The organism is Microcoleus sp. CAWBG58 (genome assembly GCF_020883045.1).
Taxonomy (GTDB): domain Bacteria; phylum Cyanobacteriota; class Cyanobacteriia; order Cyanobacteriales; family Microcoleaceae; genus Microcoleus.
The window spans coordinates 37098-94768 of record NZ_JAHRFA010000017.1 but is presented as its reverse complement, the minus strand read 5'-3'; the positions used below and the strand labels follow the sequence as shown (position 1 = coordinate 94768).

Sequence of the window (57671 nt, the reverse complement as noted above, 5' to 3'; positions counted from 1 at the left end):
TATGATACCAACATCAAAGGCCAAATTAAACTCTCATCCCTGGTGTATCGTGCGGCAATTGCCGAATATGCAGCGATTGGTGGTTGCTCGTTTCCACCGCCGAGGCGATGCAGAGGGATACATTCAGATTTTACGGCGGTTGTTACCTGCGACTAAACACGCGATCGTCTTTGATACGACTGGGGCCGAGAAATTGCCAGAAGTTCGTTAGCGAAGCCCTCGAAGAGGATCGACTCAATTGGAACGAATGCTGTAATTTATCGATGGGGGCGATCGTATTTGATGATAAGTGCGATCGTATTTGATGATAAGTGCGATCGACCTTGCCCCAAATTCACTTGGCAACTGATAAGCTACAATGTTTCAAGAGTATCTGAGAACTTTAATCCCTGTCAGAAACTCAGGGCTAAAGCCACGCTCGCTTGTAAGAAATTGCAAGCTGTTCTGACCAGACCCCTTGAAAAAGGAGACGTCCCCCACCGGTCACGACACTCCTTGAATGCGACGCCAGTTTTGGGCTCTGTCATCTGCAATTAAACAGTTTTAAAGTCACGCTCAACAGTGTTGCAGGTCTAACAAGCTTTTATAACCAGGTCTGCACGAACATTACCCCGTAAGGGAGGCCGCGCGTGAGCAAACATTATGCGATCGCGAGTTGCAAGGTTTGAGGCGGTAACTGTCCTGCTGAAAGTACATTACAAAAGTACACCAAATTAAGCAACTCGCCCGGCGGTAATGGATAAAGAACGATTCAAGGCGGTTGAAACCGCTCTTGGAGTTTCCCTCTCAGGACTAAAGTCTCTGAGTTTCCCACCTACCGAGCTATTTTATGAATACTCAATTAATGGTGAAACCTTCCTCGTTAATGCCCCAAGGTCTTAAAATGGTAGAGTTTGGGAATATTTACTTATTCAGATTTACCGATGAACTACAATTTCGTATGGAAGAATTGCTAGAGAGAAAAAAACTAGATTTGCTAACTGTCGATGAAATTCCAGAATTAGCTGGCATTATAGAATTATCCCGAATTTTCACGTTGATTAATGCCCAACTTTCTACCCAAGCCAAATGGTGTCCGATCGCACTCGAAAACTTATAAGACAGCGAGCTAAATATCTTTGCGAATACTGCCACTCTCCAGAATATCTAAGCCCCGATCGCTTTACCATAGATCATCTCATGCCGAAATCTCTCGGCGGATCTGATGACAGTGAAAATTTAGCATTAGCTTGCCGCCGCTGTAACGAACGCCACTACAATTTTATCAATGGAATCGATCCAGAAACTCAGCAAGAGGTTTCATTATTTAATCCTCGTCAGCAGAAGTGGTCAGAGCATTTTATCTGGACAGCAGATGGTCTCAATATTATCAGTAAAACTCCAGTAGGTCGAGCAACTTGCGATCGGCTTGACCTTAATGATGAACGTTATGATGAAGAGGATTCGATTCGGCGATCGCGTAGATTTTGGGTAGAAGGCGGTTGGCATCCACCTGCGGAAGATCCTTGTCAATTAAAATAAGTGAAATCACTAAACATAACTTAATTTCTGCTAAATCGTGTGCGCCAAAAAGGATATATAAAAAAATTATAATTAAAGTTTTGGATATAGTTATATTACTCGAAAATCTACCCGAATAGGGCTTCTGTCGCGGTTAAGTCGGAACAGTAGTTGATGAATAACAGCCAGAATTTGTTGGGGTTGATTTTGGCGATTGACAAAGTCTTACCTACGCACTAGAAGCCCTGAGTAAATCACAGTTAATGATTTTGCATCACAGTCAGCTTGCAGAAATCCAATGCTTAAAAAGTCAGCCCTCGGTACAAAAAACAGTTTTTAATCGCTAATAAACCCCGTGCAGCTAATAATTAGCCGTTGCCAACTAACAAGATAAGCATTTTTTATATTGACTGTTTGCGATTTACTTATTATAATTACCAGGTCAAAAATAATAAAAATCTTACGCCTAACAGTTTTTCTCAAATAACAGGTAAAATATTCTAAGTTTGCGCGTACCGAACGCCGCAGGCTCAAACTATTATCTGTTAAGGATTCGTCCTAATTCTTAGGAGCGGGATTTTAAAATATGCATCTCAGCGAACTGACTCATCCAAACCAATTACACGGCCTGTCGATTCATCAACTCGAACAAATTGCCCGACAAATTCGAGAAAAGCATTTAGAAACTGTAGCAGCCAGCGGCGGACACCTCGGCCCAGGATTGGGTGTAGTCGAACTGACCTTAGCACTCTACCAAACCCTGGATCTCGATCGCGACAAAGTTACCTGGGATGTCGGCCATCAAGCTTATCCACACAAATTGATCACCGGTCGCTACAATGACTTTCATACTTTGCGCCAAAAAGACGGCGTTGCAGGCTATCTCAAGCGCTGCGAGAGCAAATTTGACCATTTCGGCGCCGGTCACGCTTCTACCAGCATCTCCGCAGCCTTAGGAATGGCGATGGCACGCGACCTCAAGGGCGAAAACTTTAAAACTGTAGCAGTTATCGGCGACGGCGCCCTGACAGGCGGCATGGCACTAGAAGCGATCAACCACGCGGGCCATATGCCGAAAACCAATGTGATGGTAGTGCTCAACGACAACGAGATGTCAATCTCGCCCAATGTCGGCGCAATTACCCGCTATTTGAACAAGATGCGACTTTCGCAGCCGGTGCAATTTCTCAAAGATAACTTAGAGGAACAATTCAAACAAATTCCCTTTGTCGGCGAAACTTTTACCCCAGAAATGGAACGCCTCAAAGAAGGTATGAAACGGTTAGCCGTGTCGAAAGTGGGAGCCGTAATTGAAGAATTAGGCTTTACCTACATGGGCCCGGTAGACGGACACAATTTGGAAGAGTTAATTGCTACTTTCAAACAAGGTCATACTATCCAAGGCCCCGTATTAGTTCACGTGGTGACGGTGAAGGGCAAAGGATATGCGATCGCCGAAAAAGACCAAGTAGGATATCACGCCCAAAATCCCTTTAACTTAGCCACGGGGAAAGGCATCCCCTCCACCAAACCCAAGCCACCAGCCTACGCAAAAGTATTTGCCCACGCCCTGGTTAAGCTAGCAGAAAATAATCCCAAAATTGTCGGCATCACCGCTGCCATGGCAACCGGAACTTGCCTAGACAAACTTCAGGAAAAACTACCGAAACAGTACATCGATGTTGGAATTGCCGAACAGCACGCAGTGACTTTATCGGCAGGTTTAGCCTGCGAAGGAATGCGTCCAGTTGTCGCAATTTACTCGACATTTTTGCAGCGGGGATACGACCAAATAGTTCACGATGTCTGCATCCAAAACTTGCCAGTGTTCTTCTGTTTGGATCGCGCCGGGATTGTCGGCGCTGACGGCCCCACGCACCAAGGAATGTACGACATTTCATACTTGCGCTGTCTGCCAAATATGACAATTATGGCGCCAAAAGACGAGGCAGAATTGCAGCGGATGGTAGTCACTGGCATCAACCACACGACAGGCCCGATCGCCATGCGTTACCCCCGTGGCAACGGTTACGGCGTGCCTCTGATGGAAGAAGGTTGGGAAGAATTGCCGATCGGCAAAGCGGAAATCCTTCGCAACGGCGATGACGTGCTAATCTTAGGTTACGGTTCAATGGTTTATCCGGCGATGCAAACCGCCGAGATGTTGAGCGAACATGGCATTGAAGCAACTGTGATTAATGCACGTTTTGTCAAGCCTTTAGACACTGAATTAATCTTGCCTTTGGCACAGCGAATTGGCAAAGTTGTCACGATGGAAGAAGGTTGTTTAATGGGTGGTTTTGGTTCAGCAGTAGCCGAAGCTTTGTTAGACAATAATGTCCTGGTTCCACTGATGCGGTTGGGTGTACCCGATACATTGGTAGATCACGCAACGCCGGAACAATCCTTTGCCACTTTGGGATTGAATCCGTCGCAAATGTGCGATCGTATTTTAGCAACATTCAGCCGCAAACAGTCACCTGTCAGCGTCTAATTAGCTAGAATTGTAGGGTGGGGACTCCCCACCTTACTTCAGCTTTACTGCACAAAAGGAGAATCAACCATGACTTATCTCAACCCAACTCGCAGAGTACCCCGGAAAAGATTGCACCCAAAACGCACACGTTCTTCAGAAGAAATAGCCCAATGGTATGCTGAAAGAGAAGCATTTTATCAGCGCTGCAAACCAATTTTCGATCGCCTAAAACCAGAATTGATTAAAACCCACTACAACTGGTACATGGCAGTTGAACCCGACAGCGGGGAATATTTTATCGACAAGGATGATATGGTGGCTACCAAAATGTGCCACCAGAAACACCCAAATGCTATCCCGTTCATGTTCCGCATCAACCCTACAGGGGTTTGTGGCACGATATGATTCAAGGAACATTTGGTGATGAGGATGAGCTATTTTTTGAAATTGCATTGATTGCTGATAACGGCTTAGAATTACCTGTTGATGCTCTGCTAGATACAGGTTTTTCGGGCTGGCTAGCAATGGATATTCAGGATTTAGAAGGACTTGATTGGACTTATATTAGGCGGCAAAAAATGCGGACAGCAAAAGGAGAATTTAATTTCGATATTTATGCGGGAAAAGTCCGAATTGACGAACAAGAATTCGATATTCCTGTTCATGTAGGTGACGGAGTACCGGAAATTTTAATCGGCCGCCAGTGGCTAAAAAATCGGCGTTTAATAGTTGATATGTCTGCGGGTATTTTGACATTGGAAGCGAATTAAAAGTAAGATGAATTTAAAAAATTTTGATATAGTAATAGTAGGAGCCGGCCCAGCAGGAGGCCACTGTGCAAGGATTCTAGCCAAATCCGGGCGCAATGTCTTGCTTGCAGAACAAAACGACAATTTTAATAAAAATGACTTTTCCAGCGCTGCCACACCTTTAGAAACCCTCTCTCAATTCGATTTACCCGAATCAGTTATCGGCAGTTTTTGGCACAAACTGACTATTGAAACTAGCAAAGTTAGTCAAACTTGGGAATCTCCCGAAAGTTTGGGAGTTGTGCTCAACTTTGCGAAATTTAGAGCATTTTTAGCCGACGAAGTTGAGCGATTTGGCGGTGAAGTTTGGCTTGGTTGTCGCTACACCGGACATTCCCAAGCCAACGGCGAAACCACAGTAGAATTTAAACAGTTATCTGACGGTAAACTTATCAAAGTTACCACGAAAGTCTTGGTTGATGCTACTGGCTTTGCTAGGGCGATTATGTACGACAAAGAAAATGATAAGCCTGATTTTTTGTCGGGAACCGGAATCGAATATTTAATTGAAGTAGAACCGGAAGTTTACAATAAATATGCCAATGATTTAATCTTCTTTTTGGGTGATAAATGGATGCCGAAGGGTTATTCTTGGATATTTCCCATGGAACAAAATAGACTGAAGGTTGGTGCGGGACGCATTTTTTTAGATGCCAAAACGGTTAAGCATTTGTCACCGCTGAAACAGTATATTGATTTGCTGATTGATGAATATCTGAAGTCTAAAAATTATAAAATTATTGACAAGCACGGTTCGACGCTGAAATACAGTCCTGGTTTGCGGGATATTTATTGGAAGGATAACATAATTGCGATCGGCGATACTGTCTCGACAGTTAATTTTCTGGGCGGTGAGGGTATCAGACACGGGATGGATGGAGCCGAAATCGCTGGGAAATACATTGAGCAATATTTGGAGGGGAAAATCTCGGATTTTGTGGATTATGAGACTCAAATGCACCGCAAATTCGATCGGAAATGGAATATTTCGGAAAGGTTGGCGGTGAGAAAGTATATTGATGATGTGAATGATGAATTGACGGATAAAATGATTTCTTATTTGAAGTACATGAAAACTAAAGATGTAATGGATATTTTGTTTGATTATAAGTTTGAGAAAATTTCCCGAGGATTTGGCGGTTATTTGCGACGTAAATTTCAGGGATTGATGCAGCGGCTGAGAAAAAGTTTCTAGCAATTATCTAAACAATCATAAATTAGGTTCGTAGTGAGGACTTCAGTCCTTGATGAATGCGGACTAAAGTCCTCACTACGAACCAATTTTTCTGAGTGAGGACTTTAGTCCTTGATAAATGCGGACTAAAGTCCTCACTACGAACCAATTTTTCAATCATAAATTAGGTTCGTAGTGAGGACTTCAGTCCTTGATGAATGCGGACTAAAGTCCTCACTACGAACCAATTTTTCTGAGTGAGGACTTCAGTCCTTGATGAATGCGGACTAAAGTCCTCGCTACGAACCAATTTTTCTGAGTGAGGACTTTAGTCCTTGATAAATGCGGACTAAAGTCCTCACTACGAACCAATTTTTCTGAGTGAGGACTTTAGTCCTTGATAAATGCGGACTAAAGTCCTCACTACGAACCAATTTTTCTGAGTGAGGACTTTAGTCCTTGATAAATGCGGACTAAAGTCCTCACTACGAACCAATTTTTCTATTATTTGTAGTGAGGACTTCAGTTTTCTTGCGGACTAAAGTCCTCACTACAAACCTAATTCCCAGAAATTTTCTGCTGTTACTTGAATGCGGGGTAGCGACATTAAAGAATCGTAAAAATTGCTCGTACTCGATCTATATGATACACCGAAACTATACCCACTTGCTCCGATTAAATGCGCTACAATTTCATCGACATTCCCGTAGGGATAGGCAAAAACTCTCACATTTTTCCCTAATCCCCGTTCCAAAGTTGCGCGGGATTTCGCCGCTTCGCGCACAATTTCTGTGGGGGACAATGAAGTCAGAGGCTGATAAGTGGCAGACATGGAACCAAATTCAATCCCTGCATCCCGCAATTGTCTAATTTCCGGCCATTCCATTAACTGTACTTGGTCAAATTCGGCTTTTTCCCAACTATTTGTCTTTCCTATTGACTCGGCTACTAAAAAAATAGTGGCTGTAAAGTCAAGGCGCTTTAGCAAAGGGAAAGCGTAGGTTGAAAAGTCGAGATAGCCACCGTCAAAAGTTATTAATACAGCTTTACCAGGTAAAGGAGTTTTAGTTAGTATTGCATTTTGCCAATCTTCCCAAGTTGCACTGTAATAACCATTTTCTTTCAGATACTGCAACTGTTGTTCAAAAACCTGCGGAGTAATTGCATTTATAGCATCGGGAGAAATGCGACGGTAGGCTAGAATCGAGAGTTTTTCTGTAAAGCTATCAATGTCAAATATTTGAGGTTTCACTGAGTGAACAACTTCTCGGTGAGGCGATTTTTGCCAAATGATTTCGGGTGCGTAAAATAATTGCTTTGGTAACTCGTTTTCTCGGGGAATTTGCATTATCACTTCCCCTGCGATTGCTGCTGATTTCGTTAATTCCCGCAGCGCCTGGGCAGGGAGTGCGGCGCGACGGCTGATACTGGTTCCTGTGGCACCGTATCGCCTACCAAACATCACCGCATCTTGGGGGTAAATGCCACTAGAACCCTTTGCATTCAACCAGTCGGGTAGATTCGACCTTTGTTGGGCAGCAGAGGTTAAGTGCTCGCGCAGCGATTTCTGATTGTCTAACGGTTTTCCTAACAAAGCTTCTCGCACGGTGGCGACGCACAACTCAAAACCGATATGTCGAGTAATTGTCGATCGCACTTTTTGAGCAGAAACAAAATTATTTTCCACGGTAACAGTTACAATAGCGATCGCCACACCGCCTACTGTCACCAGCACGTCAATTTCAGCAAGCTCAACTTTGATGTTAGGCAATTCTGCGCTAACTTCCACAGCAATCAAGTCTCCATCGAGAGTGATTGTGACTGCTTCATCGGCGGTTTCGGGATTGTAAAAATTAGCCTCAACCCAATTCGGACGATTCCAGATTTCTTGTAAAAATAGCGTCCATTCCAGTTGGGGAGTTTCTGGATTGTGTTGAAAGAAGCGTGAAAGTATTGGCCAAGCAAACTGGGCTGCGATCGCATCTGCCAACACCGCACCCGTCACAATCCCGTCACAGATGGGCAATTCAATAAGGGACTTGCGTAGAAATAAGAGCCCAGCCATGCTATTGTATTGTCGAAGGAGCAGCCAAAGGATTGGTATAGTATTAAGCTCCAAATCCCTAACTTCGAGTTCAACACCTGCTAACTTGATTGTACAGCACAGGCGATCGAATATTTGTGGAACCTTAATATCCGAAATTAATTCGCTCACCTCCACCGTAACCTTGTAGGCAATTCTCGAATTTACCCACTCGATATGAGTTAGAATATTTTTAATTTCACTATCTTTAAAAACTCGATGATATTTGTGAACCTTAGCGCTTTGAATATCCCTGGCAATTCCTTGGTGCCAAGGTAAATTTAAACTCAGCTTAGCTGCTTTTTCCTTATAATTAATCAGCATTTCAGCATCATACTCAATTCCAATGAAATTACAAATATCCTCTAAAACTAATTTTTTGTTTTCTACAAGATCTTCATATCTAACCAATATATGATTAGATTTATCCAGATAGTTATGGCTAGTTAATACTGCATATTTCCATCGCTCGATACAGCGTTCTAAATCCCAACCACTACCCCACAATTCGTTAAATTTTCGAGTGGCTTCATACATAGAAGCGATGCAATCCATACTATTTCGCAAAATATGTATAAACTTAACATCCGGCAAAAAGCGCTCTATATCCTCAATAAAATATATGTGTTCCGGCGTTTTTTCCAGCCAAATGCTTTTGTTTTCTTCCGCAGCCAAACCATCCAAAACTCTCACAAACCAACTAACTTTAGCTTCCACACTTTGACTGTCATCAAAACCTTCCAAAAGTTCAGGGCGATTAATCTCATCATTGAAAAAAGCTTCTATCCTACTTGGCAACTTTGCCACAAACTTCTCGTACAATAAATAGTGAAAAAACTTAGATTCAGGGAAAGAAATAACTTCGGGATGGGCGGCTAATAAACTTTGCAGAATTGTCGTACCGCTTCTCGGAGCTCCTACTAAAAATATTCGTTTCATTTTTATACTTTACGATCTTTTTTTAAGTGAACCGCAGAGAGCGCAGAGGACACAGAGGAAGAGAAAGAAGAGGTATGATTCATCTTCCTCTCTGCGCTCTCTGCGCCCTCTGTGGTTAAAAACTTTTTTCCTAACTCCAACTAAAATCTTCCTTCAACAAGTCAGAAAGCTCCTGATTGTAATGCTTAAAATAATTTGTTAATTCTTGTTCTATTTCCGCAGGCATATTGCTGTAATCCTCAGCACTATTAGCATGATATTCTTTGACAGCACTAGCCTTGATATCCAAGAATTCTAACACCTGAGAAAACACATCTCCCGGTTTTTTTTGAAAATCTTCGCTTTTGAGAATTAGCAACTGTTCCCTGGGGAAATAATCGAGCCAATTCTTGAGTTGTTCGACATAGATTCCCCGCGACAAGTAGGAATAATGCTGGTGGTTGAAACTGTAATAACCTTCATCGGCTTTGATTTTTTCGATCTCACCTTTGAGTCTGTCTGGTTCAGATGCGATCGCCTTTTCAAAATCCAGCTTTTCACAGCCGATCGCCACTTCTAAATGATAGTGCATCCACGCTCTTTGTACCGGGTTGCGGAGCATCACAATCAGCTTAACATCCGGGAAACACTTGTAAACCCGCTCGGCCACCAACGGATGGTAAATATAGTAAGGAGTCATCTCCCACAGCAGCACTTTGTCACCTGCGACACTCCGCGTCAACTGCTTGCTGTACCACTCAACACCGCGCTCGAAATTCAATTCAAAAAAGTGTACTTGCTTAGCACCTTCTTTGATATTTTGCAAGTGATTTTCTAGATAGCCGTATAAAGCTTCGGTGCTGCACTTTTGAGCGCCCAGAATTAAAAAGTCAGGTGACTGCTTATTTTTCAACTGAGTGGAAATCTTGGCGTAGCTGGGATTATTTTTGTTCAAAGCGTGAACTTTGTCAGTTGTTTCTGGCAAATCCAGCACCTCCATTTTGCCGTCAAACTCCCAGCGGTAGGGCGGACAAAGGATCGTTTTTTGGTGTACAGTCGATCGCACGTACAGCGGATAAACGTGCCAGTGATAATCGTAGGCGTAGGCCCAATTCTTCTCGTAAACCCCAGGATTCACGTAATACTGCCCGTTTCCTAAATCCAGCCTGTCTACGTGCAGCCGGATTTTGCCTTTACCTTTCGCCAGCGGTATCAACCGCCCCATTTGATTAGTATTAGTCTCAAAACAACTTTGACCGTCTTCCCGGCTGATTGTCACCCCAAAAATAGCAGCAGCAATCGGTTTAGGAACCGTGTAATGAATTTCAATAGTAATCGTATCGCCGCTGTCTATTTCTTCATCCGGCAACACTTTGACATCGGTAATTTCTACTTCCAAAGAACCGAAGCGGTTTTCATTAACTCGCAATTCCGATCCCGTACTTGTAACTTGAGGAGGACGCATGGGAGTGCGCTTGTCAGTTTCCGATCGCATTTCCGACAAATACTGGCCGACTACGATTTCCGTCTCTCCGTAAGCCATGATTTTACCATCCCGCAGCCACATACCCCGATCGCAAGTTTTTTGAATTTGCGCCGCACTGTGAGAAATTAAAACAATCGCTGCTCCTTGATTTTTAAACTCATCTATCTTTTTCAAACATTTAGTTTGAAAAGCCACGTCTCCAACCGATAAATATTCATCAATTAACAAGACTTCCGGATTGGTATGAATTGCCACTGAAAAAGCCAACCGCATTCGCATCCCCGTGCTGTAAGTCCGCAGCGGGCTGTCGATAAACTGTTCTAATTCCGCAAATTCAACAATCTCGTCAAACCGGCGCGCCGCTTCCCGGCGAGTCAAACCGGCCACCACCGCACCCACAAACACATTTTCTCGGCCCGTTAAATCCGAGTGAAAACCGGCACCCAAATCTAACAAACCACCAATTCTACCGTTAACTTTAATCGTGCCTTCCTCAGCGCGGCCGATACCGCCAACAAGTTGCAGCAGCGTGGATTTTCCCGCCCCATTTTTGCCGAGAATTCCCAGCATTTCCCCTGGCGCAACTGTAAAGCTGACATCCCGCAGCGCCCAAAAACTTGCCTGGGGTTTCATCCGCCACCAACCCCACAATGCAGCCTCCATAATTGTCAGAGGTCGATCGGCACTGTAGCGGTTGAAACGCTTACCTAAACCGTTAACTACAATAGCTTGGCGCATTTACAATTCCTCCACAAATCGATCGCTTTGTCGTCTAAAAATTCCTAGTCCGATCGGCAAAAGAGCAGCCACAACCAAGCTAAGAATTAGCAGGGCTGACCAGTTCGGCTGGATGCCTTTGAGCAGTATTGCCCGGTAAGCTTCTATCAGCGGCACCATCGGATTTAACTGATAGAAAGGCTGAAATTCTTTGGGTACGCTTTTGAGGTCGTAGAAAATTGGAGTTAGGTAAAAAAGCATCTGCAACAACACGCCCAAAGTGTGCTGGGTGTCGCGGAACGTAACGTTAATGGCAGCTAGGGGATAGGCCAAACTCACAGTCAAAATGAATTGAATAATCATCAAAAGTGGCAGGGAAAATAGCGCTGAAGTTGGCTGAATTCCGTCTATTGCCAAAAAGATAATTAGCACCGGCAGTGCCAGCAGAAAGTGAATCAATCCGGTGGTAGTTGTGACTACAGGTAAAATAGCTGTCGGAAAGTTTGGCTGTCTGATTAGAGCCAGATTTCCTGTAATTAGTCCGGTTGCTTGAAACAGTGCTGTCTGAGTCCAAGTCCAAATTAACAAACCGCTGAATGCAAAGGAAGAAAACTGCGGAATATTTACCGGAATTACCGATCGAAATACAAAGGAAAAAACCGCCAACTGCAACAGCGGGTTGATCAATGTCCAAGCAATCCCCAGGGTCGATCGCTTGTAAAGTAGTTTCATGTCGCGATCGACCAACTCCCGCAGCAAATCGAAAAAATGAGCAATTTTGCGCCGATTTACCAGTTTTACCGCTTTGATCACTGCACACCCCCAATAATTATCGGCTGTTCAACTTCCTGCAATTCCTCCTCAGGCAGAGCGGCCAACCGCTGGGCTTGCAACTGCGCTTCCCTGTAAGCAAAAGGACTTTGCAGAGCTCCCATCAACTCGCTCACGATCAATTTGCGAGGAAACCAGCCCGGATGCCTCAAACGCTTCAGCATCCACCCGCTAATCCACTCAGACCAAGCAAAACGCAAAATTTCTAGGCGGCTGACTGTACGGTTGCGATCGCACGTCAGCAAATAAGCCCCAAAACCGCGTCCGTTATCCCTTAGCTGGCGGCTCAAAGCCTCGCCACTGCGCCTGTGTACGTGCCACACAAAAGCTCTGGGATCGTAGAAAGTCGAATACCCCTTCGCTAAAATCCGGTGAAACATCTCGATATCCCCAGCCCCCCGAGTCGGAGTCCCCACATCTAAAGCTGGGTCAAAATTCCCAACTTCGGCGAATATTTGACGCCGGAAACCCATATTGGCGCCGACTCCGTAAGCGCTCGACCACAGTAAGGCCTTCGCCGAAAGGTTGCTACCATCAACCTTAAAACAGTGGGTGTATTGCAGCATTCCCCCATAACCGAATTCAAATTGAATTTGAGCCTCTGTTTCGAGTTCCGCTGGCGCCACTAAACCGCTAACTGCCATAATTTCCGGATCGGCAAAACCCGCAGCCATTCCTCGCAACCAACCGACATCGGGCCGCACGTCGTCGTCTGTAAAAACCACAATCTCGTGGCTGGCTTCAGCGATGCCGCGATTGCGCGCCCAATCCAATCCTGGCCGTTCTTCCTTGACGTAGCGTACAGGTAATCCGGCGACGAATTCAGCGGTGCTGGTGTTGGAAGGAGCGTTGTCTATAACGATGATTTCGCGATCGGGATAGTCCACAGCTAGAATTGCTTCCAGAGCTCCTTTAAGTAAGTCCGTGCGATCGCGCGTGCAGATAACTACGCTCATCGGCGGCAGCGGATAATTTGGCTTTTTTTCCAATCCCAAATGCTCTGGCAGAATTAATGCTGCTAAGTCCTTGCCTATTTTTGCCACAATTGTCGATCGCACCCGCTCTGCCGAAATAATTGCCTGCCAAGGATCGTTTAATATTTCCACCCATTTTAGAGGCATTCCCCGATAGAATACCAAGAGGCGGATTTTTTCATATTTCTCTAGTCCGCGAATCGGATTTATCGGTTCAGAAAATTCGAGTTTTAGTAGTTTTATTCCCATAAATTGCTCCTAAAAATAGTGAAGGAAGAAGGAAGAAGGAAGTTCGGCAACGGATTTTGTAACGGATGTAACGGATGTAACGGACTGTCAACTGTTGAACAATGACCAATTACGCATTATTCAACGGGAGCATCCCGATCGTGCAAACATATCCGCAAGGGCGAAGCATTCGCGCCTGTATCCTACCAACTACAGGATATATTTTCAGCGCGAATGCTTCGCCCCTACAAAAATGGGATGCTATCTTATTCAACTGCCAACTCATAATTTTTTTCCAAAGCAATTAGAGGGTTTTCGAGAGCGGTTTCAGCTTCAGCAGTTTTGGGCATACCGTTAAGCGCGATCGCAATTAGCAATTGATCCGACACTAGATTAGCCAGAATTGAACGCAGGTGGACGCCCCGCAGCGGCTCGACACCAAATTTGGGAGTGACGTGACCGACAAGCATTTCACCGTAACGGAGATAAATGCCATCGGGCCGTTCAGCGTCGAGCAACCTTTCTGCTGCTTCCCAACCTTGCTGCAAATCGATCTCTATTTCGCGATCGCTCAAATCGGCGCGGGCCGCCCCACCCTGCATAAAACTAGAAATTGCCGATCGAGTTTTCAACTCATCAATCACCCCCCGAAAATACCAATAACCGCGCAATTTTCCGCGCAGCCACCGCCAAGTTGTACGCATCCCCAAGTTTTCGAGAACATCCAGAGCTTTTCTCAGTCCCGCAGCCAGCAAATCCACCGCCGCCGGCCAGGAAAACGCGACATTAGTTAAAATTTTGTCTGCCAAGGAATAAGGAATTTCGTAGTCTTTGATGTGCAGTAGGGGTCTGAGTTCCGGGTGTCGCTGACCGATTAAAACATCCGATCGCCCTTCTTGACGAGCTCGGCGAAAAGAGCGATCGAGATTGTTAGTTTCGTGTTCGTAATGATAGCCGACAGCTTCAGTCGCCATCACAAAAGGTACACCAGCTTTCAGCAAGCGCACCCCAAACTCGTAATCTTCGCCGCCGCAGTTCCCGAAAGCCGCATCGAAGCCATTTAGACGAGCAAACAGTTGTGCATCCAGAGAAAGATTCCCACTAACCAAATCTTCGTACTCGAATCGGCGATCGTGGCGGCTCATCTGATAAAATTTTTCTTCCCACCAAGCCCGCACTTCTACATCAAAATACCTAGTGCTTCCTTGCAACTTAGGCGGGTAAGGGCCCATAACCACGGAACCAGGTCGTTCTTGGTGAGTCCGAACGTGGCTTTCCACCAGTGGCGGCATGGCTTCGATATCGTCATCCAGAAACAGCAGCAATTCTCCGCTAGCAGCCGCTGCTCCTGTATTGCGGGCAATTGAAGCACTCCGGCAATTTACCTCGATCGCGTGCAGTTTAAATGGAGCTTTGTAGTCTTGTAGCATTGCCAAAGTATCGTCAATGCAGTTATCTGCGACGACTGTAACTTCCATGAGGTCGATCGGATAAGTTTGCGATCGCAGAGCATCGAGAGCCCGCCGCAGCGAAGAACTGCGATTGTGACTCGGAATAATTATACTAACAGTTGGATTTTCTCTATTCATAAAAAACACTCGGCAAGTGGGAAACTCAGCGACTTTAGTCCTGAGAGGAAAACGACCCGGCGATTTCAATCGCCTTGAATCTTCAAAATGCGTAACTGTAACCATCTTTCCTGTAAACAATTTTGCAGTATTTATGGCTAATCCCTTGCACCAATTCTGATGCCGAGATGTTGAATGAACCTGTCGATCTAACTGCAACTCGACCCACATATTCACCGATTTTTCTGCCACTGGTAACAACTGCTTTTACGATGTCGCCCGTTTGAAAACCTTTGACAAACTTGTTTCTCGGAACGTACCGAGATGGGAAGCCAAACTTGTCTGTGCGACACATTTGACGAGTTCCGTGTCCAGTCGCTTTGATTAGCAGGGGCTTACTCGTTAGTACGGACAAGGATTCAATTTGACCCACACAGACCGCATCAAGCCAATGAGTTTTAGGTAGTTGTAGTCGAGTACGATTGAACTTGGTCAGTCCACCTGAACCAGTTAAAACGGGCAACCCTGTTTCCTTCAGTCGAGAGAGCAACGCCCATCGAGTTGAATTCACGGCAGCAGCATCTTTGAGCGGACGCTTAGCTTGTGCAAGAATCTTCCTCAAAATGTCAGGTTTTTTGACTAAGAATTGCTGAATATCCTGAGTTCCTTTTTTGAGGTTGCACTTCTCACAAGCAAGGCAGAGATTGGAGACTCGACTGCTTCCACCTTTAGCTTTTGGCTGAATATGCTCTATCTGTAAAGGTATATTTTCGGCACTACAATAAGCGCATTTTCTGCTCCATTTGTTGAGTAAATATTCACGAACTTCGTAACCTTGTAGTTCACCCTGTTGGTACTCGACCCCTGAGATTTCAGGATTTTCTAGTTGCTGTAGGTCAAATCTGACAAGCTCTTGAATAATTAAACCAATCGGCGCAAGTTTTCGTAATTTGTTGACCCAAGTCAGGGTGGTTTCTACCCGGTGCTGCAAGGATGGTGCTAACCAACTTTTTTGGCGGGTACGATTTAAAAACCTTGCTTGGCGGTAGCGAGTATGACGGCTTCGTCTTCCTCGACGTAGTGAGTGACGGGAATCAAGACTTGCTTTGATGGCTTGACCTCGGTGAGTTAATTCAGCGCCAAAAATTACTTTTTCGCCCTGTAATAAAGCGATGCCAGTAGTTTTAGATCCTGGGTCTAATTTAAGAGTAATTGATTCAATAGTTGCTGTTACCGCCTTTTTGAGAATAATTGTGAACGGGAATCGTCTAAAAACAGCAGCTTTACCAGCGGTTAACAACTTACGAGCCATTGACGGCTTGCAAGGCGTGAGTGGTTTTTTGTTTGCATCAACTACGAAAATAAAATTGGACATTGTTGCGTCCTCCACTTGCGTGTAATGTTAGCCTCGTCAATGTTATAAAGGCTTTTTCCGGCTGATAGCACTGTCTCAGTGACTTTAAGACTGTTTAACTACCAGCGACAGAGCAGGGGACTGGCTTCGCATCCCAGGGTGTCGTAACCCAAATAACGTAGACCTCTAAGGTCTTAGACTGGTCAGCATAGCTTGTTTGATTTCTCTCGCAAGCTCAGTGGCGTTGATTCCCTGAGTTACTGACATTAGATTTGATTGGGAATTTGTAATTTGTAATTTGTAATCGGTAATTTTTGATTTACTCGTGACTAATGATAGTTCACAATTTGTAGGGGCAGTGTCCCCGTGCCGGCCCTCTCCGCTGACAGTTGACTAATGACCAATGACTAATGACTACTGACTAATGACTTCTTCTGGGATTTTTTCAAACTGCTTCCGAGAAGCAAAATAAGCCATCGGGCCCTTAGCACAGCCGCGCAATTGAGCTAACAGCAAATCGCTCGGAACGGATTCGGGTCGCTTGCGCAAAGAAGCAACTAATTCAGGAATTTGTTTGTGCCGCAGCCATCCCCAAGCTAATAGAGGTACGCTAAATTCTCGGTTGATAAAAAACATCCGAGTCCAAAAAGCATAGACTCCGATGCCGTAACCGTGGAGCGTTTTTTCCAATTCTTCCCAGGTGCGGCGGTGGCGGTGCCAACTCAAGGCTCTCGGTTCGTAGGCGATGCGGTAGCCAGCACGCAAAATGCGGGCAAACAGTTCGCAGTCTTCGCCCCCAACAGTCGGAGTCCCGGCCCCCAAAGCTTCGTCAAACAGACCGATCGAGTCGATCGCGCTTTTCCGCAAAGCCATACTCGCCGACACACCCACCGCAGCTACAATCAGCGGGTTGCAGTGCGCCCCATCAAAAACTTGGCGGTAGAAGCCCCGCCCGTGGGGGCTGTAGCGCTCGAACCATTCTTGTGCTTTGGTTTCGAGTTCTAAAGGCATAATCAGCCCCGTGACGCACATAACTCGCGGATCGCTAAAATTTTGCAAGAGCGATCGCAACCAATTCGGATCTGGCACGGCATCGTCATCTGTAAACGCTACGAAGTCGTGTTTAGCTTCGCGTAAAGCTCGGTTGCGGGCAGCGCTGGAGCCCGGTACGTCCTCGCGCACATAGCGGACTTTTGGATAATTTTCGACCAGTTCCTTGCTCGCCTCCGTGGCGGGACAATTGTCAATTACCAAGTATTCCTGACCGTCGTCGGGCAGCCGCATAAACGCGTCGAGACAGCGCTGCAAATCTTCTGGGCGATCGCGCGTGCAAACCGCTACAGTGGCTGTTGGCATTGCCTGTACCGGCCCGCGTTCGTCCCATTCCAGGGTATCGTAGAGCCAATCTTTCCAAAGGCGATCGCCCACAGCATTCATCAGTGTTTCCCGCAATTGAGAACCCTCAATGCGACCTCCGACTAGCGGAAAAAGAGCTTGACCGATCGGTTTTCCGTGCAGTCTAATTAAAACCAAGGCTTTGCTGTAACGCTCCTCAACCGCTATTTCTGGCGGTAGTTGGGAGATTTCCAGGTCGAGAATAGCTGTTGCCATTTTAGATTTTAGATTTTAGATTTTAGATTGCAGAATTGTGAATTTTAGATTGCTGAACAAGGTTCAAAAAAAACATCTATTCTCCGTATTTTACCGGATGTCTTTTAGCCAAAATTGTTGTAGGAGATAGCAATTTATCAATATCATACTTGTCGCTCGCCGATCGCGAATCAAACATAAAGCCTCATTTTGGTGATTGCTGTTATTTATTTTTACTTTCGATCGTCGGCTGATGTCAAGTTTTTATTCTACACAATTTTTACCCTCGAAGGCGATCGCACGTCCGGGCTGATGTCAATTGCAGGTGTTAATCGCCCCTGCTATCGAGGGCTAACAAACATTGAAAGGACTAAAGTCCTTACTACGAACTGGTTTGTAGTAAGGACTTCAGTCCTTCTGCTTCTATACAGGTTCGATAGTTCGGACTTCAGTCCTTCTGCTTCTATACTCGCGTTTGACTGTGCAAAATTTCTGCTAACAGCATCTCTTGGCTTTTCGCAGGTTCTTTGCAAGTCAAACACTCACAAACTAACCCGATAACACCTTCAGGTAAATCAGCCTCAATCTGACAGACAGCAGTCGGATAATACCGCGAAATCAATCCAGGAATCTGGTCGGGCGACGTGCGAATTAGGGTAGAATGCTGGTACCAATCCAAAGCCGAAAGCAGACTCGGACAAGCTTGGGGACTGTCTCGGACAATACTGCTGAAAGCCTGCAAACCTTGTTGGGCGCGATCGAGATATTCTAAATTCTGATCCAGCAGCGCCAAGCGAACCAAAGAGGCGATCGCAATTCCATTCGCCGCCGGAGTAGCATTGTCAGTATAACTGCGTTCCCGCACCAACAAATCCCCGCTAGCATCCTTAGCAGTATTGTAATACCCGCCCAATTCCACGCTCCACAAAAACTCATCAAACTCATCTTGCACCCGCACAGCTTTCTCCAGCCAAAACTGAGAATTTGGCAATTGCTGTACAGATTCCCCGTTTCCTAACATCAAACTCGCTTGATGCAAATCCAACAAAGCTTTCACAAACAAAGCATAATCTTCGGACTGCGCCGCCACAGCAGATTGTCCGTCATAATTCAGCCGCTGAAACCGCCCGTCAACCCACTGATTGTCTAAAATAAAATTAGCAGCTTTCGCAGCCAATTCCACATACTCAACATTGCCAAAAACAGCAGCCGCCCGCGCCAAACCCGAAATCATTAAACTATTCCAAGCCACAATCATTTTGGTGTCAGTAACTGCGGGAATTCTCCCCGGCCAACTGTTGTTTTGCGCTTCTTGATTGTTGCGGGCGGGCGGAAAGGTTTTCACAGCATCTGGATAGTTGCCGTAGCGCAGAGCAAAAAGTTTAGCTAATGCCGTTTCTACCGTTGCATTCAGTTTTCCAGGATGTCGGCGCTGCAATACATTTTTGCCTTCAAAATTGCCGCTGCGACTAATATCAAACGCTTCTTGAATTTCAGCAAATTCCTGGATAGTTAACAGGGTTTGTAGTTCGGTGTAAGTCCAAACATAAAACGCTCCTTCTTCCGGCTCAGACCCCCCCGTTGCCCCCCCTTGGTAAGGGGGGGTAGGGGGGGTAAAACTGTCAGCATCCTGTGCTGCGTAGAAATAGCCGCTTGGCGCGGTCATTTCTCGCTTCAACCATTCTACTGTCCGCGCGATCGCACTTTCAAAAGCCGGCTCTTCAATCCCCGCGCTCCACAAATTAGCTAAATACTCCACAATTTGACCGTTGTCGTAGAGCATTTTTTCAAAGTGCGGCACAGTCCAAGTCGCGTCAACCGTATAGCGGTGAAATCCCCCGCCTACGTGGTCGTAAATGCCGCCCAAGGCTAAGTCTAATCCGCGCTCAGTGCAGACTTGTTTGCTGTCGTATTTTGCATCAAAATTAAAGCGCGTTCCCCGCAGTGCGAGTTCGGCATAGGGCATCATTGGAAAACTGGGGCCGGGGTTACTCCCGGCAATAATTCCGGTATTGAGTTCTAAGCCTTTTTGGAAGACTTCGCGATTTAATTCTGCGGTTGCTACTGATAGCAGCGCCGACTGGTGGAGGTTGTCTAAAATTTCTCCTTTGAAGGCTTGCAACTTGCGCTTTTCTGTGTCGTAAAAGCGGCGAATAGATTGCAACACTTCTAAAAATCCGGGGCGTCCGTAGCGCGGAGTTACGGGGAAATAAGTGCCACCGTAGAAGGGAACTCGCTCGTCGGGAGTGAGAAAAACGTTGAGCGGCCAACCGCCTTGGCCGGTCATCATTTGCAAAGCTTGCATATATATGCTGTCGATGTCCGGGCGTTCTTCGCGATCGACTTTTATCGGTACAAACTGCGAATTCATGTATTCGGCGATCGCGCGATCGGAAAATGCTTCTCCTTCCATCACTGTACACCAGTGGCAGCTAGAGTAGCCAATTGACAAAAAAATCGGTTTATTTTGGCTCAGGGCCGTTTCTAAGGCTTCATCGCACCAGGGCCACCAGTCGATCGGGTTTTCGGCGTGTTTCCGCAGGTAAAGGCTTTGGGATTGAGCAAGACGGTTGACCATAATCAAAGATAATTTAACTCGTGCTGACTGCGCTTGTTACTTCTATAGCAGTTTAGCGCCAGATGTTGTAGTTGTATCCTTCTCATTCGCCCTCTTTTAAAATTATCACTCAATATACTTCGATTCTCAAAAAAGTGAGGTATGCCCTATGCCTTATGCCCTATTCCCTATTCGCATCAGTACCTCATCTTTCACTTGAAAGGCTATACTTCGGTTAACAGTTTTGTGTGCCATTGCTGACTCAAGCTAACAGCACAGCAATCTCGGTATCTGTGTTTTACCGACTTTTACTTCGACAACGGTATTATCCCAATAATATTGTCTGATAGCTAAGTTATCTGGGTTGAAAATGAGTCGATTGTGTCGGAAAACCTTCAATCAACATTAGACACTTTATTTAGACGCACTCTCGCTAAATTTATTCATGCCGATCGCCTCGATCGTGTTTTAATATGATGATTGATTATTGAGAGCTACTATGAGTTTATCATCTCGGAGAAGGTTCAATCAACGGCTCGGGCAATTTTTACTGAGTGCCGCAGTTCCTCCCGCTATTCTCAAACAGTGCCAAGCTGAACCCTCAAACCAAGCCGAACCATCGAGTTCAGCGGTATTAAAAAGCAATAGTAAGAAAGTTCCGACTAAAAAAGTAATTCCCGAAGTAGAATTATTTGTGCCGACTTTTTTAGGAAATGACCAACGCAGGTTTTACGGCAGAGGTATCCCCAAAGGCTTGAAGTTAATTAGCAAATTTGAGCTAGGAAGCGGCCGGACTTTTCTGGGAAGGCAATCTCAAGTTTGGAGTGGTGCCGGTTGGACAGGACAGCCAACAATTACCAGAGACCGGGATAAAACTTATTTAATTATAGGTTCTTTCGACCACTATTTGCACAAAATAGACATGGCGACGAATAAGGAAGTTTGGCGCTATGAATTTGATGATATAATTAAAGGAAGTTCAACAATTTATATCGACAAAACAGCCAACGCTGAAAACAGAATTGTGATTTTGCAAGGCAGCCGCAGCGGCGGTGGTGGCAAAAATGTTGTCCCGAGTTTTAGGGCAATATCTTTTAGAACTGGTAAGGAACTGTGGAAGTTGGACATCCGGAGAACGCCCAGCTACAGTCAGGATAACGATAGCAGTGCTTTGTATCTGGGCGATGGCCTGTTGTTCAATGTGGGGGAAAATGCGATCGGCTATTTTATCAATAGTTCGGCGAGCAAAGCGAAAGTTAAACAAGGAATTAAGCAACCGCAGATCTTGTCGGAAGTACAGCTTTATGCGCCCGGAGATATCAGCAAGCACGGCGGTAACTTGGTAGCAGAATCATCACCTTCTCGGCTCAAAGATAGACTGTTTATAGCTGCGGGTTCCGGACATATTTATGGAATCAGTATTAAAACCAAAAAGATAGTATGGGATTTCTATACTGGTTCAGATATTGATGGAAGTGCTGTAATATCTAAATCGGGGAAATTGTTTTGTGCGATCGAGAAACAATACATTGCAGGTAACGGCGGAGTCCTCAAACTAAATCCCAACAAAGAACCAAATGCCAGTGTCGAATGGTTTTTACCTACAGGCAATCGCCGACTTTCAGGCTGGGAAGGGGGGATAATCGGTTCGGTGGCGTTGAATGATGAGTACAATCCTGGGGGGTTTCCAGCGCTATTTGCCACAAATGCGATCGATGGCAATTTGTACATCGGTTCCCAAGATACGATTACAGGTAAAAAGAATTCTGTACCTTGGCGGAATCAGTCTTATGATACTCCGGTAATTGTGTTTAAAAAGGAGATTGGTGCTTCGATTTCAACTCCGATATTTACTGATGGCAATAAACTAATTAGTGCGGGATATAATGGTGTTTATTTGTTTGAGTTGAAGTGGGAACGAGCAAAGTCGGGGGATAAGAATGCTTTGAAAAATGCTAAGGGCGAGTTTTACCGTTTGAAGGTAAAAGAATCGGGGAGATTTAAGCCGGGTTTATCGTTTGAGGCGACACCTGTTGTTTGGGATGGCATTGTAAGGATTTGCGCGCGGGATGGCTGGATGTATACTTTGGGTTAGAATTGATACAGCCTTTCTCAGAAATATAAGGTACTAATGGGCATAGGGCATAGGGCATAGGGCATACCTCACTATGCTTGAGAACCGCTATATTTTGCACAACTAATCAGCAAGAGGCTTTCTGGCCTTTTCCACAAACAGCAGTAAGAGGCTTTCTGGCCTTTTCCACCATCAATCAAGGACACGCTTTCTGGCCTATTCCACCATCAATCAGGGACAGGCTTTCTTGCCTGTTGCACAATACAGCAGCAACAAGCAAAATATCTGTTCCACAACTAATCAATTATCTTGTAGGATAGACCGGAAAGCTGGTGCGATCGACTTTCGGCAGTTTCCGGGTGTTGAAATCCGCCAATGGCACCACCTACCGTTTAACACCGGTTGTCTCTATGATAGAAAGGATATCAGGAATTATAGGAAACTTGTTATGGCAACCAATGACGGTCAAATAAATCAAATTTACGGTGCGGAGGATGCTCAAGGTATTTTACAGCTTGCGATCGCACGGCGACAAGATGACGGCGAACTTTCCCGAGTGCAGCTTTTCGAGATTGGGGCGGAATTAGGCATTTCCGAACAGGATATCGTGGCGGCGGAACAGCAATGGTTAGCCACTAGAGGGGAATCTCAAGACAAGCTGGTTTTTAACTCTTACCGTCGCGGCAAATTGCGAAAAAACTTGACAAAGTACGGCATTGTCAATACTTTTTTAGTTTTGTTTAATCTAGCAGGATCCCACGAGCTTTCTTGGTCACTCTTCATTTTACTAACCTGGGGATTGGGATTGTCGCTGAATGCTTGGAATGTTTATCAAACTGAAGGGGAAGATTACGAACAAGCTTTTCAGAGGTGGCGTTTGAAGAAACAGGTGGGAGAGTCGATAGGTACGGCGACGGATAAGTTTGTGAAGTGGTTGCAGTCTTGATATTCAGTCACTTGTTTGTCAGTAACAGATTTATTACCTTAACTTCGCAATTACACAGGAAACTAATCAATTTTAACATCAGTCTCCATCGCGCGGAGTTCCGCTTTGAGATGAGGATTTAACCCCCAGGCCTGCTATTGCGAAGCAGCCCAAATCAGTTGCAAATGTAATTAAGTACCCGCAGCGTAGCTATCCCTCTTCGTGAATCGCCCAATCCCAACCTCAAGCAAAAAATGCTATAATACCAACTTTAACTGCTAAAAATATCCGCGAGCCGAAAACACAGGAAAATCTTATGGTGATTATTACCTCACAAGAAATTGCCCAATTTCGATCGCAATTAGCGGAATATCCCGCAGCCCTCAAAGCCCTAGACGAAATCGAAGATTGTGAAGGCAATATCGAAGATGCAGCTATTTCTCTAGCAATTCAAGCTGGACAAGAACCGAATATCTCTGAAAACTGGTTGGACGGATTGGCAAAAAGATGCCGCGTTGCTATTTGCAAATCTGAGATAAAAGAAGATTTGATAAACGGACAATTGAATGCTGCTTTTAGAGATTTAGTTGCTGCCAAAACTTGCCCGCAGATTTTGGTGACATCGGTGATTATCTATGTATTTAAAACTGGGGTAAATGATTTTTGCGAGCCTCTTGAATATCAATTGTAAAGGTATCGATGGAGTTAAGATTCCCCAATTTCCTAAAACATGATACAACGAGGGGATTGCGTAGAGATAGCTACGCTTATCTAATACTGTGCGCGACTGTAGCCAGCAGGTACGACATCCGGTGACAAACCCAAAGATTTCCCCAGCAAGCGAGCAAGTTGCACTAAAAAATTAGCAGTATCTTCGTCACCTTCCCGGGCCATTGAAGCTGATATCTGGATTAGCATCTGCACAAATCCCGCATCTATTAAATCGGAACAGGAACTTAAAACCTCTGGTTCCTGGCCGTTGGGACAGGTAAGCACTCGCTCGATCAAGTTCAAATAAGCCTCTTGACGTTCTGAATTCATTTTGGGGGGAAATGTACAGTAAATAATTTATTATTACGTTTAACTCGGTTCTGTCAATCAGGCGATCGAATATGCGATCCCCGTCTTTCCTCTAGAAACTCCATTCAGTCAGGAATAGACAGAAGCTTAAAGAAAATCTTAAGTTTTTTGATGCTACTTGAGTGGAGTTATCGGTGGGCAGTTCGCATCCTAAAATTCAAGGGTAAGGTGCTTGTAGCTCTACCTTATACCAATTTTTTATGAGGCTGCATAGAATCCGATCCCCCCTTAGCTTGCCCCCTACTCCCCCTTAATAAGAGGGGGGACAAGATTATTCTCAAAGTCCCCCGACTATTCGGGGGATGCGAGGGGGATCGAGATATGTGCAACGACCCATTAAATTGGTATTAGGATTCAACGGAATTAGGGATATAAAAATGAAAATAGGAATATTTTTAGGAAATCTAGGAAATCCCGCCATCTACTATCCGACACTAGGCAAAATTACTGGGGGAGTCGCAGCGAGCATTTTTCTGTGCCAATTATTGCAATGGCAAACACAACAGTCTAACTCCGGCGAATGGGTGAAAACTAACAGCAGCGAAATTGAAACAGCTACTGGTTTAAATCGCGAAGAACAGGAATTAGCGATACGGCTGCTGAAAGTGCGATCGCTCCTGAAGCAAAAATCCACAAATCTCAACACTCTGGAACTTTGGGCGGATATTGACGCTTTTGAAGAAAAAGTTAATAACTTGTTGATACCTGATTCCGGGAATAGTATAACACAAACAAGCCGCGAAAACAACAATATTCCTGTAGAAATAGTCGCCGAAACTTACCCGCCAGAGCGTACAGTTAAAACAGACAAGTTTTTCGGGCAACCCCGCCAGCAAATAGCGGTTGCAGTCAATCCAAATTACCGATTTAGCGGGCCTTGGAATTCCCAAGAAGAACTGCATAACTTTCAGCGAGCTTTAGAAGAATATGCCAGACAGCATAACCTATGGTTTGGCAATCCTTCGGGATGGGCTTTTAAAATTATTGATAGCATGACAAAGGGCTTAACTTCGACTTTTTGGGACGAGTTTATTGCCGGAATTCCTTTAGGAGAAAGTCAGAAAGTTAAGCGGGAGTGGGAAATTGAGCCGGAAGTGCCTTATCCGGCGTTTGAGGAGGAGCGAATTCAGTATTACGTACACAAGGGCGAACCGCTGGAAGCAGCGGTATCTAAAGCCCGTGCTGATTTGAGAAATCCGGTTTTGGGTAAGGATTTGTGGGAGGGTTTTTTGCGAAAGTGCGATCGTATTGCTGATGATGCGCTCAAAGCAAAACAGCAGGGCGTTGACACACCATATCTGCCGTCTTCCTTCAACGAAAAACCGCAAATCACCAAGGATAGCGTCATGCAAAAATTAGGGGCGATCGCGCCGCAATTTGCCCTGAATCAATCGACATCTGACACAATCCCAGAACCCCCAAAGCTCGAACAACAACAGGAGCAGCCAACTACCGACGAAATCCCGAGTATTTCGTTTTTGCAAAAAGCTTACAAAACTCCTCTAGGTCGAAGTATAGTTGAAACACAAATTGCTGCTAACCCAGACTGGGGATACGAAATTGTTGATGGTGAAATAGTCGAATTAATCCCTTTTTAATGAGGCTAAAATGAAACGAATTAGCGATATAAATCCGCTGGGTATCGAGCGGCAGAGTCCTTCAAGTTCAGAAAGAGAAAAATTGCGCCAGCAAAGATTGCAGCACGAGAAAGATTTAGGTTTTCAGCAGTTAACAGAACTTTGCACCTTGGGCGAATACCACATGGCAAAACAACTTGCAGCCAGACATTCTAGTTGGGGTTATGAAATAGTTGATGAAGTTGTAGTGGAGCAGATGGATAAGGTTCGTAGTGAGGACTTTAGTCCTTAAAGTTATGAAATAGTCGATCGAGTTGTAGTGGAGCAGATGGATAAGGTTCGTAGTGAGGACTTTAGTCCTTAAAGTTATGAAATAGTCGATCGAGTTTTAATCGATCAGATGGATAAGGTTCGTAGTGAGGACTTTAGTCCTTAAAGTTATGAAATAGTCGATCGAGTTTTAATCGATCAGATGGATAAGGTTCGTAGTGAGGACTTTAGTCCTTAAAGCAAAAGATAAACGGACTAAAGTCCTTACTACGAACCTAATTTTGCGAATATGTTAAAATTACAAGAGAGACTTAATTTGTTTGAAAGCTATGACAGTTATTAATGCCAAAAATCTAACGCTCAGTGAAGTCAATCAATTTTTGAAATTCCAAGAACAGCTTAATAACGATACGTACACAACCTTTTTATCATTAGAATCCTTAACAGAGATAGAACAGCTAGAACTCGTACAAATTCGCAACGATTTTCGCGAGTACCTCTCTGTTGAAAGAGTCTCTGAAGGACTCGTACAAGCTCTGACTACCTTTCCTTTAATGCGATTAGCTGGGTTCTACCGCCGCCCAATCAAGATGAGTCTAGAACAAGACATTGCTAACATAACTATAGAAGATGAAGACACAACGATTACAGGCAGATTTGACATTTTAGCAATCAATAAAGAGAAACAAATCGCGACTGATATAGGATTTTGGATTTTAGTAATAGAATCTAAAAATAGTCTAATTGCTCCCCGCGCAGGTTTGCCCCAACTTCTAACTTACGCCTGTAAAAGTTTAGAATATCAAGAGTCTGTTTGGGGATTGGCAACTAGCGGAGAGTTTTATCAGTTTGTCAATATCCGCAGAGGAAACCCCCCAACCTATCAGCTAATGCCATTTCTGACTTTGATGGAACCCGAACCTTCAATTTTGTTGCTGCAAGTTTTAAAAGCTATTTGCAAGCTATAGCCGAAGGATATCATGTCCTATCAATTAGCGACGCGCGATCGATAATGTTTGTAGTGAGGACTTTAATCGATAATGTTTGTAGTGAGGACTTTAGTCGTTCGATTGTAAGGACTAAAGTCCTCACTACGAACCTTTTTTATTATGGTAATCGACCGAACCTGAGATCGTTGATAATTGGTAATTGGTAATTGCTGCCAACTGTCAACTGTCAACTGCTATAGATTCGTTATTTTTTAGCTCGCATCACTAGATCGATTAACTGTTCTCGTCCCCAGAGTTTTACTCCATTCGCTTGAGCCAGTTTATGAGCATTGGATGTAAAATTACTGTTGGTAATCACGATCGCATCCTGTGCCCCGTAATACTTAACCGCACTAACCACTTCTTGCACGGCAGAATTTCCCACTTTTCCTTGATAGCGTTTTGCCTGGATAACGGTTTTCTTTCCCGCTTTAGAGAGAATCAAGTCAGCACCAAAATCCCCCGTTTTGGGTGTCATTTCGACCGCATAACCGAGATTGCGAAAACAGCAGGCTAAAAATTCCTCAAACTCTTCTCCTGTCATTCTATCGACCCGATCGATTAAATACCCAATCTCTGGTACTTCTAACTGGGTATAACCTGCTAAAATATCCTTAAATTTTTTCAGCAGAATTGCGCTCAACTTACTAGAAGGAAGATGAGAAGATAAGGGGCGAGTTTGCGAGCCATCATCGCTTAAATTTCCATTTTTTGGCACTTCTAACAGCTTAGAAACTGCTAAAACCTGCTTGAATTTTTTCAGCATATTTGTACTAAACTTAGTAGAAGAAGAATGAGCAGAAGAGGAAGTTTGCGATTCAGACTGGACTTCAGTTTGTGCTGGTATAGGTTCCGATACCGCATCCTCGATCGAAGTTTGCTGCACTTGCTCTTGGGCTTGCTTTCTTTTACTCAAAACAGCCCGTTTAATTTTCAGCAAAATTTTCCCCTCTCGCTCATTAATTTCACCGTCAGCCTCGATCGTCTCAGTGCATCGCTTTAAAAGTGGTTCGGCAAAGTCGAGTTCGAGTTGTTCGAGTAAAACATCCAACTTGGGAGGCAATTTAGACTTATTTTTCACAGATTCAATCTCAGCTAAACACGTGGAATTTAAATTCGCAGCTTGTAATTGCGCTAAAAACTCATCCCATTTGGTGAATTGTTGGGTGGTATAGACGACATAGACTAAAATCCAATCCATTAGTGTTTCTTGTGCGATCGCTCTTTCTAAATATTGCTCGCTTTCCGCTTGCAATACCTCTCGTAAATCTTCGAGCTTGGTTTCGATTTCCGAGGAATCGAGATGCGCTTCGTAAAACCGACAAGCACCGTATCCCAGCGAGTAAATCATTGCCGCACTGGCGCTAGCATTAATCACCGCACCCGCCAAGGGAATATTACTAACAAGCGTAACTCCAGCTTCGATCGCTAAGTTGCTACCCAAGGATAAACCGAAAATAGCGACAACTTCTTTTTTGCGATCGCTCGATCGCAAATCCATACCATAGGCGGCAGCAATTTGATAAACCAACTCGGCAGATAAGGCCGTCATTGCCGCTAAATCCATGCCAGCCAACGCCAAAGCCGCGCCCGGAACTAAACTGCTAACCAAGCCACTTCCTGCCGCTAGCAAGGCTTTTTCCACCATTAAGCGATGTGCGATTTCTTGAGGTTTCTCGTGAGGATATTGGCGCTGCAACTCTCGAACTTGCGCCTCGGCAGTCACGACATCAACAGTATCGATCGCCCTGACTAACCAGTCAATTTTGAACTTTTCAGTCAGTTTTTTCAAGATAGGACTTTGGGAAATCAAATCGAGGGCTGAACCCAAAAAATTGGGAACTTGCATTGCTGTACTGCCGGCACTCGCAGCCGCATTTCCTACCGCACTCGCTGTATTCGCGATCGCATCTCCAGCACTCGCAGCCACATTGCCTATCGAACTAACAGTATTAACAATCGCACTTCCAGCATTACCTGCTGCGTCCCCCACAGCATTCGCAGTATTCGCGATCGCACTTCCAGCACTCGCAGCAGCATTTCCTACTGCACTCGCCGTATTCACAATCGCATCTCCAGCACTCGCAGCCACATTGCCTATCGAACTAACAGTATTAACAATCGCACTTCCAGCATTACCTGCTGCGTCCCCCACAGCATTCGCAGTATTCGCGATCGTACTTCCGGCACTCGCTGCCACATTTCCTACCGCACTCGCCTTTGCAGAGACTACTCCGAATACCGAACCGAACCAATTTGATGTATCTCCTGGTTCAGACTGCACCTTCGATTCCGATCGATCGTTGGTTTCTGCTATTTCGGTTGCTGGCGGAACTGCTTCTGAGTGGGTACTGTCTGTTTCGATTTCGTTGTTATCCGGCATTGGTTTACTTTGGGGTGACGTTTTCTTTGTAATAATGCAATGCAATTATTCCGCTGGCGGATTCTTGTCTTTTGCAGTGCCAGCAGGACGATCTCGCTCTCTGATTGTAAATCATTTTAAGTCGTTAAACAATACTCCCCGATCGACTAAAACTGTCGATCGCCAAGCTAAGATCGGGTAAGCTCAAGGTATTCTGTCACGCCTACACCAAATGAGGAAAAACCATGACGACGCTGCTAATTCAAACCCAAAGCGTCCCAATGACGGTCAATCTCCCTGCGATCGAATCGATGACTGTTGAACAGTTTTATGAATTCTGTCTAGTTAATCGCGATTTGAGAATTGAACGTACTGCCACTGGGGAAGTTATCATTATGTCACCAGCCTTTTCAGATACAGGGAACCGCAACATTAAAATTGCTCAGCAACTTGCGAACTGGGCAGAACAAGATGGCACAGGTGAAGCGTTTGATTCCAGTGCCGGCTTTACCTTGCCGAATGGAGCAACCAGATCCCCCGATGTCTCATGGATTAAACTAAAGCGCTGGAATGCCTTAACTGAAGAACAAAAAGCCTCATTTGCACCGATTTGTCCAGACTTTGTGATTGAATTGCGGTCTGCTAGTGACACTCTCAAGGGATTGCAAAAAAAGATGCAAGAATATATTGATAACGGTGTATCACTCGGATTGTTGATCGATCGCCAAAACCGAAAAGTCTACATCTACCGTCCCGATCGAGAAGCTGAAATCTTGGATAATCCTGAAACAGTGAGCGGCGATCCGGAGTTACCAGGATTTGTCTTGCGGATGGCAAAAATCTGGTGATTTAGATTGTTAGATAACAGTTGACAGTTATGAATAGAATAGTACCGGAATCAAAACCGTTTATGAAGCAAGGGTTCAGGGTTCTATTCATGAGGCTATTTATGTCCGCGTTTGATATAGCAATCCTAAATCATTTTTGAATTTCTTACTCCCTCCCCTGATTCATGGGCAGGGTTGGGGTGGGGTCAAAAATTTAGGACTCATTTAGGATTGCTATATAGCAACCGCCACAGCGGTTAGGACATTCAGGAGCTCATGAATAGAGGCGCCAACCCTCTACCATCAACGATTTGATACCTCTACCATGTAACTGTCAACTGTCAACTGTCAACTGTCAACTGCTATAGTGGCGGTTGCTATACAAAAAAAAGAGGCAGGGAATATTCCCCGCCTCAAATCTGTAATGACTGTTAATCTAAAAGTTAGATTAGCCAGCCAATACTTTTTAGTAGCCTCTGGTGTTTGGCTTGTGCACGATGAAGCTCAGCACTTGGCATTGCTTCACGTTGTCAAAACCCATGACGCGGATGTAGCAGGTGGGGTTTTCAGAGCGGCAAGCTTGAACTTCAGTCATGATTTCTTGGACGCTGCGAGCACCAAACAAAGGCAACTTCCACAATGTCCAGTAGCGCATTTCGGCGGCAGAGGTTTCGTTGAATTCTACGCCGGGAATGTAGCCTTGATCCAAGATGTATTGCAGTTGCTTGGCAATTTGGGCGTCTGTCAGCGGGGGCAAATATGACAGAGTTTCGTAACGACGCTCTTTAGGTAAAGTCTTCATTTTTTGTATCTCTAAGGTGTGTGTTCGATCGCACTTCTCGATCGATTAACTCGACAAATTATCTAGATTCGGTTCAGAATCTATTGAGGATGTTTCAGGATTGCTGCTAGCCACAGACCAATTAAGCTGCGTAATTCGCTCCAAATGCTGGCGTCTGTGTTCCATATTCGCCTGTTGAATGCCAGTACAAACCATTTCTGGCAAAAATTCCGTCACATCGTGAGCCAGATACTCTCGCACAGTCATGATCCGAAATCCTAAATCTTGATTTTCCCTCAGCAGTTCCTCAATGTAAGCTTCTCCATCTTGGATTTTGCCCTTGGTGGAAAAGTCATTCAGCCAGATTGCCAGAGGAGGATTGGTTTCGCTCAACTGAGCTACAACAATCCGCACGGATTGATAGGTTAGGTAACTTGCCAGCACCTTAGCGGTGTCTTTCGCAACTTGTTTGAGATCCATTTGACCCCAGCTCCCTCAAATTTTAGGTTTTGAATTTTAGATTTTGGATGCAAACTTACTTGTAAATCTTCTTCAAAGATAAAGACTTAACAGCAAGTTTGCGACCTAAAACCTAAAATCTCTAACCAAAAATCATCAAACGGTATCCATTGCCTCGAACTCAAACTTGATTTCTTTCCAGAGTTCGCAAGCAACAGCCAGTTCAGGGCTCCATTTGCAAGCTTCGCGAATGATGTCTCCGCCTTCGCGCATCAGGTTGCGGCCTTCGTTACGAGCTTGAACGCAAGCTTCCAATGCAACGCGGTTAGCTGCTGCACCAGGTGCGTTACCCCAAGGGTGGCCCAAGGTGCCGCCGCCGAACTGCAAGCAGGAGTCGTCGCCGAAGATTTCAACCAAAGCTGGCATATGCCAGATGTGGATACCACCGGATGCAACTGGCATGACACCAGGCATGGAGGCCCAATCTTGGGTGAAGTAAATACCGCGGCTGCGGTCTTCTTCGATGTGGTCTTCGCGCATCAAGTCTACGAAGCCCATCGTGATGCCTTTTTCGCCTTCGAGTTTGCCCACAACTGTACCGGAGTGCAGGTGGTCGCCGCCGGACATCCGCAAGCACTTGGCAAGCACGCGGAAGTGGATACCGTGGTTTTTTTGACGGTCAATAACGGCGTGCATGGCGCGGTGAATGTGCAACAGAATACCGTTGCGACGGCACCATTTGGCCAAGCTGGTGTTTGCAGTGAAACCACCGGTCAGGTAGTCGTGCATGATGATGGGGGTTTTGATTTCTTTGGCGAATTCAGCCCGTTCCATCATTTCTTCAAAGGTAGGGGCGGTTACGTTTAAGTAGTGACCCTTGACTTCGCCGGTTTCTGCTTGAGCTTTTTCAATAGCTTCTTGAACGAACAAGAAACGATCGCGCCAACGCATGAATGGTTGCGAGTTGATGTTTTCGTCGTCTTTGGTGAAGTCCAAACCGCCGCGCAGAACTTCGTAAACGGCACGGCCGTAGTTCTTAGCAGACAGACCCAATTTGGGCTTAATTGTACAACCCAGCAAAGGACGGCCGTACTTGTTCAATTTGTCGCGCTCAACGGTAATACCGTGAGGAGGGCCTTGGAATGTTTTCAGGTAAGCAATGGGAATCCGCAAGTCTTCTAAACGGAGAGCGCGCAGAGCTTTGAAACCGAACACGTTACCGACCAAAGAGGTCAGCAGATTGGTGACGGAACCTTCTTCAAACAAATCCAAAGGATAAGCGATGAAGCAGATGTATTGGTTGTCTTCACCGGGAACTGGCTCGATGTCGTAGCAGCGACCTTTGTAGCGGTCGAGGTCGGTCAGGAGGTCAGTCCACACAGTTGTCCATGTACCGGTGGAAGATTCAGCGGCCACAGCAGCTCCAGCTTCTTCTGGGGGAACTCCTGGCTGAGGTGTGACGCGGAATGCTGCCAAAATATCTGTATCTTTCGGCGTGTAGTCCGGTGTGTAATACGTTAGTTTATAGTCTTGAACTCCGGCTTTATACCCAGCCTTTGATTGAGTTTGGGTTTGCGCGTAAGCCATATCTCGCTTCCTAGTATTCGCTTAATTTTTTTGCCCGATCGCAGGCTCTTAGAAATATATCAATAAAGTGGCGCACTGCAATTTTAATATTCTTTTAATCATCATAAGTATTGTTTATTTAGCTTTACATTAGGAAATCTTATGTAACATATCTTATCAAACAAAAGTGGCGAAGGATGCAGGGGTAAGTGCTGGGGATCGATGAGATTTTAGATTTTAAATTTTAGATTTTAGATTGGAGAAGGAGAAAAAATTAGTCATAAATACTTAAATCATGGTGGAGATCGATTAAATTATAGATATTAAATTTTGGGTTGGGGGTAGGAAAAAATTAGTTATAAATACTTACAGAACTCCAAAGGTACGTTGTTGGGCTTTAGCCCTCTTCTAATATATGTAAAGAGGGCTGAAGCCCAACAACGTACCTACCTAGAAAGTCAAAAGTCGGCAGCATAGCACATAATATGGACAGGACTTGTGCGGCAAACCGGGTTTCTGCGTTAGCTGCACGTAAGTCTACTATGGATATCTAGTCCCATCTTTACTCTGGTTGTGCCTCACCCCCCTTCGCAAGCCGTCCACTGCATCAATCCAGATTGCCCAAGGCCTTACCCTCAGACTTGGGGCAACAATTTTTGTCAGAGTTGCGGGACTCCGCTGCGGCTAAAAAATCGCTACATACCTCTACAAGGGCTCGGTACCGGGGGTTTTGCAGCAATCTACACAGTTTGGGACACAGAAACTCAAACCGAGCGCGTCCTCAAATTGTTGCTCGAAACTTCTCCGAAAGCGCTAAAACTGTTCGAGCAAGAAGCTTGGGTTTTGGCAATTTTGCGCCACCCCGGGGTTCCAAGAGTCGAGCCGGACGGTTATTTTCACGTGCAAACCCAAAATTTCGGAAGCGGGGATGGAAATGCCACAGCGAGGCGCTTACCTTGTTTGGTAATGGAAAAGATTCACGGCAAAACTCTAGAAGAAATTCTTGAAGATCACCCTCAGGGATGTCCGCAGGAATGGGTGTTTAGCTGGCTGAGTCAAGCTGTGCAAATTTTAGAGGAGTTGCATCGGTGTCAGATTATTCACCGCGACATTAAACCCTCCAATTTGATGCTGCGAGACCCGGAATCGCCCCAAGTCTTGTTGAGTAAGGGTTTGGGCGGTTTGCAGTTGGTGGCGATCGACTTTGGGGGAGTTAAACAGATGGGCGGTGGGGAACCGGTGGGGAAAGATTCTCCGAGCTCGACGCGGTTGATTTCGCCTGGGTACAGCCCGCCGGAACAAATTGTGGGCGGCGGTGTGGTGCCGGCGACGGATTTTTATGCGCTGGGGCGGACTTGCATTCATTTGCTGACGGGGAAGTATCCGGCGGAAATTGAAGATCCGATGACGGGGGAGTTGCGCTGGCGACATATTGTGTCTGTGACTCCAGCTTTTGCGAATTTGTTAGATGATATGGTGCGATCGAATATACAGCAGCGTCCGGCTTCGGCGTCGGATGTTCGATCGCGCTTGCAGGATATTTATGCTAAGAGTAAGGGCAAAATTGCGTTAGCGCCTGTCAGTCAAGCTATTGTGGAAGTTTGCCGGCAAGTAGTGGTAGCGACGGCGCAAAAAACGGCAAGTTTGACAGTTTTGGTGTTCGGCGCGATCGCCCAAATTGTAGTAGCTTCTCTAGATACGGGCTGGGAAATGGTGCTCGGTGGGGTTGGCGGAAGTGCAGGGGCGATCGGCGGTTTAGTTTTAGCCTATTCTTCGCCTATTGGCCCGCAATTTGCGAATTTTTTGAATGAAGGTTTGCACCAATTAATTCCTTATATGAGTTTTAATGTCGGCCCGGAAGTGCTGTTGTTTGCTTTTGCGGGCTGGGGCACTGCGATAGGTTTGACGGATGCGGGGAGTTTTCGCCAGCAAAAACAGTATTGGCTGTCGGGATTGATGGGTGCTCAGGGCTATTTGTTAGCGAGTTTGTGCTGGATGGAAGCGAGTGCTTTTAGCGGCGTGCAGGGGATTATTTTGGGGGCATTTGCGATCGCCACTTTAACCATCGGCATGGGTTTGCGGAGTCACCAATTAGCGCACGCTTTGGTGGTGGCTGGTTGTTCGACGGGAATGTTTCTGTTTTTGAATGCTTTGAGCATTTTTCCAGGGAGTTTTTTGGAGATTTTATCGCTGTCATCTGGTGATTCCTTCGGCTGGTTGCAGATTGGGAGTTCAATTGCATTTTTTGGTTTGTTGGGAAGTGCGATCGGGCTTTGTTTGGGAGTCAGTCATTATTTAGTTGTGCCTTTGTTGCGGTGGTTGGGTTGGAAGTAGGGACTTAGATTGTGTTCGGCGGTATTGTTTTTGTGATTTGTAACCGCATATAAATGCAAATATGAGCTTTTTATACTAAATCTGGCTTAAATAACCCTTTATTTATTAGTACGCCTTCGCGGACTAAATTTTGTGTATAGCCTTTCTCTAAAAAGTGAGGTGCCCATTTTGCTAAGAAAAGCTTGAGACTATAAGGGTTGCAGCATACCTCGGCATACCTCATCTTTCTGAGAAACGCTATAGTTCGACCTCAAACTCTTATGACTGGCGCATTGCTACATGAGAGTTTGAGGTCAAAAGTGATTTCAATCACCGAGCGATCGAGAGAGTAACGAACGCGGATTTCGTATTATACTGTCGGCTGACCGAAAAATATTTTAGGATTAGGGAGTTGTCATATCTCTATTCAGGGATTAATATAAGCTTTATAGGAGAGCAGGCTGAGCGGGATCTCTGGAGGAGGGTAGAATGATAGGACAAGGGCAAACTCTACCGATGGGTCAATCAGTAGGGGGTGGACGTTTCAAAATCATCCATATTTTGGGCAATGGGAATTTTGGCGAAACTTACTTAGCCGAAGATTGGCACGATTCGGGTAGGCGATGCGCTCTGAAGCGGTTCATCTTTGTCAGTAATAACCCTACAACTTTTGCCAAGGCAAAGGAGTTGTTCGAGCGCGAAGCCAAATTTTTAAAGAATTTAACGGAAAACCCTAAAAATTATTTGATTCCCAAGTACATAGGATACTTGTCAGAGGGTCAAGAGTTGTACTTAGCGCAGGAATACATTGACGGATGTACCCTTCGTGATGAACTAAATCGCAATACGAGGCTCAATGAGGATCGAGTTGCCAGTTTGTTAGAGGATGTACTCAATTCTCTGATATTTATCCATCACGAACAAAATATTCACCGGGATATCAAACCAGAAAATCTCATTAAGAGAAATGGGGATGGCAAGATAGTTCTCATAGATTTCGGTGCAGTCAAGCAGAAAGTAACTAAACTCACCTCTCCTGGAACTCAGATTCATACTGAAGGTTATGCACCGCTAGAGCAAATTCAAGGCTACCCAGAATATTGCAGCGATATTTATGCTTTAGGGATGACTGCTTTGGAAGCTTTGACAGGGGTGGAGCCTGGACAACTCAAAGATGCTAGTACAGGGAAGGTTGTGTGGTCTCATTCATTCAATGCTAGTAATAAGCTGAAAAAAATTTTGGAAAAGATGGTGGAGCATAATTGTAAAAGTCGCTATCAATCAGCAGAGGAGGTGCTAAACGATTTAAATTCAGCAGGTTTTACGGCTACTGTGGTAGTAGCCCCTATTTTACGTTCCACCATTCCATCGGTTCAAAATTTAGGAGGGAGAATATCCAAGCTGCCTATGTGGTTGTGGTTTGCGATCGCAACACCCTTGGTTACGATCTTAGCTTTTGCGCTTGGGCTGCTTTTTGTACCACACCCTCCGAAAGCAAATCCAGGTAAACCGCAAGCTCCCCAGCTCAATCCATCAAACTCATCTCCATCAAACTCAGGTTCTGGTTACAAAAACAAAAAGCCATGCCCTCCAATTCTACCTGTTGGTGAGCGGTGCGAATAATGAGGTTGCAATTTAATTATGAGAAAAACTGGCACTACAAATGTCAGGAATCCAACTTGAAACTAGATAGGTAGTTGTAGAGGGCTGAAGGTAATGAGACGAAATTCGCTAGTAAGTAATATAAGCTCCGCTCAGAGCAATCAACCTACTAAATTAAGCATAATAATTAAATTATTGATATTTTGTATAATAATTATAAAAGGAGGAATAGAAATCTCAGCAAATTTGATAAATATAGGAGAATTTTGCCAAAAAACATCATGGTGCAAAAAAAATATTCCTCAATCAGATCCTCCTAAGTGTCCTCCTATTCTGCCTGTTGGTAAGCGCTGTAATCCTTAACCAAAAACCTGCAAATCTTAGTTTTATCTATTTTTCCTCTTTTTACCTCCTAGGATGGGCTAAAAACAGGCAGAATGTCTATCCTCAAGCAATTATTTCAGTCATGAATTTTGATGTTATATAATTTATGAACAGTCGCATTTTTTTTATCCTTACAGTAGCTATCGTTGGAATAGCATCTACCATAACACCCAGCATCCCCGCTGTTGCTGATGGGGAATACCGTTTTGTTTGCAGGCTATCTGGAGGTGAATGGACAACCATAGCTCAAACGCCACGAGGTGACAGAAGCTTTATTCGGTGGACTTCTAACTTTGGTGGAAAAGTGGGGTATAGCCGCGAACAACGCTGTCGAGAAGTTAGTAATAGGTTGGACTTATACGCCCAAACTCAGAAGTCTTTTTACTTGACCTATGGTAGGCAAGCTCGGTATCCTATCATCTGCTTGACAGATTTTGAGGGTCGTGAATGCAAAGGCCTGGTGTATACGTTAGACCCGCAAGGAATTCGCACTCCCGAACAAACCTTAAAAGACTTACTAGAACTAAGTGCTAATGACTTTGTGGCAAGCCCTCCTGTTTTTGCATATTTGGATCCGAAACCTTTTTTTGGAAAAGATTGTCGTCTATATATTAATGTTCGGTTGCGTTTGCAAGGGAAACCTAGTGCTAAATCTGTTTGCAGATCTAGATAGTTTGTGCTACATTAATGAATAATCTGTTTTTTGAATTTCGCACTTGAAAGAGCTAGGTCTACACATGAAAAACTGGCAATCCATATCTCTAGTAACAGCATCCGTTGTGGGATTAGCGTTTGGTATTTTACCCACTACGCTGACTCAAGCTCAAACCCAAACTCAATCCGAGTATAGTTTTGTTTGTAAAAAAGAATCGGGAGGAGTCTGGACAACTTTCGCTGAAGGTCCACGAGGTTCAAAAGCCTATATCCGCTGGACTTCTGATTTCGGTGCCCTAGCAAATTATACCCCTGAAAAACGCTGCCGTGAAGTGAGCGAAAGACTTAATAATCACCTGCGCGCACAAGATCCGTTTCATTTAACTCACGGCAAGCAGGACAAATATCCTATTATCTGTGTTGCAGACTCTCAGGGGAGTGGTTGCAAGGAGAAGGGATTGGTTTATACCTTAGATCCAAACGGTAAAAGGAAACCTGATGAAGTAATCGCAGATTTACTTAACTTGGCTGGAAGTGACTTTGATGGTATCCCCACACAAGCCAGTGGATGTCGTCTATATGTAAATGTTCGGCAGCAGTTGCAAGGTTTAAAAAAGAGTGCTAAATATGTTTGCAGGAATTAGAAGGCTTCCTCTATCTGGATTATCTGTAAGTTACGGGTGAAGTTGGCAAACCCACTTCTCACTTATAAGTTGAATATTCCAAGTTCAAAGACCCTGTTTTTTGTTATTTGTACTGTATGTAACTTGGATAAATGAAGCATAATTCCCTGAAAGCCATCAGCCTAGCCTGTGTATGTAGTGTTGCGATCGCTCTACAGCCACAGGCTATTAATTTAGCGCAATCCCCAAAACCATCTACAACTAAGGCTGCCTTATTGTCAGATGAAGAAGTAAGCAAAAAAGCTAAGGAAATTACAGTCAAAGTTTTTAAAGTATTGCCAGATAATAATGAGGAAGTAGGGGGGTCAGGATTTATAGTCAGACGAGAAAAAAGTCAAGAGGCTAATTCGCAATACGTTTATCTAGTGCTGACTAACAATCACGTCATCAAAGGTTTAAAAGGAGAGTATAAAATAAAAACTGAGGATAATAAAGTTTATCAGGCATCTAAGTACACGGAAGCCGACTTTAAGGGAAATGATTTAGGGCTGTTGTCGTTTAGTAGTTCGATTTCCTATAAAGAAGCCGAACAGGGAGATTCATCTACTTTGAAGCCAGAGCAAAAAATTTTTGTAGCTGGGTTTCCCTGTGAGTCTAGTCCATGTAAATCAAAGTTTAAAATAGTACCGGGATTAGTAGCTCCTTTATCGTTGCTTTTGAAAAACAAAACTTTAGAAGCAGGCTATAGAATTGGATACGATAATAATACGAGCCCTGGATCTAGCGGTGGACCTGTATTCACATCCGCAGGTAAAGTAGTAGCTATAAACGGTAAGGGTAAGTATCCAAAACCGCCAATCGCGAATGCTCCGAACCCTTACATATTTACTGACGATTCTAAGCCTTCGCCAGATATTGAACAGTTCATGAGATACTTTGCTTGGGGAATTCCAATAGAAACATACAACGAGCTAGCTCCCAAAACTCCACTGGAGGAACCGAATCCTAAAGCTTCAAAAGGAGGGGAGACATCTACAGATTCTACGTCTTCTACACCTTCGCAGTCACCACATGATACAGCGGACAGTCAATCTCCAGGTACTGATAAATACGATTATATAGAAATAAAAATTATCATCTTAATTTTGTTTTTAGTGGTAATTGTGATTTTTTCAATATGGCTTAGTCAGAAAATTTTAAACAGAGGGAATAATGGTGAATTAAAAGATTCTACATCTGCTTCACAAATACCTTCTACAACATCTACCTCTCAGAAATTAATAGTTACAAATCATACTGCCCCTAATCACCCTACTATTGAAGTGAAGATTACTCATCCTGATGGAACAACAGACATTTATCAAGGTTATTTGGAAAAAATCCATAATATAGTAGAATCTGGTAAGGTAGAGTGATTTTATCGATTGAGTTCATAAAAATAATGATTTATGTGGTTACATAATAGGCTGAAGCGAATATCAAAAACATGGATAATTATTACCATAATAATTATTATGGTTGTCAGTTGTGCTGGAGATAGTGTAACAAAAACTCCGAATCCCCCTACATCTACAAATCCAATTTCCCCTAGTGTTTTACCATCTAAAATACCCAAGAAAACTATCTCACCGCCTGATAGAGAACAGGAAATAAAAGAACTAGCAGAAGAGACAACTGTGTTTATTAGTGGTAGTGGAAGCTCTCCTGGATCGGGGGTAATTTTTGCTAAAAGTGGCGATACTTATTATGTCCTAACAGCAGCTCATGTTGTCGGCACTCTACTTGGTGAGAGTGAAGATCCTTACGAATTGGAAACTCAAACAGATGATAAAAAACATAGAATTGCGGGTGCACATGATTATAACGATCGGATAAAAACAATCGATAAAAAAATCGATCTAGCAGTGGTAGAGTTCAAAGCTGAACCCGGTCAAAGCTATAGGACTGCTCCACTAGCAAACTCAATCGATCCCGATCTCGAAGTTTATGCTTTTGGATTGAATCTCTGCCAAGCATCAGGAAAACCAGCAAAAATCCCTCAGTTTACTCGTGGAAAAATATGTGAACTTAGGTCCGATCCAAAGGATGGTTATGATGTCCGCTACACCAATAATATTTTCCAAGGGGTCAGTGGCGGGCCTATATTTAATTCCCAAGGCCAGGTGGTAGCTATCCAGGCAGAATTAGCCTACGAGATAGGTAAAAAATACGATCCTAATACCTGTGAAACTATTCCCAAAGATCCAAACGAAAATTATTCTGACGGGTGGGGTGTTCCTGTTGTTACAAATTTTGATAAAATAAGAGAAAAACTGCCTCCAAATACAGAAATTAACCTGCAAAAATCTCCTAAAAAAGGAACAATAATTAGTAAAAACAACTGTCCTTCAAAGCCCAAACATTGTCCTCCTATATTACCTTCTGGTCAGCGCCCAGAGCCGAATTGTGAAAAATCTAAGATTCGCCAAGAATGAAATAGTAGCTATAGCCAAAAATCTACAACTTAGATGCTAGACACCTATATGTCGATCAATAATCCAAATTTAGGTAATAACTGGGGGATTCCTATCAGTTTATTTTTAGAGTCTAACTTAGCTAAGGGTAAGAATTTTGATGAAGACAAACAGCCTGTGAAACCAGCTAAGAGTACACCAAAATCATCCTCAACAAATACAACCCCTTCTTCAGATAACAGTGAGCCAATATTCAAGTGTACTGAAAGGGATAAGCTAGAAGGTTCGTGTCATTGAGCAGGAGTGCAATTGCATTTTTTGGTTTGTTGGGAAGTGCGATCGGGCTTTGTTTGGGAGTCAGTCATTATTTAGTTGTGCCTTTGTTAAGGTGGTTGGGTTGGAAGTAGGAATTAACTAATTAAATATTCAACATTTCACCTCAAATTCAGATCCCCCTAAATCCCCCTTAGAAAGGGGAACTTTGAGAAGGCTCTTGTCCCCCCGACCTAAGCGGGGTTAGGGGGTTTCTCCGGGTTTTAAAACTCTTGTGAGAAAGGCTTCTAGCCCGCCCCAAAATCTACAATTTAGAGGCTAGACAGCTTATAATCCAATACGGTTTACTGGTATACCGCCCTGAGGGTAAAACCCTATGATAAATAGATACGGAGATTGCTTCGTTCCTCTCTTCGGACTATTCTAAGTAAACCGTATTGGTGTATAAGCAGCAACTGTCAAAATTATGCGATCGCGTAGATTCATAAAATAGCAACAAAACTGGTTATTTTATTTGATAGTTAATTGGGCTGATTTTGTACGATCGCCCATTTTACCCGCAATCGCAATCTTTCCGGGGCGCAGCGCTCGAAACGTGCCCGGTTGCGTGCCCATATGATGAAAGGTGCGATCGAGTAACGGCCGCGAATTCGGAGGCTTGGTTGGCGCACCAGGCCCGGGTTCCTGATAATCTGGAGTCCGCAGCCCGAAAGTTAATGGGGGTAGCAAATTGCCTTTTGAATCAGAGGCGATCATTTCAAAGGTAATGCGATCGCCCGCGCGCACTGTCGCCACTTCTGGCTGAATCCGAACATCCCAATCTGGCGGATAAACAACACCAGACATCAAGAGTGTTTTTTGTCCTATTTTTGCCAACACGGTAAACTTTCCCGGCGCAATACCCGTCACAGTTCCATCTTGGGAAAGTTGGATAACTTTGGTATCTTGTGATGACCAAACTGCTGGTTTTCCAAACGATGCGAGTTCTGATACTCCGCAATCGGAACCGCTGCCTTCCCCAATTTTTATTTTAACGTTTTTACCTGCAATTAAAGGGTTGACATCTTCAAATTTGTAAGCGAGACAAGGAGTTGTTTTAAAGATACCGAGAGTGGTTTTAAAGATGCCTGCCGTCACCACGATCGCATCCCACGCGGTACAACCAATCGCTACTAATACTAACGCGACTGCGGTTCCATAGCCGACGGTGATTATTTTTTGTTTTCGATCAAACTGATGCCAGTCTCTCATTGTTCTTTCGATCGCACTTTCCTCAAAAGTTACTTGCCTCTAAGGGCGATCGATCTATTTCTGTATGCCAAAAACAAAATTGGCATAGGGTTCGATAAAATATATTAAAATTTCGATATTGTCTAGTGCGAGCTTCTAGATCGCACTGTATGGTTAATCGATCGGATATAATATCATGGTAGACTAGATATTTGGTGAATCAGGTTTTATAAGTTTGCGAACTGTTGACAAATAGAAGTCCAATGATACTTGAAACTGATAGATTGATTTTGACACCGATTGTAGAGAACGATCTCAACAAGCTGCACGCCATTTTTACCGATTCCTATGTCAGGAGATATTTGTGCGACGGTCAAATTTGGTCGCTAGATCCAGTGGAAGAAATGATCGAACAGAACGAACAACTGTTTGGAGAAAAGAAATTCGGCTTGTGGTTTATCGAGAGAAAGAGCGATCGCGAAATTATTGGATTTGTGGGTTTGTGGTATTTTTTTGAGGAACCGCAGCCGCAGTTGGTTTACGCGCTGTTGCCGAAAGCTATTAAAAAAGGCTACGCTACTGAAGCATCCACGAAAATATTAGAGTATGGTTTTGATGAACTTGGATTAGATTATCTGGTTGCAAGTTGCGATCGCCCAAACATTGAATCATGCAAATTAGCAGCCAGACTCGGGATGAGACAAGTAGAAGAAAGGATTGTCAATGAAAATCCCATATTATTCTTTAGAATCGATAAGTAGTAATTAGCAGTCAGGGCGCAATGCACAAATGGCTTTCGGTGGTGGGGATTGGGGAAGACGGACTTTCGGGATTAAGTTCGATCGCCCTTTCGCTACTCGATCGATCTAAAATCATTGTCGGTGGCGCCCGTCACCTCGCAATGCTACCAACCGACGACACCCGCGAAAAATTAGTTTGGGCTTCACCATTACAAACAACAGTTGACAGCATCATCAGCCGTCGCCCAGAGTCTGTTTGCGTGCTCGCAAGTGGCGATCCGATGTGTCACGGGATTGGTGTCACGCTGTCGCGCCGGATTCCGATTTCGGAAATGACTGTGATTCCCGCAGCATCCGCTTTTAGTCTGGCTTGCGCCCGTTTGGGTTGGCCGTTGGCGGATGTTGAAACTTTCAGCTTAACAAATCGCCCGATCGCCTCGATCGCACTTTCTCTGTATCCGGGAGCCCGATTGCTGGTGTTGAGTGCCGATCGACATACGCCGGGAAAGGTTGCCCAATTGTTGACACAGCGGGGGTTTGGTAGCAGTTTGATGACTGTGTTCGAGCGGATGGGGTCGGAGGCGGAACGGCGGATCGAGGAGGTTGCAGCAGCTTGGAATGCCACGGATTTAGCCGATTTGAATGCGATCGCCATTGCAGTTACAGCCGATCGCGAAACTCTGCTCGTTTCCCGCACCTCCGGCTTACCGGATGCAGCCTATCGCCACGATGGACAGTTGACGAAACGGGAGGTTAGAGCCGTTACGCTGTCGGCGTTAGCGCCGATTCCGGGGGAGTTGCTGTGGGATGTGGGGGCGGGCTGCGGTTCGATCGCGATTGAGTGGATGCGGAGTCATCGGAGTTGTCGGGCGATCGCGATCGAGCGCCATCCAACTAGACTGGAATATATTGCTGAAAATGCCTCTAATTTAGGTGTTCCCGAACTTAAAATCGTGGCGGGAGACGCGCCCGCTGCTTTGGTAAATTTGCCGCAACCGGATGCTATTTTCATCGGCGGCGGTGTCACCGCAGAGGCTTTGCTAGAAAGTTGTTGGAATGCTTTAGGTGAGGGCGGGCGATTGGTTGTGAATGCGGTAACTGTTGAAAGCGAATTTAAGGTTTTGCAGTGGCATTCTTTGCACGGTGGGGAACTGATTAGAATTGGGATTCAGCGGCTGGGGGCGATCGGTTCTTTTCAAGGTTGGAAGCCGCTTGCACCGGTGACTCAGTGGGCGGTTGTTAAGGGGTAATTCCGATGATTAAATAGGAATATTTAACCGCAGAGAGCGCAGAGAACACAGAGGAAGAGATGAGAGAGATGAATCATTATAAGTTAGCGATTCAGCAAGATATTATTGTGCAGCTTTTGGCACAGTTGACGGTTGACTATCAAAACACTAAATCAGAGCGCAAAGAGATAGCTCAGAGCTATCTTGGTTCCGAGGAAGAGTTTTCGTTTCTGGAGGAGCTGGAGTTAGTGACAGTCAGTATTCGCGGTTATGCTAGTCAGATTCAGGGTAGTCAAGGGGTTGAGGATCGTGATGAAGCGATCGCTTCTTTACATCAGCTTAGGGTGTTCGATCGTTCTGCGATCGCTCAGTTTTATGATGAGACGCGATCGGGCTATCTTCAAATGCGATCGTACATCCGAATGCTAGACTATTTGCGACTGCTGGTGTTGGAGTATTTGTAAATGGAATAGAGAAGGAGTTTTGCAAAGAAGATGAACGATAAAGAAATAGCAACCGCATTTAAAATCCCAGCAAAAATGCCATTTCTTGAGGCTATCTGCTGGCAAATTGCTAATGTCAAAAATCTGACTTTCCCGGAAATGCTATGTCGCTACGAATCAGGCTGGGATTATTGGGGAGTTTTGGGAGAACCCAACTCTGAGGAACTAATTTTTATTCGACAAATTAGCCAACACTATCAATCTTGGCTGGTAGCGGAACTATTAAGCATTAATCTGCCAGAAAAAACGGAAAAATTGGTAAATTTACAACCAATGTTTAAACGCGAAATTCATCAAAAAATATTAACTGTACTCAACCACTTGAATGTCGATTTTTTGCAGGAATGTCGCGCTTATTTTGGTGGCGGAACCCTGATAAGTATGGAACATGGGGAATATCGGTTAAGTCAGGATATTGACTTTATGTGTCCGATGGATGGTGGCTACAGTCTCCTGCGCCGAAAAGTGGCCGAAGCAGGCTATGATGCGATCTTTGCTAATCGCGAGCGCATTTTTCTCCCCAACGATATTCAATCAAACCAATACGGCATCAGATTTCCAGTTATTGTGGATGGCACTACCATTAAATTCGAGATGGTTTGTGAAGGGCGAATTCAGTTTGGCGAACCAAATTATCCCAATTGGTCGCCTGTTCCTTGCTTGAATCAAATCGATAGTATAGCAGAAAAACTGTTAGCAAATGCCGATCGATGGCCGAGCGATCGGGTAAACTCTAGAGATTTAATCGACTTGGCAATTCAAAGGTTAGCAACTGAGATTCCCCAAGAGGCGATCGACAAAGCTGAAGCAGCTTATCAAGTTATGGAACCGCTAAATCGAGCGATTCAGTATTTCCAAGAGCGTCCCGATTATCGGGAAAAATGCTATGATATTTTAAGTATTGCAGAACCCTATCGAGTTATTAATGGTATCGATTTATTAGCTCAAGATTTAGGTAGGGAAATCACAGTCAGGACATTTAGGGAGACTATTTCCCCGTTCCCTGGCTCTTTATCGTAAGATCGTGTCCGGTCGATCGACCACGATCGACACTGGTTTGTAGTGAGGACTTTAGTCCTTCTTCTGTCAAGGACTAAAGTCCTCACTACAAACCTTATCGATCGTGGGTAATCGATTTAAAACACCTGAATCCAGATAAGTTAGTTTACCGGACACCGCAGCCACCTCGACGATCGGCAATTTCTTGCTCTAACTCCACTTCATTGATGAGTTTCATACCGTTGGCGATCGCCCGTTGGCGAAGTTTCCACAGGGTTTGACCGAGTTGTGTTTTGGGGGTAAATTCTGGTGAAGATTTGAGCGCTAGAGCTTGGGTAAACTGAAGGACTTTTTCGCGATCGGCGGGCGCAAGTTCGCGCCAGTATTGTAGGAGGATTTGTTCGGGAGGCCTGGAAAACTTTTGACCGTAACTCTATAATTTATTTTAATCTTTTACAATCGATCGGGTCAATGCCATTGGCGATAAAAATCTAGTTTATTCCCATAATCTTTGAACAGCATAAGCATCAAACATTTCATCACGGCTGACTAAAACTAAAGAATGATTAATGGATTGGGCAATTAAAATGCGATCGAATGGATCGCGATGATGGAATGGTAGGTTGCGAACCCGTACAGTATCCGCAAATGAAATTGGCAGTAACAAGATGCCAGCAGCAGGTAACTGAGCTTCGATATCTGCATAGTCTGATTGCAGCGTCAGCTTACCAATGCTTATTTTTATCGCAATTTCCCAAAGACTGGCAATACTCAAATAGACTATATCGGCGGATTCAATCTGCTCTTTCAATGCAACTGATAGGTTAGGAGCATTTTCTGAAAACCAAATAAAAGTGTGAGTATCGAGGAGCAATGCACTCATTCCATATACTCCTGGAAATCATCTAATGGTGCATCAAAATCATCAGCAAGGGGTAAGACAAACGTGCCTTTCATCATCCCGGCTTGACGTTTCTTTTGATGAGGATTTACGGCAACCTCATTATTTGCATATTTTGCTGCTAAGAATTCTACATAGTGCAGCACTTCCTGTTTCAGGGAATCTGGTAATTTGACTAAGGTTTCTAGGATTGTGGTTTCTAGCATTAGATCGCCTCTTGCTGGATAAAATTATGATAACAATCACAAAGCAAAACTTACCGATCGCTTCCAACTTCCGCCAAATGCCAAAACGTCATCCCATTTTCCGCATGACTGAGCAAAATCCCCAAATCTTCGAGGCTTTCTAGACAGTCGAGAATGACTTTTTGTTTGCGATTGGCGCCTTTGAAATGGGCGGTGACTTGGGCGGCTGTCCATTCGCCACTTTGAGTGCGAAATAAGTCGCGGATGACGGAAAGTTGCTCTTTCAGGGTTTTGGGGAAGGGTTGTTGTTCCGTGGGAATGACGGCGATTTCGGTTTCGGTTATGATACCTGCAAGGGATGGTTGCACGTAGGTTTCGCCGGGGGCTTGGTAGTCGGGACGCAGCCAGCGAATGAGTCCGTTGCGTTCTTCTTCGGCGCGTTGGGCGTTGAGGGTGACGAGGTTTTCCAGGATTCGATCGTCCGTGAGGGTGGGTTCCCAACCGTAGGCGGCAAATACGGCGCTATCGAGTTCGTCGTGGATTTGTTTGAGGGTGGAGACGAGGGCTTTTTGGTTGAAGGCTTTGTCTTTGTCGTCGAGGGGTTCGCCTTGGCGGAGTTTTTCGAGGAGGTTGTACATCCCGGTGATGGTGACTTCGGGGTGAGTGGTTTGGACTCGTTTGCGGTGGCTGTCGAGGCGTTCTCCGAGTTCTCGGATGGTTTGTTTTTGGGTGTCGGTTGGAGTGGGGAAGGGGAAGGGGTCGAAGACAATTGACGGTTTCCATCGCAAATCATTGCCTTTTCCCATTCTTGGAGCAATCTTTTTTAGCCAAACTTGATGTATTTTTGATTCCAAAACGCCCAATATCCAAGCATCATCACTTGCTATACAGTAAACCTGTGCGTCGGGTAAAGTTTTTGCATCTAGAAAAGTGAATGGCTTAAATTTCGATGTATCTGGAGTACCAATGAAGCGGTTTAATTTCTTGATAGCAGATCGCAATTCTTCATTGGAACGAGCAAATAACCACCATTTTTTACGCCTAGAAGCTTCTCTATTTTGCAGCCTTATAGGACGGACATTATCGTATATATGTTGATAAATATGAGGATATTCTTCTATTATTTGAGCCTCGCTGTATTCAAATAAATCAATAATCCATTTTCTATGAGGTACGCGCACAATATCCATACCTATCACATAGGGTTTAATCACAAGAGGTAATGTTGAAGGCGAGTAACCAAAACGCTCTAAATCTTGTTCGCGCAACTTAAAGCCTTCCCCAATAGGAATTACACCCTGAAAAACAAATCCTCTATTGGATCCTAATTTAGTTATTTTAGTAGTATTAATGCTAAGGCTTAAGCTTGAACTAATAGTTCCTATTTGCTTACTAAATGAGATCATTTCTGATTCCACACTATCAGGACACACAGGTTCTTTTTGAACTGTCAGTAAGCATCCCACTCGATCGATCCCCTTTTCTGCTAACGTCATAGCTACACGAACAGCAGCACCATCGACACGATCGACCCAAGGATGATCGGGAATAGCAAAAGTTATTGACAGTCCATCTTTTAAAGCATTTTCAATTGCATTTAAATTGAAAGCTTGACTGATTGAATTAGTTGTAATAAAGCCGAATCTGTTGGTTCGATCATTTTTTATTAATTGAGCAGCAAAGTGCCACCAATACATTACGTAGTCAGATGAATTAGGAACTTCTGTGTAAACATTTCTGAGAGCTTCTGTATATCCATCTCCTAATATTTCTCTCATCCGCTTATTCCCAATAAACGGCGGATTCGACACAATATAATCCGCCGCCTGCCACTCGGCCGCCCTTGGATTCAAATAGCGATAAATTGTTACTTGATTTGTCGGATCGGGAATATCTTCTCCCGTCACCGGACTTTTCATCATCCGCCCGCCCCAGCGCGATCGCACCTTCCCCGTCGCATCAACATCCGGTTCGATCGCATCATAGGCCAACACCGCATCCCGGCATTCAATATTGTTGTACTCCCGCAACACAGGTTCGATCGGCGGAATGTCGCCAAACCGCCGAAAATGCCACTGCAAATACCCAATCCAAATCACCAAATCCGCGATCGCCGCCGCCCTCGGATTGATCTCAATTCCCAAAAACTGACTCGGATTGACTTGGGCAATATCTAACCGCAACTGCGCCGATCCGGTGACATCTTCCAAGCGCCGCAACACCTCCGACTCCAACCCTTTCAACAAATCCAATGTCACATACAAAAAATTCCCCGATCCGCACGCCGGATCGAGAATTTTCACCCCTTGTAACTCCGTCAAAAATGCTTCTAAAAGTGCGATCGCCTTTTTCCGTTGATTCGCAGTCGGTTCCGATTCCCCCGCGTTGAGTAACTGTTTAACCTCCGCTTGTACCGCAATCCAGCGATCGCCCAAAGGCTCCATCACCACAGGTTTTACCAACCGTTCCACATACGATCGCGGCGTATAATGCGCCCCCAACTTACTCCTCTCTCGCGCATCCAGCGCCCTTTCCAACAACGTCCCAAAAATCGCCGGTTCCACATTACACCAATCCCGCTTCGCCGCCTGCAACAATACTTCTAACTGCGCCTTTGTCAACGCAAACGCCTGGGATTCCGCAAACAATCCGCCATTAAACCGCAACAGTTGGCCGTGAAAGCCAAAACTCGTCCCCTCATTCATCGCCTCCCACAGCGCCTCTACCTCCGGTTTAAACATCTTTGGATTGAGAATCCATCGCGTTTCCAGCGCCTGGGTAAACAGATGTTCCTTCAGCAACCCCACATCCTCAGCAAACATGGTGAAAATACAGCGCATCAAAAACTGGGCGACTTGCTGCGGATCGACATTTGCCTCCATCCGCTTCGCCAACTCTGCCAAATCCGCCGCCACTTCCCGCGTTACCCGCGCCGCAATTTTTTCTGGATTGCGCTGCTGCGGATTGCTAAAAATATCGACAAACAAATCGAAAACATCAGCTTTTTGCAACTCTGTCAGCGCAATTTCTCGCCGCGCCCCATAGCCGCCGTAATCGCCGCTAAAACCCATCCACAATTCAAAATGGTCGCCAATGTCGCAAGTTAACAAAAACGGCGGTTTGCTGCTGAGATTGCGCGTATAAGCAACGGCTTGTACAAAGGCTTTTTCCATCTCTCGCAAATAGGTATTCGTTCCCCGCTTTGCCGTTCCTTTTTTGCTGGTTGTTCCGCCTTGTTTAGCTTCGATTAAAAAGTGTTCGGCTTTGTAAAAATCCACAAACCCCGGAGTTACTTTGCCGCTGGGATGAAAGATTTTGAGATCTTTGTCAAAGCAGTAGGGATCGTTGGGAATTCTACCTTTATCCATTGGGCGATCGACCCCCAGCGCATCGCACATTTCCGCAAAAAACAACTGGTAGTTTGCGCGTTCATTGCCGCTAGAACCTGCCCAGCGCGTGATGAATGTTTCGACTCTGGTGCGATCGGCTTCATTCATGTTTCAATCCTGCTGCTGGTTTTATAGGAATAATCATATCAAATCTGGTAGCATCGTCCTGTATTCATCTCTCTATTCTCTCCCTCTGTGTCCTCTGTGTTCTCTGCGGTTAAACCATTCCGATGCAACCGGAAACGAGCTCACAAGGAAATTATGAAATTCTCTAATTCTAAATTTAAAAAAAATAGGTTGGGTTTAACATAAGTAAACCCAACCTATTAATAATGAAATCAAACTTCAGAATTTAGCCTTGATTCACAGCAGTCGGTTTTAAACTTTCCTGTGACTTCGATTTAACTAAACTATTTTGAACTTCCACAGATTCCTGAATCGGTTTCCGTGCCTCAATTAGCTTCAGAGCTTTTGTGACGCCTTCAGGTAAAATCACTACCAAACTGCCAGCCGGTGCTTCGTCTAAAGCCTTGTTAACCGCAATGGTTTCGTCGAGAATCAATTCGTATTCAACTTTAGATCGATCGGCTGTTCGTTCGGAAATTGCCTCTGCAATCCCCTGACAAATGAACTTGGCTACAACACCGGGTTCTCGCCCGCGCCGATCCAGATCTTCTTTCACAATAATGCGATCGAACATTTCGGCCGAAAGTCTGCCCAACGTCACAAAATCCTCATCTCGTCTGTCTCCAGGGGCACAAACTACCCCGATCCGCATTCCATCCCAATTCTGTACAAAACTCCCCAAAGCCTTGTAGCTGTGCGGGTTGTGGGCGTAGTCCAGCAAAGCGTGATAGCTGCCCAAATTAAACAGGTTCATCCGTCCGGGAGTTTGGCCAACCGATGCTTGGAAGCTTGACAAAGCCGATCGAATATCTTCTATTTTCACTCCCTGAGCAAAAGCCGCCAAACAAGCCGCTAAAGCATTCGCAATCATAAACGACGCGCGCCCGCCCATCGTCAGCGGTACATTCACAGCCTGCTCAATTCTCAGCGTCCAATCGCCTTTGAGGATCGACAAATAGCCGTTTTCGTAAATTGCTGCCAGCCCGCCCGCAGCGGTGTGTTTGGCAACCAATTCGTTGTCTGGGTTCATTGAAAAATATGCAATTTGAGCCTTGACACGCTGCGCCATCTGTGATACTAGCGGGTCGTCTGCATTCAAAACTGCATAGCCTTTGGGCATTACTGACTCGACGAGGACGCTCTTGAGTTTGGCTAATTGTTCCACGGTGTCGATGTCGCCGATTCCCAAGTGATCCGCCGCGACGTTCAAGACGACGCCGACATCGCACTGATCGAAGCCCAAGCCCGATCGCAAAATTCCGCCTCTAGCCGTTTCCAGCACCGCCACTTCCACGGTGGGATCGGACAAAATCAAATGAGCGCTTTGCGGCCCGGTATTATCTCCGCTTTCGACTAAATATTCGCCGATGTAAGTGCCGTCAGTAGTCGTGTAGCCGGTAATTTGACCGGTTTGCTTGACAATGTGGGCCAGCAGGCGAGTGGTTGTAGTTTTACCGTTGGTTCCCGTCACCGCTAAAATCGGCACTCGGGTGGGTTGAGGCGAAGGGAACAGCATATCGAATACTGCACCGGCGACGTTGCGGGGCAAACCCTGACTCGGGGCGACGTGCATTCTGAAACCTGGTGCTGCGTTGACTTCGACGATGACGCCGTTGACATCGCGCAGCGGTACGGAAATGTCGGATGTCACTACGTCAATGCCAGCGATGTCCAAACCGATGATTTTGGCGACTCGGGAAAATAGCCAGACGTTTTCTGGGTGAATTTCGTCGGTGCGATCGACTGCAATGCCACCGGTACTGAGGTTTGCTGTCGCGCGCAAGAATACTCTTTTGCCTGCCGGCAATACCGAGTCCATTGCGTAGCCTTGTTTTTGGAGCAAATCGAGGGTCAATTTGTCGATCGTAATTCGGGTGAGCACGTTGTCGTGTCCGTCTCCCCGCTGCGGATCGCGGTTTACTTCTTCAACGAGTTCTTCTACTGTAGACTTGCCATCTCCTACAACGTTAGCGGGGACTCGTTCGGCGACTGCTACGACTTGGCCGTTGACTACTAATACTCTGTGGTCGCGGCCGGTGTAATAGCGCTCGACGATCACGCTCTTGGTTTTTGAGGCATTGCTGGCTAAATCGTAGGCTTCTTCTGCTACTTCCCAGGAGTTGATGTCGATCGTAATTCCGCGGCCGTGGTTGCCGTCTAGCGGTTTGAGGACGATCGGATAACCGCCCACATCTTCTATTGCTCCTTCGAGTTCGTCTAAATAATTAATCACCGTCCCTCTTGGAACCGGTACGCCCGCAGCCCCGAGGATATTTTTGGTACCTTCCTTATCGCAGGCTAGTTCTACCCCCAAAACTCCCGTGCGGTTGCTGAGAGTTGCCTGAATCCGCTTTTGGTGCACCCCGTAACCGAGCTGAATCATAAACCGGGCGCTCAAAGGTATCCAGGGAATGCCCCGCGCTTCTGCTTCCTTGATCAGTGTTTCGGTACTCGGGCCCAGGGCCGCCGACAAAGCAAACTCTCTGAGATCTCTCAAATCTTGGGCTAATTCCGCTGCTGGATAAGAACCAGTATCGGCAATGCTCTGGCACATCCGCACGCCCGCTCGGGTGGCGTAGCGACCTGCTTGTTCGTTTTGATACTCGATTACTACTTGGTAAATGCCTGGGGTAGCAGTCTCGCGGGTGCGACCAAACCCGACTGGCATTCCTGCCATCTCCTGAAGTTCTAGGGCTACGTGTTCGATGACGTGTCCCATCATTGTGCCTTCTCTGACCCGTTGCAGGAAGCCTCCCTGATGGCCGGGGGAACAGTGATGGTCGTCCAAACTCGGGAGTGTGGCGGTCAACCCTTCGTAGAAGCCAGGAATTTCAGATGTGGTTTTATCTGCCAACTCCTCTAAATCCAGACGCATGAGGACGAGTTTGTGGCGTCTGATGCTCCAGTAGTTGGGGCCGCGTAACGTCTGGATTTTAAGTATTTTCATGACTTTCAGAGGGGTATGGGTCGCTAAATCTTATAGGTAATTGCAGCATTTATTCAATTTGGAGCTAGATTGCTCGATCGACTGTTCGCTGCGAACAGTTTTGCATTGAATTTCCAGTTATAGGCAGCCAGCGAAAGAAAATTAATGCCCCAGCGATCGGCTAGAAACAAGTACAGGTCAAGGGCAGAAACTAGAAGCCAGAAGGTAGAATAAGACTGTGATTCTACCTTCTGGTGTCAGCCCGTCGCTGCTTTGGAATACATCCTTCTGTTGTATCTACGATTCGGCCCAAATGCCGCATACTTTCTGCCCGATCGATGATTCTGATATTCTGCGTTAGTTTGCTGTGCGGCATTCCAAAGGCCAGCCAGACTCGGAACAGGCTGCCGATGGCATTGGTTTGCCTAGGGGCATATTGTAGCAATCTCCGTGACACAAGACGTGCAAGCGCATATTGAACAGACTTAAGGGTTCAGTCGCTGCTACCATTGCCTCGTTGGTATAAAAATTATCCCTAGAATCAACAATAGTCACCGTGCCTTTACCTAGAACCTTCATAGTATCGTCTCCCTCAAACAAAGCGCAGGTATCTTCGTCAATACCAATAGCGATGCGATCGGGATGGCAAGCAACAGCCGACAACAAGCGAGCCATGCGGTTGCGGTTGTGAAAATGCTGGTCTACGATGATATCGGGAATAATGTTAAGTCCATTTGCCATGTCTACTAAAGAGCGGTTGGGTGACGCGCCGCTTCCGCCACCTGCAATCATGTGATATCCCATCACCGCAGCACCCGCACTGGTACCGGCGAGGGTAATCTTCCCTTCCAGAGTATATTCGCGAATTTTTTCCATCAGCGGAGTGTCCGCCAGCAGCCCGCAGAGCCGCAGTTGGTCGCCACCTGTGATGAATACGCCCGTACAGTCTTCCAAGTAATCTTTCCAGACGGGGTTTTCGCCTTGTTCGCGTTCGCGGATGTCAATGACTTTGACGGCACTCACGCCCATTTCGTCAAATATGGTGCGATAGCGGTTGCTAATTCCTTCGGGATCTCGGGAAGCGCAGGGAACGATCGCCAGCCGAGCGTTTGTACCCCCAGCACGGCAAAAAAAGGTATTCAGAATCTCTCGCCCGTGAACCTTGTCTTCGGCTCCTCCGATGACCATAATCGAGGTTTTCGTGCGCTGGGAAAGATTGTGTTCTAGGGCTTGAGATGTCAACTGCTGCATGGTGTGTCTTCCTCTGTGAGATGTGAAATTAAATTTTGCCGTGCCTGTGAGTACAATGGGGCTTTTTAAGAGTAAATATTTTTTGGTGCGAGTAAGGTGCCATCGCGCGATCGCGCAGTTGTTTAAGGGCGATTTTACAAAAGTCACCGTCCTGAGAACAGATGATTGTTGTACAAAATCGGCTCGCGGACAAAGGAAGAGAATTTAAGTGGCAAAAATTCTCAGAAATTATAAGAAATTATAAAGAATAAAGCAATTACTGAAAACCGATCGGCCTCTCCGGGTCAAACTAGAGGTGATGTATCAATAAATTCCAATAATTGTGCGATTTGACGTTGTTACCCTGTTTCCAGAATTTTTCCTGGCTCCCCTAGCGTCGGGACTCATGGGCAAAGCCTTAGCTAAAAATATTGCTGAGGTAAATTTTGTCAATCCCCGCCATTTTACCACAGACAAGCACCAGCGAGTCGATGACGAACCTTACGGGGGCGGAGTGGGGATGCTGATGAAGCCGGAACCAATTTTTGCTGCGGTGGAATCGCTACCGGTTTTGCCGAGGCGGGAGGTGATTTTGCTGACTCCCCAGGGCGAACCGATGCAGCAGCCGATGTTTCGGGAGTTCGCCACCGGGCGCGATCAGTTGGTGTTGATTTGCGGTCATTATGAGGGTGTGGACGATCGAGTGCTGCACTTGGTAACTCGCGAGGTGTCTCTAGGCGATTTTGTGCTCACAGGCGGCGAAATTCCGGCCTTGGCTTTGATTAATGGGGTTTTGCGATTGTTGCGGGGAACTGTGGCGAAGGAAGATTCGCTGAAATTTGAGAGTTTTGAAGACGGACTTTTGGACTATCCGCAGTACACTCGACCGGCCGATTTTCGGGGATTGAAGGTGCCCGACGTGTTGCTATCTGGTAATCACGCAGAAATTGCTCGCTGGCGCAAAGAACAGCAAATTGAAAGAACTCGATCGCGCCGCCCGGATTTGCTAGCGGATTAATTAACTGTAGGCTGTGGGCTGTGGGCTGTTGACATTTTTGATTTAACACTTCTGATTTTTTCCCAGAGAATTTATGCTGAAAAATCAACTTTTGTGCTGTTGGGCGATCGCCTTTTTGCTCGCGGGTGAAGTTACTCTAAATTCAACTTCCAGCAGCGGTGGCAAATGGTTAAATATTAACCAGGAAGCTTTGGCCAGAAGCAGCGGCGGCAGCCGTGGAGGAAGTAGTGGCGGGCGATCGAGTTCTTCTAGTTCTTCTTCCAGTTCTTCTTCCAGTTCCAGCCGTTCTAGTTCTTCTACTTCTTCTTCTACTTCCAGTAACAGCCGATCGAATAGTGCTGCTAGTTCCAGTCCCAGCCGCCCCAGCAACAGCGGCAACACTGGGGGAAGAGTTCGCAGCGGCTCTTTTGACAAGCCCGCCGCACCTGCACCTGTCGCCGCACCTAACCCTCCGATTCCGCCACAATCTAGCAATAACAGAACTGTAATTATCCAGCAGCGCACCTACAATTCAGGGCCGAGTTATGTAGTTCCTTACAATTCCGGTAACGGTCAACAAAATACAGGTTCCAACCAACAGCCCGCAAGTAATCCAGCACCAGTTACCACTGACAATAATTCGGGCGACAGCGATACCAGTTCGCCATCTTCAGACACTCTCGATAACAGTCAGCAAAATATCGGTTCAGAGCAACAACCAGCCGTCAATGCACCAGCACCAATTACCACTGATAATAACTCGAATAGCCCTCCGAGTTCGGAATCTGATGATGATTGGAAAATTGTAGTGTTTTGGCTGTTTGTTGCTGGAGGTTGCGTTGCGTTAATAGCCTACTGTATTTACTATTATCGACAACACCCTGCCAAAGAATCTAAAAAACAAATTTTTGCGGTCACTAAGTTGCAAATTGCCATGTTAGCAGAAGCTCGCGAAGTCCCAAGTCAGTTAACTGAATTGACGTTAAATTATGATACAACAAATGCGAGTCAACGTGCGGAGTTTTTGCAAGAATCTGTCTTGATTGTGTTGAGAAATCTGGAAAATTGGACTCACGTTTGTGCGAATTCTCAGATAGTCGAAAGTCGAGAAAAAGCAACGCAAATATTCAATCAAATTTCCATCCAAGAACGCAGCAAATTAAGTGTGGAAACTTTGAGTATGGTGAATGGCGATATCCGTCACAGACAGTCTGTTAGTGCTGGCGACGAAGAGCCTGGAGAGTATATTGCAGTCACGTTTTTGATAGGAACAGAGGATAGCCGACCTCTGTTTGGAGACATTCGCGATGTTGCAAAGTTGAAAGCAGTGTTAGAAAAATCGGCGGCTACTCCTGCCCAGAATCTACTGGTTTTAGAGGTGATTTGGAGTCCGCAGCAGGAAACCGATAGTTTGACGGGCGATGATTTGTTGGGTGCTTATCCGGATTTGATTCGGGTTGCTTGACGACCCAGGGCTCAGCTAGCGTTTTAGTTTGGCAATTTTTTGGTGTTTTGGGCGATCGCTCTTTTGGTTGATATTTGTTAGGATTTTACGAGCAAATAGTCAATTCGTACAAGCCTGGATTTTGCGGACTGAAGTCCTCACTACAAACCTGGATTTTGCGGACTGAAGTCCTCACTACAAACCTGGATTTTGCGGACTGAAGTCCTCACTACAAACCTGGATTTTGCGGACTGAAGTCCTCACTACAAACCTGGATTTTGCGGACTGAAGTCCT

At 45.3% G+C, this 57671-nt stretch carries 46 protein-coding genes; 27 read left to right on the top strand and 19 right to left on the bottom strand.

Annotation, left to right across the window (positions count from 1 at the left end):
* Position 1 precedes the first annotated feature (1 nt).
* The 7 genes from QZ918_RS10310 to QZ918_RS10280 all read left to right on the top strand — a co-directional run bounded on the left by QZ918_RS10310 (position 2) and on the right by QZ918_RS10280 (position 5980).
* Positions 2–211: a hypothetical protein gene (locus QZ918_RS10310; protein WP_293334241.1), complete on the top strand. Its 210-nt coding sequence runs from the start codon at positions 2–4 to the stop codon at positions 209–211.
* Between the two features lie 618 nt (positions 212–829).
* Positions 830–1099 carry a hypothetical protein gene (locus QZ918_RS10305; protein ID WP_293334238.1) on the top strand — a complete coding sequence of 90 codons (270 nt, stop codon included), beginning with the start codon at positions 830–832 and terminating at the stop codon, positions 1097–1099.
* Positions 1069–1521 (top strand): HNH endonuclease, encoded by a 453-nt coding sequence (locus QZ918_RS10300; RefSeq protein WP_293334235.1) that lies wholly within the window; start codon positions 1069–1071, stop codon positions 1519–1521. Before QZ918_RS10305 ends, QZ918_RS10300 begins: the two co-directional genes overlap by 31 nt.
* Before the next feature lie 565 nt (positions 1522–2086).
* Positions 2087–3994, top strand: coding sequence for a 1-deoxy-D-xylulose-5-phosphate synthase (gene dxs / locus QZ918_RS10295; protein ID WP_293334232.1), 1908 nt, complete (start codon positions 2087–2089; stop codon positions 3992–3994).
* A 69-nt stretch (positions 3995–4063) separates the two neighbouring features.
* On the top strand, positions 4064–4381 hold the full coding sequence (locus QZ918_RS10290) for a hypothetical protein (RefSeq protein WP_293334229.1): 318 nt from the start codon (positions 4064–4066) through the stop codon (positions 4379–4381).
* Positions 4378–4746: an aspartyl protease gene (locus tag QZ918_RS10285; protein ID WP_293334226.1), complete on the top strand. Its 369-nt coding sequence runs from the start codon at positions 4378–4380 to the stop codon at positions 4744–4746. The genes QZ918_RS10290 and QZ918_RS10285 overlap by 4 nt, the downstream gene beginning before the upstream one ends.
* Positions 4747–4753: 7 nt before the next feature.
* On the top strand, positions 4754–5980 hold the full coding sequence (locus QZ918_RS10280) for an NAD(P)/FAD-dependent oxidoreductase (RefSeq protein WP_293334223.1): 1227 nt from the start codon (positions 4754–4756) through the stop codon (positions 5978–5980).
* A 529-nt stretch (positions 5981–6509) separates the two neighbouring features.
* Here the strand turns inward: QZ918_RS10280 and QZ918_RS10275 are convergent.
* The 8 genes from QZ918_RS10275 to QZ918_RS10240 form a co-directional block, all read right to left on the bottom strand.
* Positions 6510–8981 (bottom strand): sulfotransferase, encoded by a 2472-nt coding sequence (locus tag QZ918_RS10275; RefSeq protein ID WP_293334220.1) that lies wholly within the window; start codon positions 8979–8981, stop codon positions 6510–6512.
* A 130-nt stretch (positions 8982–9111) separates the two neighbouring features.
* A complete protein-coding gene (locus tag QZ918_RS10270; protein ID WP_293334217.1) occupies positions 9112–11184 on the bottom strand; it encodes a Wzt carbohydrate-binding domain-containing protein in 2073 nt (690 codons plus the stop codon).
* Positions 11185–11976: an ABC transporter permease gene (locus QZ918_RS10265; RefSeq protein ID WP_293334214.1), complete on the bottom strand. Its 792-nt coding sequence runs from the start codon at positions 11974–11976 to the stop codon at positions 11185–11187.
* The gene (locus QZ918_RS10260; RefSeq protein WP_293334211.1) at positions 11973–13217 is read right to left on the bottom strand and encodes a glycosyltransferase family 2 protein; all 1245 of its coding nucleotides are present in this window, start codon (positions 13215–13217) and stop codon (positions 11973–11975) included. The genes QZ918_RS10265 and QZ918_RS10260 overlap by 4 nt, the downstream gene beginning before the upstream one ends.
* A 245-nt stretch (positions 13218–13462) precedes the next feature.
* Positions 13463–14785, bottom strand: coding sequence for a glycosyltransferase family 2 protein (locus QZ918_RS10255; RefSeq protein ID WP_293334208.1), 1323 nt, complete (start codon positions 14783–14785; stop codon positions 13463–13465).
* Between the two features lie 82 nt (positions 14786–14867).
* A complete protein-coding gene (gene iscB / locus QZ918_RS10250) occupies positions 14868–16139 on the bottom strand; it encodes an RNA-guided endonuclease IscB (protein ID WP_293334205.1) in 1272 nt (423 codons plus the stop codon).
* Between the two features lie 393 nt (positions 16140–16532).
* Positions 16533–17729, bottom strand: coding sequence for a glycosyltransferase family 2 protein (locus tag QZ918_RS10245; protein ID WP_293334202.1), 1197 nt, complete (start codon positions 17727–17729; stop codon positions 16533–16535).
* 442 nt (positions 17730–18171) lie between these two features.
* A complete protein-coding gene (locus QZ918_RS10240; RefSeq protein WP_293334199.1) occupies positions 18172–20286 on the bottom strand; it encodes a thioredoxin domain-containing protein in 2115 nt (704 codons plus the stop codon).
* A 478-nt stretch (positions 20287–20764) separates the two neighbouring features.
* On the opposite strand from QZ918_RS10240, the gene QZ918_RS10235 reads away from it, so the two are divergent.
* The 3 genes from QZ918_RS10235 to QZ918_RS10225 all read left to right on the top strand — a co-directional run bounded on the left by QZ918_RS10235 (position 20765) and on the right by QZ918_RS10225 (position 23955).
* Positions 20765–22360 (top strand): BamB-related PQQ repeat family beta-propellar protein, encoded by a 1596-nt coding sequence (locus QZ918_RS10235; protein ID WP_293334196.1) that lies wholly within the window; start codon positions 20765–20767, stop codon positions 22358–22360.
* Positions 22361–22586: 226 nt separating this feature from the next.
* Positions 22587–23285, top strand: a complete 699-nt coding sequence (locus QZ918_RS10230; protein WP_293334193.1) for a 2TM domain-containing protein — start codon at positions 22587–22589, stop codon at positions 23283–23285.
* A gap of 295 nt (positions 23286–23580) precedes the next feature.
* Positions 23581–23955: a hypothetical protein gene (locus QZ918_RS10225; protein ID WP_293154004.1), complete on the top strand. Its 375-nt coding sequence runs from the start codon at positions 23581–23583 to the stop codon at positions 23953–23955.
* Between the two features lie 80 nt (positions 23956–24035).
* On the opposite strand, the gene QZ918_RS10220 is transcribed toward QZ918_RS10225, so the two are convergent.
* Entirely contained in the window at positions 24036–24305 is a 270-nt protein-coding gene (locus QZ918_RS10220) for a hypothetical protein (protein ID WP_293334191.1), read from the bottom strand.
* Positions 24306–24721: 416 nt separating this feature from the next.
* On the opposite strand from QZ918_RS10220, the gene QZ918_RS10215 reads away from it, so the two are divergent.
* The 3 genes from QZ918_RS10215 (at position 24722) to QZ918_RS10205 (ending at position 27159) form a co-directional block, all read left to right on the top strand.
* Complete coding sequence (locus QZ918_RS10215) at positions 24722–25942, top strand: hypothetical protein (protein WP_293334188.1); 1221 nt, start codon at positions 24722–24724, stop codon at positions 25940–25942.
* A gap of 10 nt (positions 25943–25952) precedes the next feature.
* Positions 25953–26213, top strand: a complete 261-nt coding sequence (locus QZ918_RS10210; protein WP_293334185.1) for a hypothetical protein — start codon at positions 25953–25955, stop codon at positions 26211–26213.
* A gap of 307 nt (positions 26214–26520) precedes the next feature.
* Positions 26521–27159 carry a restriction endonuclease subunit R gene (locus QZ918_RS10205; RefSeq protein ID WP_293334182.1) on the top strand — a complete coding sequence of 213 codons (639 nt, stop codon included), beginning with the start codon at positions 26521–26523 and terminating at the stop codon, positions 27157–27159.
* Positions 27160–27385: 226 nt separating this feature from the next.
* Here the strand turns inward: QZ918_RS10205 and QZ918_RS10200 are convergent, their stop codons facing one another.
* Positions 27386–29563, bottom strand: coding sequence for a restriction endonuclease (locus QZ918_RS10200; RefSeq protein ID WP_293154014.1), 2178 nt, complete (start codon positions 29561–29563; stop codon positions 27386–27388).
* Between the two features lie 224 nt (positions 29564–29787).
* On the opposite strand from QZ918_RS10200, the gene QZ918_RS10195 reads away from it, so the two are divergent.
* Entirely contained in the window at positions 29788–30390 is a 603-nt protein-coding gene (locus QZ918_RS10195) for a Uma2 family endonuclease (RefSeq protein ID WP_293154016.1), read from the top strand.
* A gap of 445 nt (positions 30391–30835) precedes the next feature.
* Here the strand turns inward: QZ918_RS10195 and QZ918_RS10190 are convergent, their stop codons facing one another.
* From QZ918_RS10190 to QZ918_RS10180, 3 genes are all read right to left on the bottom strand, one after another.
* Complete coding sequence (locus QZ918_RS10190; RefSeq protein ID WP_293154020.1) at positions 30836–31171, bottom strand: ribulose bisphosphate carboxylase small subunit; 336 nt, start codon at positions 31169–31171, stop codon at positions 30836–30838.
* A 45-nt stretch (positions 31172–31216) separates the two neighbouring features.
* Positions 31217–31630 carry a RuBisCO chaperone RbcX gene (rcbX, locus tag QZ918_RS10185; protein ID WP_293154023.1) on the bottom strand — a complete coding sequence of 138 codons (414 nt, stop codon included), beginning with the start codon at positions 31628–31630 and terminating at the stop codon, positions 31217–31219.
* A gap of 135 nt (positions 31631–31765) precedes the next feature.
* The gene (locus tag QZ918_RS10180) at positions 31766–33196 is read right to left on the bottom strand and encodes a form I ribulose bisphosphate carboxylase large subunit (RefSeq protein ID WP_293154026.1); all 1431 of its coding nucleotides are present in this window, start codon (positions 33194–33196) and stop codon (positions 31766–31768) included.
* A gap of 552 nt (positions 33197–33748) precedes the next feature.
* Between QZ918_RS10180 and QZ918_RS10175 the strand changes: the two genes are divergently transcribed.
* The 7 genes from QZ918_RS10175 (at position 33749) to QZ918_RS10145 (ending at position 41501) form a co-directional block, all read left to right on the top strand.
* On the top strand, positions 33749–35509 hold the full coding sequence (locus QZ918_RS10175) for a serine/threonine-protein kinase (RefSeq protein WP_293334179.1): 1761 nt from the start codon (positions 33749–33751) through the stop codon (positions 35507–35509).
* Positions 35510–35977: 468 nt separating this feature from the next.
* Positions 35978–37111 (top strand): serine/threonine-protein kinase, encoded by a 1134-nt coding sequence (locus QZ918_RS10170; RefSeq protein ID WP_293334176.1) that lies wholly within the window; start codon positions 35978–35980, stop codon positions 37109–37111.
* A 469-nt stretch (positions 37112–37580) separates the two neighbouring features.
* The gene (locus tag QZ918_RS10165; RefSeq protein ID WP_293334173.1) at positions 37581–38147 is read left to right on the top strand and encodes a COP23 domain-containing protein; all 567 of its coding nucleotides are present in this window, start codon (positions 37581–37583) and stop codon (positions 38145–38147) included.
* Between the two features lie 64 nt (positions 38148–38211).
* Positions 38212–38772, top strand: coding sequence for a COP23 domain-containing protein (locus tag QZ918_RS10160; protein WP_293334170.1), 561 nt, complete (start codon positions 38212–38214; stop codon positions 38770–38772).
* A 131-nt stretch (positions 38773–38903) separates the two neighbouring features.
* Positions 38904–40166: a S1 family peptidase gene (locus QZ918_RS10155; RefSeq protein WP_293334167.1), complete on the top strand. Its 1263-nt coding sequence runs from the start codon at positions 38904–38906 to the stop codon at positions 40164–40166.
* A 99-nt stretch (positions 40167–40265) separates the two neighbouring features.
* Positions 40266–41225, top strand: a complete 960-nt coding sequence (locus QZ918_RS10150; RefSeq protein WP_293334164.1) for a S1 family peptidase — start codon at positions 40266–40268, stop codon at positions 41223–41225.
* Between the two features lie 33 nt (positions 41226–41258).
* Entirely contained in the window at positions 41259–41501 is a 243-nt protein-coding gene (locus tag QZ918_RS10145; RefSeq protein ID WP_293334161.1) for a hypothetical protein, read from the top strand.
* Between the two features lie 486 nt (positions 41502–41987).
* Here QZ918_RS10145 and QZ918_RS10140 read toward each other — a convergent pair whose 3' ends face one another.
* Positions 41988–42728 (bottom strand): hypothetical protein, encoded by a 741-nt coding sequence (locus QZ918_RS10140; RefSeq protein ID WP_293334158.1) that lies wholly within the window; start codon positions 42726–42728, stop codon positions 41988–41990.
* 242 nt (positions 42729–42970) lie between these two features.
* On the opposite strand from QZ918_RS10140, the gene QZ918_RS10135 reads away from it, so the two are divergent.
* The 4 genes from QZ918_RS10135 (at position 42971) to QZ918_RS10120 (ending at position 46199) form a co-directional block, all read left to right on the top strand.
* Positions 42971–43468, top strand: coding sequence for a GNAT family N-acetyltransferase (locus QZ918_RS10135; RefSeq protein ID WP_293334155.1), 498 nt, complete (start codon positions 42971–42973; stop codon positions 43466–43468).
* 20 nt (positions 43469–43488) lie between these two features.
* Entirely contained in the window at positions 43489–44697 is a 1209-nt protein-coding gene (gene cbiE / locus QZ918_RS10130; RefSeq protein WP_293334152.1) for a precorrin-6y C5,15-methyltransferase (decarboxylating) subunit CbiE, read from the top strand.
* Between the two features lie 68 nt (positions 44698–44765).
* Entirely contained in the window at positions 44766–45140 is a 375-nt protein-coding gene (locus QZ918_RS10125) for a hypothetical protein (RefSeq protein ID WP_293334149.1), read from the top strand.
* Between the two features lie 30 nt (positions 45141–45170).
* On the top strand, positions 45171–46199 hold the full coding sequence (locus QZ918_RS10120; protein WP_293334146.1) for a nucleotidyl transferase AbiEii/AbiGii toxin family protein: 1029 nt from the start codon (positions 45171–45173) through the stop codon (positions 46197–46199).
* A gap of 475 nt (positions 46200–46674) precedes the next feature.
* Here the strand turns inward: QZ918_RS10120 and QZ918_RS10115 are convergent, their stop codons facing one another.
* From QZ918_RS10115 to QZ918_RS10095, 5 genes are all read right to left on the bottom strand, one after another.
* A complete protein-coding gene (locus tag QZ918_RS10115) occupies positions 46675–47061 on the bottom strand; it encodes a type II toxin-antitoxin system VapC family toxin (protein WP_293334143.1) in 387 nt (128 codons plus the stop codon).
* Positions 47058–47285 carry a type II toxin-antitoxin system VapB family antitoxin gene (vapB, locus tag QZ918_RS10110; protein WP_293334140.1) on the bottom strand — a complete coding sequence of 76 codons (228 nt, stop codon included), beginning with the start codon at positions 47283–47285 and terminating at the stop codon, positions 47058–47060. Before vapB ends, QZ918_RS10115 begins: the two co-directional genes overlap by 4 nt.
* 50 nt (positions 47286–47335) lie before the next feature.
* On the bottom strand, positions 47336–50761 hold the full coding sequence (locus QZ918_RS10105) for a class I SAM-dependent DNA methyltransferase (protein ID WP_293334138.1): 3426 nt from the start codon (positions 50759–50761) through the stop codon (positions 47336–47338).
* 244 nt (positions 50762–51005) lie between these two features.
* Positions 51006–53726 (bottom strand): cyanophycin synthetase, encoded by a 2721-nt coding sequence (cphA, locus tag QZ918_RS10100; protein WP_293334136.1) that lies wholly within the window; start codon positions 53724–53726, stop codon positions 51006–51008.
* Positions 53727–54062: 336 nt separating this feature from the next.
* The gene (locus tag QZ918_RS10095; RefSeq protein ID WP_293154067.1) at positions 54063–54956 is read right to left on the bottom strand and encodes a cyanophycinase; all 894 of its coding nucleotides are present in this window, start codon (positions 54954–54956) and stop codon (positions 54063–54065) included.
* A gap of 322 nt (positions 54957–55278) precedes the next feature.
* Here QZ918_RS10095 and trmD point away from each other — a divergent pair, with 322 nt between their 5' ends.
* Both trmD and QZ918_RS10085 read left to right on the top strand, forming a co-directional pair.
* On the top strand, positions 55279–55953 hold the full coding sequence (trmD, locus tag QZ918_RS10090; RefSeq protein ID WP_293154070.1) for a tRNA (guanosine(37)-N1)-methyltransferase TrmD: 675 nt from the start codon (positions 55279–55281) through the stop codon (positions 55951–55953).
* Positions 55954–56026: 73 nt separating this feature from the next.
* Positions 56027–57397: a DUF1517 domain-containing protein gene (locus tag QZ918_RS10085; RefSeq protein WP_293334134.1), complete on the top strand. Its 1371-nt coding sequence runs from the start codon at positions 56027–56029 to the stop codon at positions 57395–57397.
* Positions 57398–57671 lie beyond the last annotated feature (274 nt).

Coding starts and splice junctions, on each gene's coding strand:
- QZ918_RS10310 (WP_293334241.1), top strand. CDS start 2: ATGATACCAACATCAAAGGCCAAATTAAACTCTCATCCCTGGTGTATC.
- QZ918_RS10305 (WP_293334238.1), top strand. CDS start 830: ATGAATACTCAATTAATGGTGAAACCTTCCTCGTTAATGCCCCAAGGT.
- QZ918_RS10300 (WP_293334235.1), top strand. CDS start 1,069: ATGGTGTCCGATCGCACTCGAAAACTTATAAGACAGCGAGCTAAATAT.
- dxs (WP_293334232.1), top strand. CDS start 2,087: ATGCATCTCAGCGAACTGACTCATCCAAACCAATTACACGGCCTGTCG.
- QZ918_RS10290 (WP_293334229.1), top strand. CDS start 4,064: ATGACTTATCTCAACCCAACTCGCAGAGTACCCCGGAAAAGATTGCAC.
- QZ918_RS10285 (WP_293334226.1), top strand. CDS start 4,378: ATGATTCAAGGAACATTTGGTGATGAGGATGAGCTATTTTTTGAAATT.
- QZ918_RS10280 (WP_293334223.1), top strand. CDS start 4,754: ATGAATTTAAAAAATTTTGATATAGTAATAGTAGGAGCCGGCCCAGCA.
- QZ918_RS10275 (WP_293334220.1), bottom strand. CDS start 8,981: ATGAAACGAATATTTTTAGTAGGAGCTCCGAGAAGCGGTACGACAATT.
- QZ918_RS10270 (WP_293334217.1), bottom strand. CDS start 11,184: ATGCGCCAAGCTATTGTAGTTAACGGTTTAGGTAAGCGTTTCAACCGC.
- QZ918_RS10260 (WP_293334211.1), bottom strand. CDS start 13,217: ATGGGAATAAAACTACTAAAACTCGAATTTTCTGAACCGATAAATCCG.
- QZ918_RS10255 (WP_293334208.1), bottom strand. CDS start 14,785: ATGAATAGAGAAAATCCAACTGTTAGTATAATTATTCCGAGTCACAAT.
- iscB (WP_293334205.1), bottom strand. CDS start 16,139: ATGTCCAATTTTATTTTCGTAGTTGATGCAAACAAAAAACCACTCACG.
- QZ918_RS10245 (WP_293334202.1), bottom strand. CDS start 17,729: ATGGCAACAGCTATTCTCGACCTGGAAATCTCCCAACTACCGCCAGAA.
- QZ918_RS10240 (WP_293334199.1), bottom strand. CDS start 20,286: ATGGTCAACCGTCTTGCTCAATCCCAAAGCCTTTACCTGCGGAAACAC.
- QZ918_RS10235 (WP_293334196.1), top strand. CDS start 20,765: ATGAGTTTATCATCTCGGAGAAGGTTCAATCAACGGCTCGGGCAATTT.
- QZ918_RS10225 (WP_293154004.1), top strand. CDS start 23,581: ATGGTGATTATTACCTCACAAGAAATTGCCCAATTTCGATCGCAATTA.
- QZ918_RS10220 (WP_293334191.1), bottom strand. CDS start 24,305: ATGAATTCAGAACGTCAAGAGGCTTATTTGAACTTGATCGAGCGAGTG.
- QZ918_RS10215 (WP_293334188.1), top strand. CDS start 24,722: ATGAAAATAGGAATATTTTTAGGAAATCTAGGAAATCCCGCCATCTAC.
- QZ918_RS10210 (WP_293334185.1), top strand. CDS start 25,953: ATGAAACGAATTAGCGATATAAATCCGCTGGGTATCGAGCGGCAGAGT.
- QZ918_RS10205 (WP_293334182.1), top strand. CDS start 26,521: ATGACAGTTATTAATGCCAAAAATCTAACGCTCAGTGAAGTCAATCAA.
- QZ918_RS10200 (WP_293154014.1), bottom strand. CDS start 29,563: ATGCCGGATAACAACGAAATCGAAACAGACAGTACCCACTCAGAAGCA.
- QZ918_RS10195 (WP_293154016.1), top strand. CDS start 29,788: ATGACGACGCTGCTAATTCAAACCCAAAGCGTCCCAATGACGGTCAAT.
- QZ918_RS10190 (WP_293154020.1), bottom strand. CDS start 31,171: ATGAAGACTTTACCTAAAGAGCGTCGTTACGAAACTCTGTCATATTTG.
- rcbX (WP_293154023.1), bottom strand. CDS start 31,630: ATGGATCTCAAACAAGTTGCGAAAGACACCGCTAAGGTGCTGGCAAGT.
- QZ918_RS10180 (WP_293154026.1), bottom strand. CDS start 33,196: ATGGCTTACGCGCAAACCCAAACTCAATCAAAGGCTGGGTATAAAGCC.
- QZ918_RS10170 (WP_293334176.1), top strand. CDS start 35,978: ATGATAGGACAAGGGCAAACTCTACCGATGGGTCAATCAGTAGGGGGT.
- QZ918_RS10165 (WP_293334173.1), top strand. CDS start 37,581: ATGAACAGTCGCATTTTTTTTATCCTTACAGTAGCTATCGTTGGAATA.
- QZ918_RS10160 (WP_293334170.1), top strand. CDS start 38,212: ATGAAAAACTGGCAATCCATATCTCTAGTAACAGCATCCGTTGTGGGA.
- QZ918_RS10155 (WP_293334167.1), top strand. CDS start 38,904: ATGAAGCATAATTCCCTGAAAGCCATCAGCCTAGCCTGTGTATGTAGT.
- QZ918_RS10150 (WP_293334164.1), top strand. CDS start 40,266: ATGGTTGTCAGTTGTGCTGGAGATAGTGTAACAAAAACTCCGAATCCC.
- QZ918_RS10145 (WP_293334161.1), top strand. CDS start 41,259: ATGCTAGACACCTATATGTCGATCAATAATCCAAATTTAGGTAATAAC.
- QZ918_RS10140 (WP_293334158.1), bottom strand. CDS start 42,728: ATGAGAGACTGGCATCAGTTTGATCGAAAACAAAAAATAATCACCGTC.
- QZ918_RS10135 (WP_293334155.1), top strand. CDS start 42,971: ATGATACTTGAAACTGATAGATTGATTTTGACACCGATTGTAGAGAAC.
- cbiE (WP_293334152.1), top strand. CDS start 43,489: ATGCACAAATGGCTTTCGGTGGTGGGGATTGGGGAAGACGGACTTTCG.
- QZ918_RS10125 (WP_293334149.1), top strand. CDS start 44,766: ATGAATCATTATAAGTTAGCGATTCAGCAAGATATTATTGTGCAGCTT.
- QZ918_RS10120 (WP_293334146.1), top strand. CDS start 45,171: ATGAACGATAAAGAAATAGCAACCGCATTTAAAATCCCAGCAAAAATG.
- QZ918_RS10115 (WP_293334143.1), bottom strand. CDS start 47,061: ATGAGTGCATTGCTCCTCGATACTCACACTTTTATTTGGTTTTCAGAA.
- vapB (WP_293334140.1), bottom strand. CDS start 47,285: ATGCTAGAAACCACAATCCTAGAAACCTTAGTCAAATTACCAGATTCC.
- QZ918_RS10105 (WP_293334138.1), bottom strand. CDS start 50,761: ATGAATGAAGCCGATCGCACCAGAGTCGAAACATTCATCACGCGCTGG.
- cphA (WP_293334136.1), bottom strand. CDS start 53,726: ATGAAAATACTTAAAATCCAGACGTTACGCGGCCCCAACTACTGGAGC.
- QZ918_RS10095 (WP_293154067.1), bottom strand. CDS start 54,956: ATGCAGCAGTTGACATCTCAAGCCCTAGAACACAATCTTTCCCAGCGC.
- QZ918_RS10085 (WP_293334134.1), top strand. CDS start 56,027: ATGCTGAAAAATCAACTTTTGTGCTGTTGGGCGATCGCCTTTTTGCTC.